This is a genomic window from Novosphingobium mathurense, from assembly GCF_900168325.1.
GTDB classification, from domain to species: domain Bacteria; phylum Pseudomonadota; class Alphaproteobacteria; order Sphingomonadales; family Sphingomonadaceae; genus Novosphingobium; species Novosphingobium mathurense.
Window position 1 is genome coordinate 1,020,363 of record NZ_FVZE01000001.1, and the last position, 54,876, is coordinate 1,075,238.

Genomic DNA, 54,876 nt, shown 5'->3' on the forward strand with positions numbered 1-54,876 from the left:
TTGCGACTGGTGGTGATGGAGCAGGTACCCTGGTCGCGACCGACCATCCTGCATCGCGCCCGGCGACTTGCCGGTGGCGGTGGCAGCTATGACGATGGCATCATCCGCGCCCGACTGGCCCAGGCTTTTGGACGCCTCATCCGCAGCCGCGACGACCACGGCCATTTCGTCGTACTTTCTGCTGCATTCCCCTCACGTCTGCTGAGCGCCTTTCCCGAAGGGACGCCCGTCCTGCGGATTTCTCTGGAGGAGGCTTTACATCGGGTCGCTGCCAATGCTTCAGAAGAAGCGTATAGACCCGATCACGCCGCCCGGCCCTGAATACGAGCTTGCCTGACTGATGAAGACCCTCGGCATTTTTCGCCACGCAAAGTCGGACTGGAACGATGCGCGCCTGCGTGACTTCGACAGGCCCCTCAACAAGCGTGGCCGCAAGGGGGCGGCAATCATGGGCGAGCATATCCGCAATGACGGCAGGACGTGGAAGCGCGTGCTGGCCTCACCTGCGGTTCGCGTCACCCAGACGATCGAACTTGCCTCCGAAGCGGCCGGATTGTCGCCGCCGGTCACGTGGGATCGCCGGATCTACCTCGCCAACTCGGCAACGCTGATAGACCTCCTGCGCGAACAGGAAGGCGATCCCGCCTCGATCATGCTGATCGGCCACAACCCGGGACTTGAGGACCTGATCTTCGATCTCGTTCCCGACGATGGCAGCAGCCCGTTGCGCGACATCGTCGAGGAGAAGTTCCCGACCGCAGCCTACGCCGTGCTGGAACTGGATATCGAGAGCTGGGACGATATCGACGAGAACTGCGCCCGGATCGTCCACCTCGTCCGGCCGAGGGATCTCGATCCCGAACTGGGACCGAGCCTCACCGACTGACCGAATTTGTCGAAAGCTGGGTAAACGCGAGGCAAGAGACGCAAGGCGTCTCAGGCTACCGCCAGTGCTGCTGCCAGTTGCGCACGAATCTGCCTGAGCTCACCGATGATGGCATCGCTTGCCGCGTCCGGGACCTGCGGCTTGACGTCAGGCGTCACGATCGCAGTGGGCGCCGGCTGGGAATCCTGATCCTCGATCGCCTTGCGTGCACCGCGTAGCGTGTAGCCTTCCTGGTGGACGAGACGGTTGATCTCGACCACAAGCGCCACGTCCTCACGACGATAATACCGCCGACCGCCGCTGCGTTTCACAGGCTGAAGCGATGGGAACTGCTCTTCCCAGTAGCGCAGGACATGCTGACGTATGCCCAGCGCCTTGCTGACCTCACCGATGGTTCGCAGAGCCTCCGGATCTTTTCCGTCATCGAAAACCGGGATGTCGGAAAAGGTATTCATCGGCTCTGTTCCTTCAGTCTCCGGCGATCCTGTCTTTCAGCATCTGGCTCGCCCGGAATGTCATAACCCGTCTTGGCGTGATCGGCACTTCCACCCCGGTCTTGGGATTGCGGCCGATACGTTCGCCCTTGTCCCGTAACAGGAATGTGCCGAATCCCGAAATCTTGACGTTCTCGCCCGAACTGAGCGCCGTCGACATGTGTTGAAGAATAGCCTCGACCATCGCCAGCGACTCCGCGCGCGACAGACCTAGCTTCTTGTGGATCGCTTCCGCGATCTCAGCTCGCGTCAATGTATCCGTTGAGCCCATCGAACCCGCTTCCCCTCTGAGCGCCAACCCCCGCGCTGATAATATGATTTAACAGGGAAAAAGGCAATCCTACGTCAATTAATGAACGCAGATAAACCTTAGGGGGTAGGTTCTCAGACTCGCAGCAGGCTCGCGCCCCAGGTGAACCCGCCGCCCATGGCTTCTAGGACGACGAGATCGCCTTCACGGATTCGGCCATCGCGAACGGCCTGATCGAGGGCCAGCGGCACCGAAGCAGCCGAAGTATTGGCGTGCTGGCCAACAGTCATGACGACCTTTTCAACCGGCAGGCCCAGCTTCTTGGCCGTCGCATCAAGGATACGGGCATTGGCCTGGTGAGGCACCAGCCAGTCGATGTCCGAAGACTGAAGCCCAACGTCTTCAAGCACTTCGTTGAGAACCTGGGCCAGGTTCACAACCGCGTGGCGAAATACTTCGCGGCCCTTCATGCGCAACTTGCCGACAGTCCCGGTAGTCGAAGGACCACCATCGACATAGAGCAATTCGTTGTGCGCACCATCGGCATGCAGGCGCGATGCCAGAATGCCGCGGGGCTTGTCGCTATCGCCCTGTTCCTGCGCCTCGAAAATCGCTGCGCCGGCGCCGTCACCGAAGAGCACGCAGGTCGTCCGGTCTTCCCAGTCGAGAATGCGCGAGAAGGTTTCCGAGCCGATGACGAGGGCACGATTGGCCATGCCGGAACGCAGCATCGAATCGGCTACGCCCACGGCATAAAGGAAGCCGGAACACACTGCAGCGACGTCGAAGGCGATGCCCCCGCCGCAACCGAGGTTGTTCTGAACGATCGTTGCCGAAGCAGGGAAGGTCTGGTCCGGCGTGGCGGTTGCCAGGATGATGAGGTCGATCGATGCCGCATCGATGCCTGCCGCTTCGATCGCCTTGCGCGCCGCATCGGTGGCAAGGCTGGAAGTCGTTTCGTCGGGCGCTGCGATATGGCGGTTGGAAATGCCCGTGCGCTCGACGATCCATTCGTCGCTGGTGTCGACCTGTGCCGCCAGTTCGGCATTGCTCACCGCGCGGCGTGGCAGGGCCGAACCGGTGCCGATCAGAACCGAGCGCCGGGTCATGCCCGCTCTTCCTGGTTCCGGGGCATGCGCAGCGAGGCTTCGCCTACGCGTGCTAGGTCGGCAGTGATCCGCTCGGTCACATTTTCCTCCAGGAGCCGCGCAGTCAGCGCAACGGCATTGGCCACGCCCGCAGCATTCGCGCTGCCATGGCTTTTCACGACGATGCCGTTCAGGCCAAGGAACACGGCGCCATTATGATTATTGGGGTCGAGATGGTGTTTTAGCAACTCGGTCGCCGGTCGCGAGATCAGGAACCCGATCTTGGATCGCAGCGAACTGGAGAAGCTGCGGCGCAGAAGGTCGCCGACGAATCGCGCCGTCCCTTCAACCGCCTTGAGGGCGATATTGCCCGAAAAACCGTCAGTCACGACGACATCGACATCGCCGCGGCAGACCTTGTCCGCCTCGGTGAAGCCGTCGAAGGACATGGAAAGGTCACCGGCCGCTGCCTTGAGCGTTGCCGCTGCATCGCGCAGCAGTTCCGTGCCCTTGATCTCTTCTGTACCGATGTTGAGCAGTCGCAGGCGCGGCTGTTCGCGGCCCGTCGCCACGCGGGCATAGGCAGCACCCATGATCGCGAACTGGACGAGATTGCGGCTGTCGCACTCGGTATTGGCACCGAGGTCGAGCATGACCACGTCGTTGTCGCCCAGCGTCGGCAGGAGAGCCGCAAGCGCAGGACGATCGATGCCCGGCATCGTGCGCAAGGTCAGCTTGGAAATCGCCATCAGCGCGCCGGTATTGCCGGAGCTGACGGCTGCCCCCGCGTCGCCGGCCTTCACCGCAGCGATGGCACGCCCCATGGACGTACCCTTCGCGCGGCGCAGGGCCTGGCTCGGCTTGTCCTCGCCACTGATCACACCTTCGGTGTGCAGGATCTCCGATGCACCGCGAAGGTTCGGGTGATCCTCGAGCGCGGCCTTGATCCGCGTCTCGTCGCCGACGAGGAGGAAATTGAAACGGTCATGGCGACGGCGCGCGAGTGCCGCGCCCTCGATCATGACGCGCACGCCCTCATCGCCGCCCATCGCATCGATAGCGATACGCGGCAGAGTCATGGGCAATCTCCGAACTTCGTCTGAGGTCTTAGATTTCGACCGCGACGATCTCGCGACCGTTGTAGTGGCCGCAAGCGTTGCAGAGGTTGTGCGGACGCTTCAGCTCGCCGCAGTTCGGGCACTCATGAAACGCTTCAACCTTGAGGGCATCATGGCTGCGGCGCATGCCCCGGCGGGACGGGGTCGTTTTTCTCTTAGGGACAGCCATTTTGGCACCTGTTCCTGGAAATGCGTTAATGTCAAAAAGGCCGCCGGGAACCGTCACCCGGAACCGGCGGCTTGCGAAGGCGCGCCTATAACCGATTTCTCACGAGTTGCAACCCGTTGATACCTCCCTCATGTAGCCAAAACCACATTGGGGGAGATGCCCGGGATGATTCTACAGACGACTCTGTGCCTTGCCGCTGCTGCTGCGGTCATCAATTTCTGGCTGCTCACGCGGGTCGGCAGACTGCGCATGGCGGCCAAGGTCCTGCACGGAGACGGCGGCAATGAAGCAATCGCGCGCCGGATGCGCGCGCAGCTCAATTTCGTGGAGAACACGCCCTTCGTCCTCATCCTGATCGCGGCGATCGAAATGAGCGGCAAGGCCGGTTCCTGGCTGGCGATCGTGGGCGCCATATATATGGCCGCGCGCGTCGCCCACGCCTTCGGCATGGACAGGTCGGACGCGAACCTCCTTCGCGCGGGCGGAATCATCGTGACCGTCCTAACCCTGCTGGGCCTTTCAGTGGTGGCGATCCTGATCGCGCTGGGCCGTCTCTGATCCGTCAGGACGCGCGGCGTGAAAGCGCCGCGTCGCTGACGTAGGGATTGTGGCGGCGCTCGTCGCCGAAGGTGCTGACGGGGCCATGGCCGGGCACGAAAGTCACATCATCACCCAGCGGCCAGAGACGCGTGGTGATCGATTCGATCAGATCGTCGTAATTCCCGCGAGGAAAGTCCCAGCGCCCGATGCCGCCCTGGAACAGGACATCGCCGACCATGGCGAACCTGCTGGGCGCGTGATGGAACACGACATGTCCGGGCGTATGCCCCGGACAATGATAGACATCGAGCGTCAGTTCGCCGACCTGAACCTGATCGCCATTCTCCAGCCAGCGGTCAGGCTCGAACGTATGCGCGTCCATGTTCCAGCGCGGTCCGTCGTCAGTGAGCTGGGCAATCCAGAAGCGATCCTCTTCCTGAGGCCCTTCGATCGGCACGCCCATTTCCTTGGCGAGTTCGCCTGCCATGCCGCAGTGATCGAGGTGCCCGTGCGTGACCAGCACCTTTTCCAGCGTCACACCGGTTTTCTCCAGTGCGGCCTTCAACTTGTCGAGATCGCCGCCGGGATCGACCAACGCCCCGCGCATGGTCTTGGTACACCACAATAGCGTGCAGTTCTGCTGGAGCGGGGTGACGGGAATGATTCCCACGCGCATCGGCGGTTCGGTCTGGGTCATGGGACGGGAAATGGCGGCCAATCTCTGCGATTGCAACCGTCCAGCCAACACGCTGGCGATCAGGCGCCACTTCTAAAGCCGGCCGCCCTTCCAGACCACACGCCCGATCACGTCGATGCTGTCCGCCGAACATTCGATGGGCTCATAGACCTTGTTGTCGCTGATGAGCCGAATGCGCCCGTTCGGACCGCGCTCGATCCGCTTGACCAGCAGGTTCCCTTCATGTCGTACGACGTGAATGCCCTCGCGAAGGCCACGCACTGTGCGGTCGACAAGTATCTCGTCGCCGTCCTGCAAGGTCGGCACCATCGAATCGCCGGCCACGGCAATCGCGCTCAGCGCACCGGGATCGAGCCCCATGCCGCGCAGCCAGCGCGGGGAAAAACGGATCGAGCCCACCAGCTCCTCCTCAACGGCGAAGGCACCACCGCCGGCCGAAGCGTCGACCGCAAGTCTGGGCACATCGACCCAGTCCTGACGCCTCTTGGAAGAAATTTCCTTCGGCTGTCCCAGGAGCGATTCGTCCACCCCGAAAAACCGCGCGAGCTTTCCGCGATCGCCTTCCTCCAGCTTTCGCGGGCTGCCCTTGCGAACGAACTGCTGGAGATAACTGGGATTTTTTCCGAGCATTCGCGACAGGGCGGAGAGACTGACGCCACGTTTCTCGGCCAGTTCCAGCAGCGCTCCGCGGGGATCGGTCATGTCCATTTTGTAATCCGTAGGTGAAGGAAATTTCCTAGACAAGTAGGATTTCGATTGGAACATATCATGAACAACGCAAACGAATCCAACACGGAAAGGATCAGGATCGATGCTTTTGCGTCAGATCGAACGCTTCCTGCGCCAGACGGACATGCCCTGCACCAAGTTTGGGCGGCTCGCGGCACAGGACCCGCGCTTCGTGGCCGACTTGCGCAATGGCCGCATTCCCCGCGCCGCCACAGCGGCACGGGTCGAGGAATTCATGCAAAACTACCAGGAGACCAATCATGCGCATTGACCCCGCTTCAGACCGCTCGATGCTCGACACGCTGCGAGCCCGCGCTTCAGGATCGGCCCGGCGCGGCCCCTGGCTGAAGCTCCTGTCCGACGTCCTCACTCTCGCCGGCCCGCAAGCGGAACTGCTGCGGCATGGGGAACGGCCCTGGAGCAGCGCCACCTTTTCGGGCAGCCGCCACAGCATCGCCCTGTCGTTTGCCGGTGAGCGCGCGGTCGACGCCGGAGAAGCGCTCATCGCTTCCCTGCCCGATCATGAGTTCGCCATCCCCGGCCACCTCGTCGCCGATGCCACGATCACCGGCGTCGATCACGAGAACGGCCCCGAACCGCGCATGACGGTCGAGGCCGAACTGCTCCTGCTAGAGGAGGGCTGATCGAGGCAAAAACCTGTCTCCGGGCGCTCAGAGCGCCCGGGACAGATCCTTGATCTCCGTGTTCAGGATGCGGTCGTTCTCCGAGTAGTCGACCGGACAGTCGATCACGTGAACGCCGGGAGTATCGCGGCAATGGGCCAGCAGTTCATTGAGGTGCTGCGCGCTTTCCACCCGGTAGCCCCTGGCGCCATAGCTTTCGGCATACTTGACGAAATCGGGGTTGTTGTAGGTCAGGCCGAAGTCGGCAAAGCCCATGTTCGCCTGCTTCCAGCGAATCATGCCATAGGCATTGTCATTGAGGATCAGCACGGTCAGGTTCAGGCCGAGGCGTACCGCGGTTTCCAGCTCCTGACTGTTCATCATGAACCCGCCGTCGCCGCAGATCGCCATGACCTTGCGCTCGGGATAGACCATGGCGCTCGCCATCGCGGAAGGAAGCCCTGCCCCCATCGTCGCCAGCGCGTTGTCGAGCAGGACGGTGTTGGGCTTGCAGGCACAGAAGCCGCGGGCGAACCAGATCTTGTAGACGCCATTGTCGAGGCAGATGATGGCATCGTCGGGCATCGCATCACGCACCTGCTGCACGAGGTGCGGCGGGAAGATCGGGAAGCGTTCGTCGGCCGCCAGCTTCGCGGTGTGCTCCACCTCGGCCTTGCGGAAGCCGAGCATGGCGTCAAAGTTCCACTTCTCCGACGGCACGATCGCTTCCTTGATCTGCCACATGGCATTGGCGATATCGCCGATCACCTCGATATGCGGGAAGTAGACCGGGTCCACTTCGGCCGTCTTGGTCGAGATATGGACGACGACGCGGTCATCGCGCGTGCCGTCGTTGTGCATGAAGAACGGCGGCTTCTCGATCACGTCGTGCCCGATATTGAGGATGCAGTCGGCGTCCTCGATGGCGCGGTGGACGAAGTCCCCGGCCGAAAGCGCCGCACAGCCCAGGAACTTGGGATGGCGCTCATCGATCACGCCCTTGCCGAGCTGGGTAGTGAGGAAGGGAATGCCGGTCTTCTCGACGAATTCGCCCAGCATCTTGCTGGTCATCTTGCGATTCGCACCGGCACCGATCACCAGCAGCGGCTTTCTCGCGTTCTGCAGAGCTTCGACGGCCTGGGCGATCGACTTCACGTCAGCCGTCGGGCGGCGGACGATCGAACGGCGCACGGGACGCGAATCGGTGTGCTCGTCGGCGATATCCTCGGGCAGTTCGATGTGCGTCGCGCCCGGCTTTTCCTCTTCGGCGATCCTGAAGGCTTCGCGCACACGGCTCGGGATGTTGTCCGAGGACGCCATCTGGTGCGCATACTTGGTGATCGGCCCCATCATCGACACGACGTCGAGGATCTGGAAACGGCCCTGCTTCGATTTCTTTATCGGCTTCTGGCCAGTAATCATCAGCATCGGCATGCCGCCGAGCGTCGCATAGGCCGCGGCAGTCACGAAATTGGTCGCGCCCGGCCCCAGGGTCGAAAGGCACACGCCGGTCTTGCCGGTATGCCGTCCGTAGGTAGCCGCCATGAAGCCTGCACCCTGTTCATGCCGGGTCAGGATGAGCTTGATCTTCTCCGATCGCGAAAGCGAGTCGAGAAAATCGAGGTTCTCTTCACCGGGAACGCCGAAAATGTACTCGACGCCCTCCTCTTCAAGGCACTCGATAAAAAGATCTGAAGCCTTGCGCTTGTCGCCCTCTGCCATTTCCGCTTTCCCCGTTCCTGGTTTTTTTCAGAGCCGGTATAGGACTATCCGGTCTCGCGTCATGCGCAAATACGCATTCCGGCGCAGCCTGCGCCCTGATGAATGGGCTAGCGACCTCTTCCTTTAAATAGGGCTAAAGCGGCAAAATCAGTTGCGCGCACGGAACAGCGAGACGCGCAGCGGGCGCCGCTGACCAGTCAATGGACCATGAAGTCCGCGTACCGCCCGCCGGCGCCGCCAAGCGACGGGGGCCAGGCGAAGGCCGGGCTCAGCCCAGCTTCCACTCCCAGCCAAGCGGATCGCCATCCATCGCCTCGACGCCTTTCGCGGCAAGTTCGTCGCGCAGGGTATCGGAGGCGGCAAAGTCCTTTGCGGCCCGTGCTTTCTTGCGCGCCGCCAGCGCAGCCTCGATTTCCGCTTCGGAGATGACCGCGTTCTTCGGGCGCAGACGCAGATCGGCGCGGGACGTTCCGAAGAGGCCGAGGCCGAGCACCGCATCCATGGCCTCCACCACCGCGCGCTTGGCCGCGGGATCGACCTTCTTCGCAGCAAGCACGTCTTCCAGCGCCGTCAATGCGACCGGGGTGTTGAGATCCTCGGACATCGCCTTTTCGAAGGTCTCGATCATCGCCGCGAGCTTGGGGTGCGAAGGCGCTCCGGCTTCAACGTCGGCAAGGCGTTCGGCGGCCATGATCATGCGCTTCAGGCGGGTAAGGGCAGCACCGAGGCCATCCCACGAGAACTCCAGTTCCGAACGGTAATGCGCCTGCAGGCACATCATGCGGTAGGCGAGCGGGTGATAGCCCCTGTCGATCAGGAGTTGCAGGCGAAGGAACTCGCCCGAGGACTTGCTCATCTTGCCCGAGCGCTCGACGAGGAAGTTGTTGTGCATCCATACGCGCGCCCCCGAATTGGCGGGAATGTCGAGCCCGTTGGTGCAGCAGAAAGCCTGGTTCTGCGCGATCTCGTTCGGGTGATGGATCTCGCGGTGGTCGATTCCTCCGGTGTGGATATCGAAGGGGAAGCCAAGCAACTTGCCCGACATGACCGAGCATTCCAGGTGCCAGCCCGGCGCGCCCGGACCCCACGGCGAATCCCATTCCATCTGGCGCTTCTCGCCCGCCGGAGTCTTGCGCCAGATCGCGAAGTCGGCCGCATTGCGTTTGCCGTCGACGGCCTCGATGCGCCCCTCGCCCTCCTCCGTCACGGCTCGGGCCAGACGGCCGTAGTCAGCCACTGTAGAGACGTCGAAGTAGAGGCCACTGTCGATCTCGTAGCAGTGCTTGTCGGCGATCTGCTTCGCAAACTCGATCATCTGCGGCACGTATTCCGTCGCTACCGACCACTGGGCGGGCTGACGAATGTTGAGCGCTGCGATGTCGGCCCAATATGCCTCGGTATAGTGGCGGGCGATGTCCCAGATGGACTGCGCCTTCTCGGCTGCCATCTTCTCCATCTTGTCCTCACCGGCATCGGCATCGTCGGTCAGGTGGCCGACATCGGTGATGTTGATGACGTGGGTGAGCCTGTAGCCCTTGTGGCTCAGCGTACGCCCGAGGATGTCGGCAAAGACATAGGCACGCATGTTGCCGATATGCGGGTAGTTGTAGACCGTCGGCCCGCACGAATAGACCCGCGCCTCGCCCTCATGGACGGGCTGGAACGGTTCCAACTGGCGGGTCAGGCTGTTGAACAGCGTCAGTGCATGGGCATCGGTCATGGCCGAGGGGCATTAGGCGGCGATACGTGGCAGTCAAGGTGCATGCGTGGGGCGCTGCGGGATCGAGGCACGCTGACGGAGCGCTACACGCAGATGTCACTCAGATTCACAGATAGCGGATTGCCGCCATTCACAGATCGACTGGGTTGGATGGCCACAGCTTTGTGCCTGCTGAGCGCGTACCACCAACCGGTTGGTGGTCCGCCTTCATCCTCGAAACGGATATCGCAGGCATCTTCGCTTCAATCCACAGATGCGGCTGCTTCCTCCAAGGCATCCCTGATGCAAGCGCCGGTAGGCTGGCGCGATGCCCGGTGCAGGGTCCTTGTCGACGATGGCGACTACGAAGGAGCGTGCCTCTTCCTGCAGCAAGCTGGCGGCACATTCTCGATCAAGCGTCCGGACCATATGCCGCTGATACACGAGATATCGCTCATAACAGTTGCGGTCACCGGTCCGAACCAGGCGGAAGTCAGTGGCTTGAGCAGCGCGGGCACTGTTTCTCGCTGGGGTGGAGCCCAACGCAGCCGAGAAGACGGGGCCCGTTGGGTAGGACAATCTGCGCCTACTGACAGGCCTGCGATCGCGGGCGGCTCAGGCGTGCGATACCATCAGCAAAGCGACGCCCACCGTGATCAACACGAAACCGGCCCATTCGCGTGCCGTCAGCCAGCGTCCGGAAAGTTTGCGTGAGACGAGGGCGACGATGGGCATTTCGATCAGGGCCAGCGTGCGCACATTGGCGGCGGCAGTCAGCGAGAAGCCGATGAACCATCCGGCGGAGGCGAGTGCACCCAACGCTCCGCCCGTGACCGACAATCGCCATTCGCGAATGGAGCCGAAGAAGCCCGAAGCGTCGCGCAGCACGAACCAGCCAACGAGGACGGAGGACTGGATTCCCAGCGAAACCACCAGCATCAGGAGGCTGCGCAGCATGAAGCTGCCCTCCGGGACGGCTTCGATCGAGGCCCGAAAGCAGATCGAGGTCAACCCGAAGAGTGCACCACTGACGACGCCCACTGCCAGCGGCTTCACCTCGAACAGCTTCGCTCCGCCGTCCCCCGGCCGCAACGAGGCCATGACGACGCCGAAGGTCACCACCAGGACCGCCAGCCAACTGCCGAGCGGAAGTCGGTCACCGATCAGGGCAAAGCCGAGGACCGCGACCGTTACCGGTTCGGTCTTGATATAGGCATAGGCGACACCGAAGTCGCGCTTCTGCATGACGACCAGCATAAGCGCAGTCGCCACGATCTGGGTCACCGAACCCACGGCCGACCATGCCAACGCATCGATCGGAACGGCTGCAAGCCCTTCCCCGGTCGCGAAATGGAAAATCCCCAGGAAGAGGATCGCAAGCGGCAAGCCGTAGATGAAACGCACCTGCGTTCCGCCCACGGTCCCGATCCGCGAAGCCAGCCGCGATTGCGCCGCGTTGCGCAGCACTTGGGCGAGCGCCGCGGCAAGGGTGAACGGCACCCACAGCAACGTTGAATCTGTCATCATCCCCCCGGAAGCGATCAAACCACGATCAGAAGCCGAGGAAGCTTACCTGTTCGTCGAGTGGCACCCGGTCGCGCTCGAACCGGTTGACAGGTGCATCCTCGTCGCGGTGGCCGATGGCCAGGCCGCAGAACAGGATGTGCGTCTCGTCGGAAACGCCGATGTGCTCCTTGATTACACGGGCATAGAGCGACATCCATTCCTGCGGGCAACTGTCCAGCCCTTCCTCGCGCAGCAGCAGCATGATCGACTGCAACCACATGCCCACGTCCGACCACTGCGGCGGCCCCATGAAGCGCTCGAAATAGCAGACCAGCAACGCCGGCGCGCCGAAAGAGAAGATGTTCGCCCGCGTGAAGGCTTCGCGGGCTTCGGCGTCCTCGCGCTCGATACCGAGCGCGCCATACATGCTGGCACCGACCTGCTGCAGCCGGGCCAGGTGGCGGGGCGACTGGTTTGGTTCGGAAAAGCTGTACTCGATCGGGTCCTGCGGCGCGGACGCCAGCATCTTTTCCTGCAGGGCCTTGAGCGGTTCGCCGGCCAGTACGGTGGCCTGCCAGGGCTGGAAATTGCAGCCCGACGGCGTCATGCGCGCCCGGTCCAATACGCGGCGGATCACATCGAGCCCGACCGCTTCATCGCGGAACGCGCGGATCGAGCGGCGGCTGGCGACAGCCTCGGATACTTTCATCATTCTTCCTCGAACAGGCCGGCGAGCTGTTCGATCATCGTGCCGCCGAGTTGCTCGGCGTCCATGATCGTCACCGCGCGGCGATAGTAACGGGTCACGTCGTGCCCGATGCCGATGGCGACGAGTTGGACCGGCGATTTCGCCTCGATCCACTCGATCACCTTGCGCAAGTGCGCCTCGAGATACCCTGCGCTGTTTACCGACAGCGTGGAATCGTCGACCGGCGCACCGTCTGAAATGACCATGAGGATGCGGCGATCCTCGGGCCGGGCGAGCATGCGGTTGTGCGCCCAGAGCAGCGCCTCGCCGTCGATGTTCTCCTTGAGCAGCCCCTCGCGCATCATCAGGCCGAGGTTCTTGCGCGCACGGCGCCAGGGCTCATCGGCCTTCTTGTAGATGATGTGCCGCAGGTCGTTGAGGCGGCCCGGGCTGGCAGGCTTGCCGTTCGCCAGCCATGCCTCGCGGCTCTGCCCGCCCTTCCAGGCTCGTGTCGTAAAGCCGAGAATCTCCACCTTCACGCCGCAGCGCTCCAGCGTACGTGCGAGCACGTCGGCGCTGATCGCGGCAATCGAGATCGGCCGTCCGCGCATCGAACCCGAGTTGTCGAGCAACAGGGTCACGACGGTATCCTTGAACTCGACGTCGCGCTCCACCTTGTAGGACAGCGACTGTCCGGGCGATACAACCACGCGGGCGAGCCGCGCGGCGTCGAGCAGCCCCTCTTCCTGGTCGAAGTCCCAGGAGCGGTTCTGCTGGGCCATGAGGCGACGCTGGAGGCGATTGGCAAGGCGCGTGACCACGCCCTGCAGCCCCTTGAGCTGCGCATCGAGATAGGCGCGCAGGCGCGTCAGTTCTTCCTCGTCACACAGTTCCGAAGCGCCGACCACCTCGTCGAAGGCCTCGGTGAAGACCTTGTAGTCGAAGCTGTCTGGAATGTCCGTCCAGGGCCGGTTGGGACGGACGGGAAGCATGCCCTCCTCGCCGTCCTGGCCTTCCTCGGCCTCCTGCATGTCGTCCGAGGCCTCGCCATCGGATTCGCTTTCGCCCTCGTCTTCTCCCTGGCTGGGTTCGGCAGCCATTTCCGCCGGCTGCTGCTCCTCGCCCGCGTCGGCGCCGTCTTCTTCCTGTTCGGTTTCCTCGTCGCCGTCGAGATCGTCGGAGTCCTCGGGCGGCTGCTCGATTTCCTCGGCGCGGGTCAGCTCGAGGTGCTGGAGCATGTCGAGCGAGAGGTTCTGGAAAGCCTGCTGATCGCCAATCGAATCGGCCAGCGCCTCGATATCGCCGCCGGCCTTCTCCTCGATCCAGTCGCGGATCATGTCGACGCCCGGGCGCGCAATCTCGGGGATCGGCTGTCCGGTGAGCTTTTCGCGCAGCATCAGCGCCAGCGCCGACTGCAGCGGCACCTGGTCACGCGATTCGGCGCGGGAAATGGGATCGGAGGCGATGCGCGCCTCCAGCGATGCATCGAGATTCTCGCGCATCCCGGAATAGCGGTTCGAGCCAAGCGCCTCGTAGCGCACCATCTCGACCGCGTCGTAACATGCCCGTGCCGAGGGTTCGGCGGGAGCATGACGCTGGTGCAACCTGTCGTCGTGGTGGCGCACCTTCAGCGCGAAGCTGTCGGCATAGCCGCGGGCCTGCATCGCCGCTCCGCGCGGCAGGTTGCGTCCGGGCATGGGTACCCTGAAGGTTCCCCCCGTCGAGCTTGGCGCATCGGCCGTCCAGTTGACCTCGATCTCCTTTTCATGGGCGATGGCGCGCGATGCGCCTGCCAGAACGGATTTGAAGCGGTCGGCTGGGGTCTCGTCACTCAACGGGAAGGAACCTTAGGAAACAGGGTGGATACTCAGATAGTCTGGCCGGTCTTGGCCCAGTCGGCAAGGAAGCCTTCGATGCCCTTGTCGGTCAGGACGTGCTTGAACAGGCCCTTGATGACGGCGGGCGGCATCGTAGCGACGTCGGCACCGATCTTCGCGCACTGCAGCAGGTGGATCGGGTGACGGATCGAGGCCGCGAGGATCTCGGTCTCGAATGCGTAGTTGTCGTAGATCAGGCGGATGTCCTCGATCAGCGAGATGCCGTCGAGACCGTTGTCGTCGTGGCGACCGATGAAGGGCGAGATGAAGCTCGCACCTGCCTTGGCGGCCAGCAGCGCCTGGTTGGCCGAGAAGCACAGGGTCACGTTGACCATGGTGCCGTCCGAGGTCAGCTTCTTGCAGGTCTTCAGGCCGTCGATCGTCAGCGGCACCTTGATGCAAACGTTGTCGGCGATCTTGCGCAGGATTTCGGCCTCGCGCATCATCCCTTCATGGTCGAGAGCGACGACTTCGGCCGAAACCGGACCATCGACGAGACCGCAGATTTCCTTGGTGACTTCCATGAAGTCACGGCCGGACTTGGCAATCAGCGATGGGTTGGTGGTGACGCCGTCCAGCAGGCCGGTTTCGGCAAGCTCGGCGATATCGGCAGTGTCGGCGGTGTCGACGAAAAACTTCATGGCGTGTTCCTATCGGCAAGGCAGGGAGCCGCACGGGCGATTCTGGCCCGATACGGCGATTCTGGCGCCGCTATAGGGAAGCACGCCTCCTGCGGCTAGGCCTACAGGAGCTTGAGCCCGGCAATCAGCACCGGATCGTGCGTCGCCTCCGGATTTTCGCGAATTTCCGATTCGGCGGCCCCGATCTCGTACCAGATCGCATTGTCCGCCTCGAGCGCAAGGGCATGGGCGGCGTCGGCGATGTTCACCCCGGTCAGAGAGGATATCGCCTCACTGAGGAACGGATCGTCGGCTATCCGCATCGCGCGGTCGAGCTCCGGGATCATCGCGTTGACAAGGGCCGGCCCCATCTGGTCGCGCAGATATGTCGTCGCGCCGGAATGGCCCGCGCGCAGCAGGGCAATGGCATCGGAAATCGAGATGTGGCGCACGGCATCGGCGACCACGGGCGCTGCCTTGCGGGCACCGTCCTCAGCCAGGTTGTTGAGCTGGTGCTGCAGCTTTTCGCGGAACAGGTTGCTGCGCAGTATACCCGAGAGCAGCGTCCCGGTCTTGCCGAACAGCACCGGCATGTCGATTCGCGCCACGGCGCTGTCCCAGAAGCCGTCCGGCTGGGTCAGCCGGGCGAATGCCTGCCGGGTCGAAGCCTCGAGCAACCGGCGCACCACTTCGACATAGCTGGGCGGGCCGAGCGAGGCACAGCCCGGCAAGGTCAGCGCAGCGCCTGCCAGGATACCACCCAGCACCGCGCGCCGCCCGGTCACGATCGCCTGCAGTTCACCCCCGATTTCATTCGATCCCCAATTCACAATCGCATGCTCCTTCACCTTCACGGGACCGGATGCCTATATGCCCCGGCAGATGAACCGTGTCCGACTCCTTGTCTTCAACGCCGCGCTGGGCGTCCTCGACTATAGCGTTCCCGAAGGGATGACCGTGGAGCCCGGCTCCGTGGTCGTAGGTCCGCTCGGTCCGCGGCAGGTACTCGGCATTGTCTGGGAACCGGAACGTCTGAGCGCGCAGGAAGTGCCCGACGCGAAGTTGCGCCCGCTTCTGGAAGTGCTGCCGGTACCGCCCCTGCCCGCCCGGCTGCGCCGCCTGATCGAATGGACGGCCGACTACTATTGCGCGCAGCTATCCTCCGTTGCCCGTATGGCACTGGGCAGCAGCGCAGCACTGCGGGGCGGCGGCACGACGACCGAGTATCGCCTTTCCGGCGAGGAACCCAAGCGCCTTACGCCCCAGCGTGCAGTGGCGCTCGATGCACTGCAGGGCGAGCAGGCATCGATCCGCGAGCTGGCCGAACTGGCCAGCGTCTCCGAGGGCGTCCTGCGTGGCATGGTGGGCGCCGGGCTGCTGGAGCCGGTGACGGTCGACCTCGACCGCCCCTATCCCCCGGCCCTGCCCGACTTCGACCAGCCCGAACTCAGCGAAGGCCAACGCAAGGCCGCCGACACCTTCGTTGAAGCAGTGAAGGCCCGCAAGTTCGCTCCTTTCCTGCTCGACGGCGTGACCGGCTCGGGCAAGACCGAAACCTATTTCGAAGCCGTGGCAGAGGCGATCCGCGAAGGCCGGCAGATCCTTGTACTCTTGCCCGAGATCGCCCTGACCGAGAACTTTCTGCGCCGTTTCGAGCAGCGCTTCGGAGTCTCGCCGGTGCAGTGGCACTCTTCGCTCAAGGCCAGCGAACGCCGCCGCGCCTGGCGCGCGATCGCCTTCGGAGAAGCGCAAGTCGTCGTCGGCGCGCGCTCGGCCCTGTTCCTGCCTTATCCCAAGCTGGGGCTGATCGTCGTCGACGAAGCCCACGAGGTCTCGTTCAAGCAGGACGACGGCGTACGCTACAATGCCCGCGACGTGGCCGTGATTCGCGCCAAGTTCGAGCAGATCCCGGTCATCCTCGCCAGCGCGACGCCCGCGCTCGAATCGATGCAGCTTGCCGAAGCCGGGGTCTATCGCAAGATCGATCTGCCGGACCGCTTCGGCGGCGCGACGCTGCCGCAGATCAACATTCTCGACTTGCGCCAGGAGCCGCCCGAGCGCGGACGCTGGCTCGCCCCGCGTCTCGTCGATGAAATGAAGGAACGACTGGCGCGCGGCGAGCAGTCGCTGCTGTTCCTCAATCGGCGCGGCTATGCCCCGCTCACCCTTTGCCGCAATTGCGGCTACCGCTTCCAGTGCCCCAACTGCACCGCCTGGCTGGTCGAACATCGTTTCTCGCAGCGCCTGGCCTGCCATCACTGCGGCCACGAAACGCCGGTCCCGGAGGCCTGCCCCGATTGCGGGACTGCCGACTGCCTCGTTGCCTGCGGACCGGGCGTCGAGCGTATTGCCGACGAAGTCGCCGAGATCCTGCCCGAGGCCCGCACGGCGCTGGTCACTTCGGACACCATGAACAATCCCGAAGCGATCGCCGAATTCGTGGCAATGGCCGAGGGCCGCGCGATCGACGTGATCATTGGGACCCAGCTCGTCACCAAGGGCTATCACTTCCCCGAGCTGACACTGGTCGGCGTCGTCGATGCCGACCTCGGCCTGGAAGGCGGAGACTTGCGCGCGGCAGAGCGCACCTACCAGCAGGTCGCACAGGTCGCCGGGCGCGCCGGGCGTGGCGAGAAGCCGGGCGAAGTGCTGATCCAGACCCGCCATCCGGAAGCCTCCGTGATCGCGGCGCTGGCCGCGGGAGACCGCGATGCGTTCTACGCGGCCGAGACCGAGGCCCGCCGCGATGCAGGCGCGCCGCCGTTCGGGCGCTGGGCCGCGATTATCGTCTCATCGGAAGACCTGTCCGAAGCCCAGTCCGCCGCCCGCGCCATCGGCGGCACCGCGCCCGACCATCCCGACATGCTCGTCCTCGGCCCCGCGCCTGCCCCGCTGTCACTGCTGCGCGGACGCCACCGCTTCCGCCTCCTGATCAACGCGCGGCGCTCGGCGGAACTGCAGCGCTACTTGCGCGAATGGCTCGACCCGCTGGAATTCCCGCGCGGCGTGCGCGTCCATATCGACATCGATCCCTACAGCTTCGTGTGACCTAGCCCCGGTCCGGCGCTTCCCGCTCGCGTTTGAGCAGTTCGCGCTTGATCGCTTCGCCATAGGCATAACCGCCAAGCGAACCGTCTGACCGGATCACTCGGTGGCAGGGGATGAGGACGGCGACATTGTTCGCGCCATTGGCCGAGCCCGCCGCACGTACCGCCGCGGGCTTGCCGATGGCCGCTGCGATCTGCGCATATGTACGCGTCTCGCCCGCAGGTATCCGCTGCAGTTCCTGCCAGACCGCCTCCTGGAAGGCGGTACCCTGAACGTCGAGAGGAATGCTGCGGGAATCGCCCGGCTGCTCGACCGCGGCAACGACCCGACGCAGAAGGCCTGCGAATTCCTCGCCGCCTTCCACCAGCGTGGCCTTGGGAAAGCGGGCGACCAGGTCCTCAAGTGCTTCCGCGAAGGACAGTCTGCACACGCCCTTGCCCGTGGCGGCCACGAGCATCTCGCCAAGGCTGGTCGGGACCACCGCCCAGTGGATCGTCACGCCCTTGCCCCCGTCACGCCACGCCGAAGGGCTCATGCCCAGCTTTCCCTCGCTGGCTTCGTAGAATCGAGAAGAAGCACCGAAACCCGCCTCGTAGATGGCCTCTGTCACGTTCGCTCCTCCGCTCATCGCATCGCCTGCCCGGCGCAGCTTCAGTGCGCGCGCATAGGCTGCCGGCGACAACCCGACCGCACGCTTGAACAGGCGCTGAAAATGGGTCGGGCTATATCCTGTCAGTTCGGCAAGCTCCTCTAGCGAAGGTGCCTGCTCTGCCTCCTTGATCCGGCCGATGGCCACCCGGAGAGCCTCTTCATCGCGCGAGACGTCACCGGGTCGACAGCGCAGGCACGGACGAAGCCCCGCTGCCTCGGCTGCGCGAGCCTCCTCGAAGAAGCGCACGTTCTCGCGCCGGGGATGGCGCGCCGAGCAGGACGGGCGGCAATAGATGCCGGTCGACAGTACCCCGGTCACGAACCGACCGTCGAACTTCCGGTCGCGCTCGAGCACCGCCTGCCAGGCGCGCTCCTCGTTCAATCCGGCTTCTGCAAGGCTCACTGATCCGCTCCATGGCGCTCTATGCGCGCTGCGAAACATCCATAGGCGGCATTGTGCACATGGATGCAAGCCACGTCACGATTGGCGAAGAGCCGGTCGATGCCGTCTTCCACCTTCCCAGGGCCAACAAGCAGGGCATCGACCATCATGCCGTCCTGCGCGAATCCCCTCAGCGACAGATGCCGCCCATCGAATACGGGAGGCAGGCAATCGACATAAGGTTCGCACTCTTGGGCAAGCTCACGAACGAATATAGCATGGGTGGTGCGATAGGGATTATCCACCGGATGGCTGACAAAGTTGAGCAGGAGCACGCTCTCGCCCCTGTCGGCATCGCGCAGGCTAATCCGGCACGGAAACCCCCGATCCGCGTCAGCGACTAGCCGCAGCCCCCCTATTCGCGCCAATTCCTGTCCATCCAACGAAAAATAGGGAGCGAACGAAGATCTCGGCAGACCCATGATTCGGTACGTCATCGCAGGCAACTCCACGGCTGTTTCCGCCATAGTTGCACCCCTGCAGAACCACCGCTTCCCGCGCCTTGCTTTTAAACCGCTTTTCGCAGCATTGTCTCCAAGCACCTTCGGGTGCCTTGCATCATGACAATATCGTCGCTATGCGCGCCCCGTCTGCGGGCCGGGGGGTGCGTTACTTGCGCACGTCCGTAACAGTGCCCCAGCCCACCCGATGTAAGGAAAGAACACGCGTGGAGAATTCCGGCGGCATAAAAGCCAGCTTGCAAGGGCGCTACGCTTCGGCGCTATTCGATCTTGCCAGCGAGAACGGCACCGTTTCGGCGGTTGAGTCCGACCTTGAGAAAGTCGGTCAGGCGATCGGCGAGAGCGCTGACTTCGCAGCACTGATTCGCAACCCGCAGGTGAGCCGCGAGGCCGCCGGAAAGGTTGTCGATGCCGTCAGCGGCGTTCTGGGCCTTTCGGACCTCACCAAGAATTTCCTGGGCGTGCTTGCGGCCAACCGCCGCCTCTCCGCCCTGCCCGAGATCATTCGCGCCTTCGCCGCGATCGCAGCCGCCCAGCGCGGCGAAGCGACCGCCGACATCACGTCCGCTCATGCGCTGACCGACGAACAGGTCGAACAGCTGCGCCAGAAGCTGGAAGTTCGCGAAGGCCGCAAGGTCAAGGTCAAGACGAGCGTCGATCCCGACCTGCTCGGCGGCCTTGTCGTCACTATCGGTTCCAAGCGCATCGACAGCTCGATCCGCACCCGTCTCAATTCGCTCGCCCAGGCCATGAAGGGCTAAGAAAGGCAGAACAATGGATATCCGCGCAGCAGAAATCTCGAAGGTCATCAAGGACCAGATCGCCAGCTTCGGCACCGAAGCCCAGGTTTCCGAAGTCGGCTCGGTTCTGTCGGTCGGTGACGGCATTGCCCGCATTCACGGCCTCGACAAGGTGCAGGCCGGCGAAATGGTCGAGTTCGCCAACGGCGTGCAGGGCATGGCGCTCAACCTCGAAGCCGATAACGTCGGCGTCGTGATCTTCGGCTCGGACGCCGAGATCAAGGAAGGCGACACCGTCAAGCGCACGAACACCATCGTCGACGTCCCCGTCGGCAAGGGCCTGCTCGGCCGCGTGGTCGACGCCCTCGGCAACCCGATCGACGGCAAGGGCCCGATCGAAGCCACCGAGCGTCGCCTCGTCGAAACCAAGGCTCCGGGCATTATTCCGCGCAAGTCGGTTCACGAGCCCGTGCAGACCGGCCTCAAGGCCATCGACGCCCTCGTTCCCGTCGGCCGTGGCCAGCGCGAGCTGATCATCGGTGACCGTCAGACCGGCAAGACCGCCGTTGCCATCGACACCTTCATCAACCAGAAGGATGCGAACAAGGGCAACGACGAGAGCAAGAAGCTCTACTGCATCTACGTCGCCGTTGGCCAGAAGCGCTCGACCGTCGCGCAGATCGTGCGTCAGCTCGAAGAAAACGGCGCGATGGAATACTCCATCGTCATCGCCGCAACCGCTTCGGAACCCGCTCCGCTGCAGTACCTCGCGCCCTACACCGGGGCCGCGATGGGCGAATTCTTCCGCGACAACGGCATGCACGCCGTCATCGTGTACGACGACCTTTCCAAGCAGGCCGTCGCCTACCGTCAGATGTCGCTGCTGCTCCGCCGTCCGCCGGGCCGCGAAGCTTACCCGGGCGACGTTTTCTACCTGCACAGCCGCCTCCTCGAGCGCGCGGCCAAGATGAACGACGACAACGGCGCCGGCTCGCTGACCGCCCTGCCGATCATCGAAACCCAGGCAGGCGACGTCTCGGCCTACATTCCGACCAACGTGATCTCGATCACCGACGGCCAGATCTTCCTTGAAACCGGCCTGTTCTACCAGGGCATCCGTCCGGCCATCAACGTGGGTCTGTCGGTGTCGCGCGTCGGCGGTTCGGCTCAGACCAAGGCGATGAAGAAGGTCGCCGGCTCGATCAAGCTCGAGCTCGCCCAGTACCGCGAAATGGCTGCCTTCGCGCAGTTCGGTTCGGACCTCGACGCTTCGACCCAGAAGCTGCTCAACCGCGGCGCGCGCCTGACCGAGCTGCTCAAGCAGAAGCAGTTCTCGCCGCTGGCCTTCGAAGAGCAGACCGTGTCGATCTTCGCCGGCACCAACGGCTACCTCGACGGCATCGCGGTCTCCAAGGTCACCGAGTACGAAGCTGAAATGCTCAGCTTCATGCACGAAAAGCACGCCGACGTGCTCGAACTGATCCGCACGACCAAGGACTTCGGCGACGAAGCCAAGGCGAAGACCAAGGCAGCGCTCGACGCGTTCGCCAAGCAGTTCGCCTGAGATTGACCTGATCTTCCGTTCCGGTCTGCCCGCGAGGCAGCCGGAGCGGAACAAGGAGAGAAACGAGTGGCTTCGCTCAAGGAACTCAAAGGCCGCATCAACTCGGTCAAATCGACCCAGAAGATCACCAAGGCCAAGCAGATGGTCGCCGCGGCCAAGCTGCGCAAGGCGCAGGCGGCGGCCGAGTCCGCGCGTCCCTATGCTTCGCGCCTCGCCGAGGTGATGGGCTCGCTCGCCAGCAAGATCACGGTCAGCGACAACAGCCCCAAGCTGCTCGCCGGCACCGGCAGCGACCAGATCCACCTGCTCGTCGTCGCGAACTCGGACAAGGGCCTGTGCGGCGCGTTCAACGCGAACATCGTCAAGGCCGCCCGCGTCAAGGCGAAGGAACTGGAAGCACAGGGCAAGACCGTGCTCTTCTACCTCATCGGCCGCAAGGGCCGCGCGGTAATCAAGCGCGAGTACCCCAAGCAGATCGCCAAGATGTTCGACACCACCGACGTGCGTGATCCGGGCTTCAACGAGGCCGAGAAGGTCGCGAACGAACTCGTCGCCATGTACGAGGACGGTCAGTTCGACATCGCGCACCTGTTCTACTCGAAGTTCCGCTCGGCGCTCGTCCAGGAGCCGACCAGCCAGCAGATCATTCCGGTCCCCGCACCCAAGGCCGCCGTTGCCGAAAGCGACGCCGTGGTCGAGTACGAACCGGACGAGGAAGACATCCTCGCTGCCCTGCTGCCGCGCTACCTGCGCACGCAGATCTTCGGCGCACTGCTTGAAAACGCCGCTTCCGAGCAGGGCGCGTCCATGACCGCCATGGACAACGCGACCCGCAACGCTGGCGATTTGATCAACAAGCTTACCATCCAGTACAACCGCAGCCGCCAGGCCGCGATTACCACCGAACTCGTCGAAATCATCGCGGGCGCGGAAGCGCTCTAAGACATCGCAGGCAAGGAAACCAAAATGGCCACCGCACCCGTGCTCAACCAGACCACTACCGGCAAGATCAGCCAGGTCATCGGCGCCGTCGTCGACGTGACCTTCGAAGGCGAGCTGCCCGCAATTCTCTCCGCGCTCGAGACCGACAACAACGGTCGCAAGCTCGTGCTCGAAGTTGCCCAGCACCTCGGCGAGAACACTGTCCGCACCATCGCCATGGACGGCACCGACGGCCTCACCCGCGGCCAGGACGTCGTCAGCACCGGCGCCCAGATCTCGGTCCCTGTCGGTCCCAAGACCCTCGGCCGCATCATGAACGTCGTCGGTGAGCCGATCGACGAGCGCGGCCCGATCGGTGCCGAGCAGTCGGCCCCGATCCACGCCAAGGCTCCGGAATTCGTCGACCAGTCGACCGAAGCCGCGATCCTCGTCACCGGCATCAAGGTCATCGACCTTCTCGCGCCTTACGCCAAGGGCGGCAAGATCGGCCTGTTCGGCGGCGCCGGCGTGGGCAAGACGGTTCTCATCCAGGAACTGATCAACAACATCGCCAAGGGCCACGGCGGCGTGTCGGTCTTCGCGGGCGTCGGTGAACGTACCCGTGAAGGTAACGACCTCTACCACGAGTTCCTCGACGCCGGCGTTATCGCCAAGGACGCCGAAGGCAACGCCACTTCGGAAGGTTCGAAGGTCGCCCTCGTTTTCGGTCAGATGAACGAGCCCCCGGGCGCCCGCGCTCGCGTCGCTCTCTCGGGCTTGACCATGGCCGAGTACTTCCGCGACCAGGAAGGCCAGGACGTTCTGTTCTTCGTCGACAACATCTTCCGCTTCACCCAGGCGGGTTCGGAAGTGTCGGCTCTGCTCGGCCGTATTCCTTCGGCCGTGGGCTATCAGCCGACCCTGGCGACCGACATGGGCGCCCTGCAGGAACGCATTACTTCGACCACCAAGGGCTCGATCACCTCGGTCCAGGCCATCTACGTTCCCGCGGACGACCTTACCGACCCGGCGCCGGCGACCTCGTTCGCGCACCTTGACGCAACGACCACGCTGAACCGCGCCATCTCCGAGCTCGGCATCTATCCGGCCGTCGACCCGCTCGACTCGACCTCGCGCGTGCTTGAGCCCCGCGTTGTCGGCCAGGAGCACTACGAAACCGCTCGCAAGGTCCAGGAGACCCTGCAGAAGTACAAGTCGCTCCAGGACATCATCGCCATTCTCGGCATGGACGAGCTCTCGGAAGAGGATAAGCTGACCGTCGCCCGCGCGCGCAAGATCCAGCGCTTCCTCTCGCAGCCGTTCCACGTGGCCGAAGTCTTCACCGGCATTCCGGGCAAGTTCGTCCAGCTCGAAGACACCATCAAGTCGTTCAAGGCCGTTGTCGACGGTGAGTACGACCACCTGCCGGAAGCGGCCTTCTACATGGTCGGCGGCATCGAAGAGGCCATTGCCAAGGCCAAGAAGCTGGCTGAGGACGCGTAAGTCTCATGGCACTGCACTTCGAACTCGTTACGCCGGCGAAGCTCGTCCGCTCGGAGGACGTCCACATGGTGGTCGTCCCCGGCACGGAAGGCGAGTTCGGCGTGCTCCAGGGCCATGCGCCCTTCATGTCGACGGTCGCCGACGGCGCCCTCAAGGTCTATCGGACCGAGAACGGCGCTCCGGAAGAGATCATCATCACCGGTGGCTTCGCTGAAGTCGGCGATACCGGCCTGACGGTTCTCGCCGAACACGTCGAAGGCTGATTTCGACAGCCAGAAACGCCGAAAAGGGGCGTCGCCGGAACACGGCGGCGCCCCTTTTCGTTGAAGGTGCGTGCTTGCCCTGCCCGTCAGCGCTTGCGGGCGGTAGGCGCGTGAAAGTCGTGTGGCTTGCGCGACACCCACGAGACGAACCTGGCGATCGCAGGCGCTGTGCGAAGTACTTCGCCTTCCTCCCCCAGCCGGGCGAGTTCGGCATTGCTGAAGGTCGCATGGATGGTGCGGTGGCAGATCGGGTGGACCGGCACGGTTGCCCTGCCACCCCGACTCTTGGGCACGGGATGATGCCATTCGACCCGCCGTCCGAGGGGGCGATCACACAGCCAGCAGTGGAGTGGTTCGGGGGGCATTGCCGTCAGTCTAATGCTCCGGCGTTCGTCCTGCCAAGAGCGGGAGTGAACCGGGTTGAAGACCCGGCCGGCCATGCAATCGATTTGTCCATCATTAGGAAGTTATCAAAGTTTCAACCTTAATCTTCGAACCCATCGCAAGGGATTAGGCCCGCAAAAATCACGCGGGCGCTGACAAGGTTGGAAGTCTCATGAGCGCATTCGGGCGGCGGAACGGTATTGGTGGCATGGGCCAGGGGGCCCGTCCTGCCTTCGGCGTAGCCAAGCCCATCAAGGGCGGATCGGCGACGGAAAAAGCCCCTCCTGCTGCACCAGGCGGTGCGCCGCTGCCCGGCGGCGACCAGTTCCCTCCTCTGCCGGGCGCAAGCCCCTCGGTCCCGCCGATGCGCGAGGATGCGATGTCACGGCTCGCCGACCGCGCCAATGCCGTTCATGAGCAAGTGGAGCAGAACGGCTTCGAAGCCTCGATTCACAAGATCAAGGAACAGGTGCTTCCGCGCCTCCTCGAGCGCGTCGATCCCGAGGCGGCGGCCACGCTGACCAAGGACGAGCTTTCGGAAGAATTTCGCCCGATCATCATCGAGGTGCTTGCCGAGCTCAAGATCACCTTCAACCGCCGCGAGCAGTTCGCGCTCGAGAAGGTGCTGATCGACGAACTGCTCGGTTTCGGTCCGCTCGAGGAATTGCTCAACGACCCCGACGTCTCGGACATCATGGTCAACGGTCCGAATCAGACCTACATCGAAAAGAAAGGCAAGCTGCAGCTCGCCCAGACCAAGTTCCGAGACGAGCAGCACCTGTTCCAAATCGCCCAGCGCATCGTCAACCAGGTCGGGCGCCGCGTCGACCAGACCACGCCGCTGGCCGACGCCCGCCTCAAGGACGGCAGCCGCGTCAACGTCATCGTGCCGCCGCTCAGCCTGCGCGGCACTGCCATCTCGATCCGCAAGTTCTCCGAGAAGCCGATCACCATCGACATGCTCAAGGACTTCGGTTCGATGAGCGAGAAGATGGCCACCGCGCTCAAGATCGCCGGCGCCTGCCGCATGAACGTGGTCATCTCGGGCGGCACCGGCTCAGGCAAGACGACGATGCTCAACGCCCTGTCGAAGATGATCGACCCCGGCGAACGCGTGCTGACGATCGAGGACGCGGCCGAACTTCGCCTGCAGCAGCCCCACTGGCTGCCGCTCGAAACCCGCCCGCCGAACCTTGAAGGTCAGGGCGCTATCACCATCGGCGATCTCGTCAAGAACGCCCTGCGTATGCGTCCGGACCGCATCATCCTGGGCGAAATTCGCGGCGCCGAGTGCTTCGACCTGCTCGCCGCCATGAACACCGGCCATGACGGCTCGATGTGTACGCTCCACGCGAACTCTCCGCGCGAGTGCCTTGGCCGTATGGAAAACATGATCCTGATGGGCGACATCAAGATCCCCAAGGAAGCCATCAGCCGCCAGATCGCCGAATCGGTCGACCTGATCGTACAGGTGAAGCGCCTTCGCGACGGTTCGCGCCGCACCACCAACATTACCGAAGTGATCGGCATGGAAGGCGACGTGATCGTCACCCAGGAACTCTTCAAGTTCGAGTACCTGGACGAGACCGAGGACGGCAAGATCCTCGGCGAATTCCGCGCCTCGGGCCTGCGCCCCTATACGCTGGAAAAGGCGCGCCAGTTCGGCTTCGACCAGGCCTATCTGGAAGCGTGCCTCTAACCGGTCGGAACGGACCTTCGAAACATTGAAGCGGCCTCGCTCTCCTGCAGGGCGGGGTCGTTTCGCATGCCCCTAGTTCACGCCGAGCCATGCCCTCCCGGAAATGCCGAGCAGCAGCACGGCCGCCAGCAGCGACCAGAAGAAGATCGTCGTCCACGGCATGAAACCGACGCTGTCGAGATTGCGCCGCTTCATCCGACGGCGGTCTCCGATCCACGCGACGAAGGCAAGGAGTGCAGCAAGCGCGCCTGCGGTTGCAAGAAAACGCATCGAATCATCCATGCCCTGCCCCTTGCCTCGCCGTAGCTGAGAGTTAAAGCGCTTATCCGTGCACCAAGCTGAGCGCCCCCTCCTGGCCATCGCGCTGCGACTGGCCGCCATGTCCATGCTCTCGACGATGTTCATGTTCATGAAGCTGCTCGGTGAGAACGGCGTTTCGATGCCCGAGACGATCTTCTGGCGGCAGGCCATGAGCGTTCCTCTCCTGCTCGGCTGGCTCTTTGCGACCGGACGCCTCCGGCTGCTCGCGACGCGACGATTGAAAGCCCATGCCACGAGATCGGTGATCGGGACGATGGGTCTTGTCTGCAACGTCGGCGCCGCCGTGCTGCTGCCGCTTCCGGTCGCCACCACTCTCGGGTTCACCGGCCCGCTGTTCGCAGTTCTGATCACTGCCCTTGTTTTGCACCAGACGGTCGGCAAGTGGCGCTGGACAGCTGTCGCACTGGGATTTGCCGGCGTCCTGATCATCGCCCAGCCCGGCAGTTCGGATATCCCGCCCATGGGTCTGGTGTTCGGCCTTGGTGCGGGAGTTGTCGTCGCCACCGTCAGCTTCCAGATCCGCGACCTTGCACGCACGGATGCCCCGATTGCCTGCGTGTTCTGGTTCGCGATGTTCGGCGCCCTGATCACGGCCGCGCTGCTGCCCTTCTACAGCCAGCCTCACGAGCCTCGCGTCTGGCTTCTGCTCGTGGGTACCGGCGCCGCCGGAACCTTGGCACAGACGCTGATGACGACTTCGCTACGCTACGGACAGGTCGCCACTGTCGTCGTCATGGATTACACATCACTCATCTGGTCGACGACCTGGGGCTGGCTGATCTTCGCCGATCTTCCGCCGACTGCGACCTGGCTGGGGGCGCCCGTCATCATCACGGCCGGGATCATCATCACCTGGCGCGAACACGTCCTGGCGCGCAACATTTCCGCGACATCTGCACTCGACGAAGGCTCCATCGAGCAGGCATCGGCAAGATCCCGGGGAACATGAGCGCCCACCGGGAGTTCCCTTGATCAACCCGGGCCCGGGATCGCTTGAATGCTGAAAGGGAATTACCGATGGTCAAGAAACTCGTTCTCGCACTTGCCGCAAGCGGCATCCTCTTCACTGCAACCGCCTGCAACACCGTAAAGGGCGCGGGCCGCGACATCGAATCGGTCGGCCAGGCCGGCGACGACGCGATCAATTGACGCCAATCGCTCCATGCACGCGCAGGGCCGCCCGCAAGTCGAGCGGTTCTGCCCGTGTGTTCACGATGACACGCGAGATCTTCCTTTCCGCAGCAGTACTGCCTAAATCCTGATTCAGCGGGTCCCGGACGACCGGAAGGCATGCCCGTTCAACAGGAAACAGAAATGATCAGGAAGCTCGTACTTACCCTTCTGGCTGGCACTGTCGTCCTTGGCGCAGCGGCCTGCAACACGGTTCGCGGTGTCGGCCAGGATCTCGAATCCGCCGCCAACACGGTCGACAAGGCCACCTGAGGCCTCAGGCCTCGACCGTCGCCTCGGGCGGTACAACGGCAGTATCGTGTCCTGGCCTGCGGCTCCACAACGAGGCCAGGAAACTGCCGATCAGAACATGCAGCACGGCGGAAATGGCCGCGGGGACAGGTGCAAGCGCGGCCTGCAACGGATTTGCGAACTGCCGCATGAAAGCAGGCGTCGAAGCCAGGCTCGCGCCCAGCCCGCTGTTCTGCATTCCCACTTCCACACTGATGGTTCGCGCGGACGCTTCGCTGAGGCCCAGCAGTCGGCTCAAGACATATCCAAGCCCGAACCCCGCCGCGTGCAGGGTAAAGACCGCGGCCAGCAGGATATTCGCATGGGCCTCGATCAGCGGCTTCGAGCGGGCGATGATGGCCGCCACGATCAGTACGACGAAAAGTACCGAAATGACCGGTGACACCGCGCTGGCCGCTTTCGTCACGCGCGGCAGGTAGCGGTTCATCAGGACCCCGACGATCACCGGCAACAGCACCACCGTCATCATGCCCCTGAACAGGTTCCAGCGGTCGATCTCGATGAAGACTCCGGCCAGCCAGCCCGTCAGCAACGGGGTCATGACAATGGCCACCAGTGTCGAGACCATCGTCATCGTCACCGACAGCGCCACGTTGGCGCGGGCGAGGTAACACACGACATTCGACGCGGTACCGCCCGGGCAGCAGGCCACGAGGATCAGCCCGACGGCAAGCCCCGCCTCCAATCCGAAGGCCCAGGCTACGGCGAAGCCGGCGAGCGGCATGATCGTGAACTGCAGGACGACCCCCGCAAGGACCTGCGACGGCATTGCCAGGACCCTGCGGAAGTCATCGAAGCTGAGGGTGATACCCATGCCCAGCATGATAACGCCGAGCATGACGCTGATCAGGGGCTGGCCGAAAGGCGCAAAACGCCCGTCGGCCACCCAGATGAAGTGATCGGGCATGAACCACGCCCAGGTTACGCCCAGCACGGTCCACAAGGCGAAAAGCCTCGTCACCCGATCCATCATCCGTCAAATCCCCCCGTCGGGCGGGTCAGCTCCCGCCAATCTCGCTTAGCGAGGGCTGTCCCGGCTCACCCGGTGCACCCTGCCACACGAGGACGGGCTTACGCGCTGCCTGCGTCTCGTCAAGACGGCGACGCGGTGCAAAGTGCGGTGCGGAGTGCAGGCTATCGTCGCCCGCCTTCGCCCGCTTAGCCAGACTGCGCAGCGAACCGATGAAGCGGTCGAGTCCGGCCTTGCTCTCGGTCTCGGTCGGCTCGACCAGCATCGCCCCCTTGACCACCAGCGGGAAATAGACCGTCATCGGGTGGAAACCCTCGTCGATCAGCCCCTTGGCGATGTCGAGCGTCGAGAAGCCATCGGCAAGGCCCGCATCACTGAACAGCGCCTCGTGCATGCAAGGGCCGCTCTTGGCGAACGGTGCCGGCAGCAGGTCCTCGCACGAACGCAGGACGTAGTTGGCGTTGAGCACCGCGTCCTCGGCAACCCGGCGCAGTCCATCGGCACCATGGCTGAGGATGTAAGTCAGCGCACGGGTGAACATGCCCATCTGGCCGTGGAAGGCGACCATGCGTCCGAAAGCGCGGCCATGGCCCTCGCCCCGGTTCTCTTCCTCGACGAGATGAATGCCCCCGTCAGGCCCACGGGTCACGAACGGCAGCGGCGCGAAGGGCGCCAGCGCTTCTGACAGGACGACCGGACCGGCACCCGGCCCCCCGCCACCGTGGGGCGTCGAGAAGGTCTTGTGCAGGTTGATGTGCATGGCATCGACGCCAAGGTCGCCCGGGCGCACCTTGCCGACGATCGCGTTGAAGTTCGCGCCGTCGCAATAGACATATCCGCCCGCCTCATGGACGGCATCGGCAATCGCCTTCATGTCCGGTTCGAACAGGCCGCAGGTGTTCGGGTTGGTGATCATCACCCCCGCCACGTTGGGTCCGAGCTTCGCCTTGAGCGCCTCGAGGTCGACGCGGCCGGCGGGCGTTGCAGGGATCGACTGTACCTTGAAACCGGCAAAAGCCGCCGTCGCCGGGTTGGTCCCGTGGGCGCTTTCCGGAACGAGCACGATGTCGCGCTTCTCACCGCGCGCGTCGAGCGCGGCGCGTATGCACAGCAGGCCGCACAGTTCGCCATGCGCACCGGCCTTGGGGCTCATCGCCACCGAAGCCATCCCGGTCAGCGTGATCAGCCAGTCGGCAAGCTGCTCGATCACTTCGAGCGCACCCTCGACCGACTTTTGCGGCTGCAGCGGGTGGACATCGGCAAAGCCCGGCAGGCGCGCCATCTTCTCGTTGAGGCGCGGGTTGTGCTTCATCGTGCACGAACCGAGCGGGAACGGCCCGAGGTCGATCGCGTAGTTCTGACGCGACAGACGCGTATAGTGCCGCACCGTTTCCGGCTCGGTGAGGCCGGGCAGGTCCGGTGCAGCCTTGCGCAGGAACTTAGACAGGCCCGCCGCGGGCGCGCGGTCGGGCTTATCGATATCGACGCCGCACTTGCCTTCCGCGCCCAGTTCGAAGCTCAGCGGCTCCTCGAGCATCAGCCCGTAATCGCCGCTGGAAGTTACGAATTTTTCCAAGGCTTCACCAGCCTCGCCCATGGTCGGACGCCAGCCCGCCGCGTTCACGCCGCTCATGCCGGCACTCCTTCCAGAACCGCTGCCAGTTCAATGGCAAGCGTCTCGATGTCTTCGTCGGTGGTCGTCTCGGTCGCCGCGACCAGCAGGCCATTGTGCAGGTCTTCCTGGGCCGGGAACAGGCGGCCGAGAGAGACACCGCCCAACACCTTGCGGTCGGCCAGTTCGCGCAGCACTTCGCGCGCATCACCGGGAAGGACCAGCGTGACCTCGTTGAAATAGGCATCGTTGAGGAGCGAGACGCCGGGGATCTGCGTCAGGCGCTCGACCACTGCCTGCGTGCGGGCATGGTTCACGGCCGCCAACTGGGCCAGGCCACTGCCGCCAAGCAGGGTCAGGTGAATGCTGAAGGCCAGCGCGCAAAGCCCGGAATTCGTGCAGATATTGCTCGTCGCCTTCTCGCGGCGAATATGCTGTTCGCGGGTCGAAAGCGTCAACACGAAACCGCGCTTGCCCTCGGCATCGACAGTCTCACCGCAGAGACGGCCCGGCATCTGGCGCACGAATTTCTCGCGGCAGCCGAACAGGCCGAGGTAAGGTCCGCCGAACTGCAGACCGACGCCCAGCGACTGTCCTTCGCCCACGACGATGTCGGCGCCCAGATTGCCCGGCGCCTCGATCATGCCCAGCGCAACGGGCTCGGTCACGACGGCGATCACCAGCGCGCCCTTGGCATGGGCCGCTTCGGAAATCGCCGCGAGGTCCGGGACGCGGCCGAGGATATCGGGATACTGGACGACGACGCACGAGGTCTTGTCGTCGATCGCCGCGATCACCGCGGCATCGTCAGGCTCACCCTTGAGCTCGCAGGAAAGCGAGGCGATCTCGTCCTCGGTGAACTTGGCCATGGTGCGCACCACTTCGCCGTAGTGCGGGTGCAGGCCACCAGAGAGGATCGCCCGATCCTTGCGGGTGATGCGCGCCGCCATCAGGATCGCTTCCCAGCACGCGGTCGAACCATCGTACATCGAGGCGTTGGCAATGTCGGTCCCGAACAGGCGCGCAACCTGGGTCTGGAACTCGAAGAGCACCTGCAACGTGCCTTGCGCGATTTCCGGCTGGTACGGCGTGTAGGCCGTCAGGAACTCACCGCGCTGGATGATGTGGTCGACCGAAGCCGGCACATGGTGGCGATAGGCCCCTGCCCCAAGGAAGAACGGCACCGAACCGGCGCTGAGGTTCTTGCCCGCCAGCGCGCTCATGTGCCGTTCCACGGCCATTTCGCTGGCATGCATGGGCAGCCCCTCGACCGGGCCGGAAAGCCGCGCCTCGGCGGGCACGTCGATGAAGAGATCGTCGACCGAGGCGGCGCCGATCACGTCCAGCATGGCGGCGCGATCGGCATCGGTCAGGGGCAGGTAGCGCAAGGGGCGTTACTCCGTACGATTCGATTGAGAATCAGAGGGTTTCGACAAATGCCTTGTACGCGGTCTCATCCATGAGACCTTCGAGCTCGGCAGGATCGGACAGGGTGATGCGGAACAGCCAGCCACCCTTCTCGGCATCGGTGTTGACCAGTTCCGGCTCATCGGCGAGCGCGGCATTGGCATCGGCAACAGTGCCCGAAACCGGCGTGTAGACGTCCGAGGCCGCCTTGACGGAATCGACGACCGAAACGGAATCGCCCTTGGCGACAGTGGCACCGGCGTCCGGCAGTTCGACGAAAGTGATGTCGCCGAGCTGGCCCTGCGCATAGTCGGTGATCCCGACCGTGCCGGTGTCGCCTTCGACTTCGATCCATTCGTGGTCTTCGGTAAAATAACGGGTCATCTGGGCAAGCTCCTCAGCGATGGTAGCGATGTTGGACGAAGGGCATCGGCACGACCTTGGCGTCGAGCCGCTTGCCGCGGATATCAATGGAAAGGGCCGTGCCGTCGGCGGCATGGGCCGCATCGACGTAAGCCATGGCGATCGGGTGCTGCAGCGAGGGCGAGAAGCCGCCCGACGTCACCACGCCGACTTCGGTATCGCCGGCAAGGACCTTGGCGCCTTCGCGGGCAGCCTGACGCCCATCGAGGGACAGACCGATGCGCTTGCGGGCAGTGCCTTGCGCCAGGTCGCGCTGGACGCGCTCGGCGCCGGGGAAGCCCCCTTCGCTGCGACGGCGCTTGTTGACGCCGAAGATAAGTCCGGCCTCGACCGCGCCGTGATCGGGCGACATGTCATGGCCGTAGAGTGGCAGCCCCGCTTCAAGCCGAAGCGAATCGCGCGCACCAAGGCCGATGGGCTTCACTTCCGGTTCGCCGCACAGCAGGTCCGCGACCTGCGCTGCTGCCTCGCCCGGAATGGATATCTCGAAGCCGTCCTCGCCGGTGTAGCCGGAACGGCTGATCCAGGCATCGACACCGCCCAGTGTGAAGCTTGCGCCCTTCATGAAGGTGAGCGCCGAAAGCGGCGTGTCGCCCCTGGCGTGCCGATCGAGCGCCGCGAAAGCCCTGGGTCCCTGCAACGCGAGGAGCGCGCTCTCGTCGAGGTGGTTGAGCGTCACTTCGTCGGGCAGCAGTTCGCGCAAGGAACCGATGTCGTCCCACTTGGTCGCACCGTTGACGACGAGATAGAAGCCGGTGTTCCAGCGGGTGACCATGAGGTCATCCAGAATGCCGCCTTCCTCGTCGAGCAGCAGCGAATAGCGCACCGAGCCGGTCTTGAGCGTCGAAAGGTCGATCGGCAGGGCCGCCTCGAGCGCCGCATCGAGATCGACCGGGGTATCTTCGGCGGGACAGATGCAGAGCTGACCCATGTGACTGACGTCGAACAGTCCGGCGCTCTCGCGGGTCCAGAGGTGTTCGGCCATGATGCCTTCGTACTGTACGGGCATCATGTAGCCGGCGAACTCGACCATGCGCCCACCCTGCGCGCGATGCCAGGCATCAAGCGGCAGCAGCAAGGGCTCGATCGGCTCGAGGTCCTGGTCGTCTTGGGGATTCACTAATTCGCTCAAGGCATAGCTCCGCACAGCAATGGCACACCGTTTTCAGGTGCCCCCTCTGTCACGGAAGCCTGAGAGCTTTGCCCCGGCACCCTTCAGCAGGGAATCCGGGCTTACACCTTCGGCGGCCACGCCCGAAACGGACGGGGCACTTTCCAGAGCGTCACTATCGACCGGCGCGGTCCTTTTGCCTGAGAGATTCCGGGGCGGTTGCTCCTTCGGCGCCTGCCATATCGATCCCTCTCAAGGGGCCGAATCGGCAGGTCTCTCCCGCGCTGTCAGCGACGCGACCACCCTTGAAAGAGGCTCAGGCGCAAGTCAACGCTCGTCACGCTGCGATGCAGTATTAATCCCCTGCCCGCCGCAGGACGCGCCGCATCGAGTCGAAATCGTGCACGAAGCGGCCCTGGGCCCTCTCCTGCACCAGCGCAAAGATCGTCCGCGCCACGGTCGCGGCACGTACCGAGCGGTATTTCCTCCACTTGCCGTGGAGCACCAGCATGTCGGCGATGGGGGCCAGCATCTGGCCAGCGCCTTCCAGCTTGCGCTTATCGGCCCGATGCCCGCGCAAGAGACCCGGCCTCAGGATATCGAGGCGGCGAAAGCCGAGCTTGCCCAGGTCTTCCTCGGTCTCGCCCTTGGTGCGCAGGTAGAAATTGCGGCTCGTCCGGTCGGCCCCGACGGAAGACACCGCGATCATGTGATCGATGCCGGCCGTGCGCGCAGCCTGCGCAACTTCGATGACGAGATCGTGGTCCACCGCCCGGAAAGCCGCCTGGCTTCCGGCGGCCTTGATCGTGGTGCCCAGCGCACAGACGAGAACGTCGGCCCGGGCCGCGCCGATGAGGGCCGACCAATCTTCCGGCAATCCCACGAGAACTTCGGTGCGCGCGCCCAGAGGCAGCGGGAATTCGCGGCGGGCGACGCTGACGACGCGCATGTCGGAGCGCCCCACGCTCTCGTCCAGAACGGCCGTACCGATCAGCCCGCTCGCCCCGACCAGGCAGATGCGATGTGCCGGAAGCGAGGGCTCCTCGCCCCGCTTCAGCACATCGAACAGGTCAGACATTGCGCAGGCCCTCGGGCGTGCGCCCATAGATCTGCGCATGACAGGTGATCGCGTAACGGTCGGTCATGCCGGCGATGTAGTCGGCAATGTGACGGCTGCGCTCGGGCTCGTGCCGGGGCATCGTATCGATCCAGCTCTCCTCCATCAGCACCGGCTCCTGCGAATAGGCGGAGTAGAGCTCTGCCAGCACGGCGCGCGCGCGGCGAGCCGTCTCAATCTGCTCGGGATGGTAGTAAAGCTTGTCGTACATGAAGCGCTTGAAGGCACGCTCGGCCTCGGCCAGTCCCGGCGAAAAGGCGACGAGCGCCCGATCCGCGCCGCGCACTTCATCGACGCTGCCCACGCCGACAAGGCGCTGCTGCGTCTCTGCAATGAGGTCATTGACCATGAAGCCGATCTGGCTGCGGATCAGTTCCGCCAGTTGCCGCTCGCGCGGCACCCCGGGATAGCGCCGCTCGACTTCGGCCCAGTGCTCGGCCACGAAGGGATGCGCGAGCAGTTCGTCGAGATCGAGAAAGCCTGCCCGCAAGCCGTCGTCGATATCGTGGTTGTCGTAGGCGATGTCGTCGGAAAGAGCGGCGACCTGCGCTTCCAGCGAGGCATAAGTGCCAAGCTCCAGCCCGTAAGCGGCGTCCAGTTCGCGCAGGGCCCAGTTCGGTTCGGTCACGGGGCCATTGTGCTTGGCCAAGCCTTCGAGCGTCTCCCATGTCAGGTTCAGCCCGTCATGCTCGCAATAGGGACTGTCGATGCGCATCAGCGTGCGCAGGCAATGCGCGTTGTGATCGAAGCCCCCGGCCTTATGGAGCGCGCTGTCGAGCGCCTCTTCGCCGGCATGGCCGAATGGCGGGTGGCCGATGTCGTGCGCCAGCGCCAGCGCCTCGGTCAGGTCCTCGTCGAGCCCGAGCGTGCGGGCAATCACGCGCGCGATCTGCGCAACCTCGAGGCTGTGGGTCAGGCGAACCCGGTAATGATCGCCGTCCGGCGCGATGAAGACCTGCGTCTTGTAGCGCAGGCGGCGAAAGGCGATCGAATGGATGATCCGGTCGCGATCACGCTGGTATGCACTGCGCGGCCCGCGGGCCACGGCGTTCTCCATCGGAAATTCGCGTCCGCGCGAATGGGCGGGGTTCGAAGCATAGGGGGCAAGGGTCAAGCGCAGGTCTTTCCCGGATCGGCTGTCGGAACTGGATCGTCTGCGCCGCCCTAGCGAGCAATCCCCACCTTGCACAAGGCCGCCGAGGTCGTCGTGACCAAAATGACCTTCGTGTCGTCCACCTCGCGCACCGCCCGCAACCACGCGCCCGGGGTCGGCTTGTCACCTTCGAGCGCCTGCAGCTTCATCAATTGCACGAAGCTCAAGTGCCGTACCATGCGTTTGGCCATGCAGGTCGACACCCGGGCCGACATGCCCGCTTCGAGCAAGGCCCCGCGCACGCGCCAGCCTGCGTAGAGGTGAGCGGACACAACCAGAAGAGCCAGAAGGCCCACGAGCATCAGCGCCCGCTTCACCAATTTCATCATGACGGGATGACCTGGCCTAGAGCGCCTTGACGATCTCTTCGACCATCTTCTTCGCGTCGGCGAGCAGCATCATGGTCTGGTCCATGTAGAAAACGTCGTTATCGACGCCCGCATAGCCCTGTCCGCCCATCGAGCGCTTGATGAAGAAAATCGTCTTGGCCTTGTCGACGTCGAACACCGGCATGCCGTAGATCGGCGAGGACTTGTCGGTCTTGGCCGCCGGGTTGACGACGTCGTTGGCGCCGATGATGAAGGCCACGTCGGCCTGCGCGAACTCGCTGTTGATGTCCTCGAGTTCGAAGACTTCATCGTAAGGCACGCTGGCTTCGGCAAGCAGCACGTTCATGTGACCGGGCATGCGCCCCGCGACCGGGTGGATCGCATACTTCACGTTGACGCCGTGTTCCTTGAGCAGGTCGCCCATCTCGCGCAGGGCATGCTGGGCCTGAGCCACGGCCATGCCGTAACCGGGGATGATGATGACGTTCTCGGCTTCCTTCATCAGGAAGGCCGCGTCCTCGGCCGAACCGCGCTTCCACGGGCGCTGCTCCTTGGTGCCGCCGTCGCCAGCGCCGCCAGCATCGGCGCCGAAGCCGCCGGCAATCACCGAGATGAAGCTACGGTTCATTGCCTTGCACATGATGTACGAGAGGATCGCACCCGAGGAACCGACGAGCGCGCCGGTGATGATCATCGCGGTGTTGTGCAGCGTGAAGCCCATCGCCGCCGCGGCCCAGCCCGAATACGAGTTGAGCATCGAGACGACCACCGGCATGTCCGCGCCGCCGATCGGGATGATCAGCAGGAAGCCAATCGCGAAAGACAGCGCAACGACGATCCAGAACAGCACATTTTCGCCCGGACCGGCCTGCCCCGAATTGGTGAACAGGCCCGTTAGCACGAGAATGAGGATCAAAGTACCCAGGTTGATGACATGGCGTGCGGGCAGCATGATCGGTGCGCCCGACATGTTGCCGTTGAGCTTGGCAAAGGCGATCACCGAACCGGAAAAGGTGATGGCGCCGATGGCAGCGCCCAGCGCCATTTCGACGCGGCTAACGGTCAGGATGTTGCCGTCAGCGCCGAGAATGCCGAAAGCGCCGGGATTGAGGAAGGCCGCCACGGCCACCAGCACGGCGGCCAGACCGACGAGCGAGTGGAATGCCGCAACGAGCTGCGGCATCGCCGTCATCTGGATGCGCCGGGCAATCACGAAGCCGACACCGCCGCCAATGACGATGGCGCCCACGATCTCGGGCAGGCTGGCGATCTCGTGCGTCATCAGCGTCGTGACGACGGCGATGAGCATGCCGAACATGCCGTAGCGATTGCCCTTGCGGGACGTCGCCGGAGAAGACAGGCCGCGAAGGGCGAGGATGAAGCAGACGCCCGCAACGAGGTAGGCGACGGCCACCCACGGGTTTACCGCATGGGTTTCCATTACTTGCTATCCCCCTTTGCTGCCGGCTTGTCCTTCTTCTTGTACATGGCCAGCATGCGTTCGGTGACCGCGAAGCCGCCGAAGATGTTGACGCTGGCAAGGACGACCGCGCCCAGCCCAAGCCACTTGGCCAGCGGGCTTCCCGCGGCGGCGCTGGCGACGAGCGCACCGACGACGATCACGGAGGAAATGGCATTGGTCACCGCCATCAGCGGCGTGTGCAGGGCCGGCGTAACCGACCAGACGACGTAGTAGCCCACGAAGCAGGCCATTACGAAGATCGATAGGATCGAAATGAAGTCCATCGTCGTGCCCCCCCTCAGGCCAGTAGGCGTGGATTGACGACCTTGCCGCCCTGCGTCAGGCGGATTGCGTCACCGATTTCCTCGTCGAGCACGGGCCCTCCCTGCTCCTTGTCCCAGAAGGCAGAGAGGAAATTGAACAGGTTGCGGGCGTAGAGCGCCGAGGCGTCTGCGGCGAGATGGGCAGGCGTATTGGAATAGCCCATGATCTTCACGCCGTGCTTTTCGACGACCTGATCGGGCACCGAACCCTCGACGTTGCCACCCTGTGCGACCGCGAGGTCGAAGATGACGCTGCCCGGCTTCATCGTCGCGATCTGGACATCGGAAATCAGCCGCGGTGCAGCGCGTCCGGGAATGAGCGCAGTCGTGATGACGATGTCCTGCTTGGCGATATGGCTGGAAACCAGTTCGGCCTGCGCCTTCTGGTATTCCTCCGACATCTCGGTCGCATAACCGCCAGCGCCTTCACCCTCGATCCCGGCGACATTCTCGACGAAGATCGGCTTGGCGCCCAGCGAGAGGATCTGTTCCCTGGTCGCGGCACGCACGTCGGTTGCCGAAACCTGCGCACCCAGGCGGCGTGCCGTGGCAATCGCCTGGAGTCCGGCAACGCCCACGCCCATGACGAAGACCTTGGCAGCGCTGACGGTGCCGGCCGCCGTCATCATCATCGGGAATGCGCGGCCATAGGTATCGGCAGCGGCGATGACCGCCTTGTAGCCCGACAGGTTCGACTGCGAGGACAGCACGTCCATCGACTGCGCACGGGTGATACGCGGCATGAATTCCATCGACAGCGCCTCCAGGCCCGCCGCCGCATAGGCATCGACGCGTTCGCGCTGACCGAACGGGTCCATGATCGCAACGACCCATGCCCCCGGCTTGACGCCGCTCAACGCTGCCGGATCGGGTCCCTGGACACCGAAGACGATGTCTGCGCCGGACAGCACTTCGGACGCCGGGCCGACTTGCGCCCCGGCGTTCCGGAATTCCTCATCGGAAAAACTGGCCACAGCGCCCGCACCGGCCTCGACGGCCACTTCGGCGCCGAGTGCCACGAGCTTTTTCACGGTCTCCGGCGATGCCGAAACGCGTGTCTCCCCCCTCGCGGTCTCTTTGAGGACCGCGATCCGCTGGCTCTGTGGCACAGTCAGATCAGGCGATCAGGCCGATGACGACCGCCACGACGGCGATGCAGATCCCGGTACCCCAGGTCGCCGCCTTGATGAAGCTGTTGTAGGTTTCCTGCGCGGCGCGCATGTCATTGCCCGAAGCCATGATTTCGTTCCCCAAGTAACGGTTTTTGTAATTGCTGACCAAGCTCTAGCTGCATGCTGCGCTGCACTCAAGCCCGAAGCAGGCCGACCTCTCACTTCTGCCAAGGCCACCACTGCGCCCCGGAATGAGACAGTTCAGGCTTAATCCCGTCTTTACCTGATTGCCCTAAGACTTTCGCAAGACACTGCAGAGGCTTGATACAAGGCGGGCAAATGGCGGATCTCGAACAGCGCCTACTCATGCTTATCGACGATGAGCCGGCGCAGAGCCGGTTGATCTCGGCCCTCGCCGGGCGCGAAGGCTGGCGCACGATCATCGTGCATGACGCGGAAACAGCAATTGCAACCCTGGGCACGCGCCAGGGCATGCAGCTATCGGCCATCATCCTCGATCAATGGGTGCCGGGCGACGATGCCTGCTCGTTGATTTCCGAGCTGAAGTCGCGCCGCCCCGCCCTGCCGATCCTGATGCTGACCGCCAGCACGTCCCCGCTTCTCGCCGTGGAAGCGATGCGCGCGGGTGCCGCCGACTATCTCGTCAAACCCGTTGCACCGGACCGGCTCATGCACGCGCTGCGCTCGGCCACGACCCGGGAAACGCCGCGTGACGAACTGGCACCGCTAACGGAAAAGATGCCGTCGAGCCCCGATTTCGAATCGATGATCGGGGCCTCGCCCAACTTCCGCAAGGCACTGGCGGTGGCCGCCAAGGCCGCGCGCGGCCACGGGCATGTCCTGATCGAGGGCGAAAGCGGATCCGGCAAGGAACTGCTGATCCGTGCCATGCACGCGGCCAGCCCGCGCGCAAAGTTGCCGCTGCGCATCGTGAATATCGCCGGGCTTGCGGGAAACTCGGTGGAAACGGCCCTGTTCGGGCATGAGAAAGGCGCCTTTCCCGGCGCGTTCGACCGCCAGGTCGGCGCATTGCAGCATTGCGACGGAGCAACGCTGGCGATCGACGAGGTCGACCGGCTGCCGCTCTCCGTCCAGGAACGCCTGCTGGAATCGCTGCGCCGTCACGACGTTCGCCCGATCGGCGCGCATCACTCCTTCCGCATCGATGTGCGGGTTATCGCCGCCAGCAATCTGCCGTTGCAGGACCTTGTCAGCCAGGGACACTTCCTGCCCGAACTGCTCGAAGTCCTCTCGCCCACCAAGGTGGAACTGCCCCCGCTGCGCGAGCGGACCGGGGACATTCCCGCCCTCACCCGCTTCTTCCTCGCCCGCATCGGCGAGCAGCCGGGCCTGCGCGAGCTGGGCATCACCGATGGCGCCCTGTCGCTGCTGGCCGCCTACGACTGGCCGGGCAACGTCCGTCAGCTTCAGGCCGTGCTGTTCCGAGCCGCAGTTTTCTGCGACGGCGACGCGCTGACGTCGGAAGATTTTCCACAGCTTCTCAACATACTGGGCACAGGTCCATCCACAGTCGCCGGGAACCCCATGCAGGAAAGCTCGGGGGTCATGCTCTACACGCCTGACGGCAACCTGCGACCGCTGGAAGACATCGAGGCCGACGTCATCCGCCTCGCGATCGGGCACTATCGCGGCCGCATGACCGAGGTCGCAAGGCGGCTCGGCATCGGACGGTCCACGCTCTACCGCAAGCTCAGCGAACTCGGCATCGACAACGCGGCCTGAGCAGGCCATATTCCGCGCCTGCGCAATCAAGGAGTTTCCCGACTTGGTCCAGTGACACCGCCCCGGCGGACTGTTCCCCAGCGACGCGGCATTCGTGCCGTGCGGACCATGTCATCTGAAGGAAATTCCATGCCCCGTTTCGAAGGCAAGACCGCGCTCATCACCGGCGCGGCATCCGGCATCGGCGCTGCCTGCGCCCGGCACCTCTGCACCCGGGGCCTGTCCCGTCTGATCCTAATCGACAAGGATGAGCAGGCCCTCGCCGCTTTCTCAGCCGATTGCGAGACAGTCCGGCATCATGGCGACGTCGCCAATCCCGCGTTGTGGACCAAGGTTACGGCAGGCCTCGACCGGCTGGACTGCGCCATCCTCAATGCCGGGCGGGCCGACAGCGCCCCGATCGTCGATCTCGATCTCGCGAACTGGCGCCAGGTTCTCTCGACCAATCTGGACGGCATGTTCCTGTCCCTGCAATGCGCGATGCGAGCGATGCAGGACGCGGGCGGCAGCATCGTCCTCACGGCATCGGTCAGCGGGATCAAGGCAGAGCCGGGAACCGCCGCCTATGGTGCGAGCAAGGCCGGCGTCATCCAGCTTGCGAAAGTAGCGGCCAAGGAAGGCGCCTCGAAAGGGATCAGGGTCAATGCCATGGCACCCGGCGGAGTCGATACGCCGATCTGGGACCAGGTGGCGATGTTCGGCGACTTCGTGGAACAGCATGGCAGCCGCGAGGCCGCAATTGCCGCGATGGGAGAACTGGCGACCCCGCTGGGCCGTTTCGCACGCAGCGACGAGATCGCCGGGCAGATCGCGTTTCTCCTGTCGGACGCTGCCGCGACGATCACCGGGACGGTGCTGGTCAGCGACGGCGGGTACAGCCTCTAGGCTGGATCCGTTTCCTCGCTGGCAGGATCGCTCAGACCAGTTGCGAAAAATCGGTCAGCGCCGCATCGCGCAGGCCCCGCCAGACGCGCGCCGCCTGCACCGTCTCGCGCACGTCATGCACCCGCACGACCTGCACCCCGGCATCGAGCGCCTTGAGCGCCAACGTCAGGGATCCACCGAGGCGATCGTGTGCGGGTGCTTCGTTCGAAAGCGCGCCGATCATGCGCTTGCGGCTCGCGCCGACGAGCAGCGGTTGGCCGAGGCCATGGTACAGCGGCAGGGCATTCATCAGCGCGAGGTTCTCGGCCAGGGTCTTGCCGAAGCCGATACCCGGATCGAGCAGGATTTTCTCTGCCGCGATGCCTGCAGCAACCGCCTTGTCGCGGGATTCGCGAAGCCAGTCGAAGACATCGAGGACGACATCGGCATAATCACCGTTCGCGTGCAGGTCCTCACCGCTGCCGGGAGCATGCATCAGCACCACCGGCGCACCGGTGCTGGCGGCGAGGTCCAGACTGCGCGGATCGTAGCGCAGCGCCGAGACGTCATTGAAGACATGCGCGCCCGCCGCATGACTGGCTTCCCAAACCGCGGGCCGGCGGGTGTCCACGCTGATTGCGGCACCCATCGCCGACAGGCGCTCTACCATCGGCACCACGCGCCTGATCTCGTCGCCTTCCCATACCGCTGCCGCGCCGGGCCTAGTGGATTCCCCACCCACGTCGATGATCGCCGCGCCGGCCTCAAGCATGGCCGAGGCATGGTCCAAGGCGACCTGCGGCTTGTCCATGAACTCGCCGCCGTCGGAGAAACTGTCCGGCGTGATGTTGAGGATACCCATGACCTGCGGCTGATCCAGCCGGATCGTGCGCTGGCCGCACTGTAGCGGGGCATGCGCCTTGCGCAGGTTCGTCCACTGCGTCTCGGCCTGCGCACCAAGTTCGGTGGGGAGTGCGGCCAGGACGCCGGGCATCTCGGCTGCCGAGACGCGTGCGCGCGACAAGACCTTGCCGTTTTCGCGCACGATGACCGCAAAGCGGCTGGCCCAGACCATCGAACCACCCAGACGGATGGCCTCGCCTTCCTCGCTTTGCGGGTTGTCGGCAAGGGCGATGGGGCGGATGTAGAGTTGCTTGGTCATGCCGCCCCCTTAGCCACTTGCGGCGCCATGCTGAACACGTTTCAGCATGGCGATACAGTCAGAAGGATGTGGGGATCACGGCTCGGTGGCGAGCAGGTAGAGCTGGCGCAGCGAGTCCAGCGGCTTGACCTCGCCTTCATGCTCGAGGTGCCAGAATGTCCAGCCGTTGCACGAAGGTGCACCCTGAAGCTGGGCACCGGCGCCATGGATCGAACCGTTGACATCGCCTGCCACGAGCGAACCGTCCGCACGCACGGTGGCGGTGAAGCGGCGCTTCTTGTCGAAGATCTGCGTGCCCGGTGCGATCCAGCCGGTTTCGACCAGCGTGCCGAAGGCGACCTTGGGCGCGGTACGCTTGGACTGCATCGTCTTGAGCGCGGATTCGTCGAGTTCCAGCGCCATCTCGATGCGTTCCATCGCCGCGTCGCGATAGTCGGATTCACGCTCGCAACCGATCCAGTCACGGCCCAGGCGCTTGGCTACCGCGCCAGTGGTGCCGGTGCCGAAGAACGGGTCGAGCACGACATCGCCCTTGTTGGTCGTCGCCAGCATTACCCGGTAAAGCAGCGCTTCGGGCTTCTGCGTCGGGTGCACCTTGCGGCCACCCTTCTTGAGACGCTCCTGCCCGCCGCAGATCGGCAGCACCCAGTCCGAACGCATCTGCAGTTCGTCGTTGAGCGTCTTCATCGCGCGATAGTTGAAGGTGTACTTCGACTTTTCGCCCATCGAAGCCCAGATCAGCGTCTCATGCGCGTTGGTGAAGCGGGTCCCCTTGAAGTTCGGCATCGGGTTCGCCTTGCGCCACACGATGTCGTTGAGAATCCAGAACCCCATGTCCTGCATGATCGCGCCAAGGCGGAAGATGTTGTGGTACGAACCGATCACCCACAGCGAGCCTTCGGGCTTGAGCACGCGGCGCGCCTCGGTCAGCCAGTCGCGGGTGAACTTGTCGTAGGCGGCGAAGCTGGAGAACTTGTCCCAGTCATCCGTCACCGCGTCGACGTGGCTGCCGTCCGGCCGCGAGAGATCGCCGCCCAGTTGCAGGTTGTACGGCGGATCGGCGAAGACCATGTCGACCGAGGCATCGGGAATGGTGCGCATCGCCTCGATGCAGTCACCGGGGATGATCTGACCCAGCGGCAGCAATTCCTTCGGCGTCGGCGCAGGCGCGCGCGCACGAATTCTTTCCTTGACGAGTACCTGCCCCATGGCCGTTCCGATGTCCCTTGTGCAATTCAGCCGCAAATCAGCTGTGGAAAGGGCATAAACTGAGTCTTTCCGGACTCGCCGTCAAGTCGCGACTCGTGGGGAATCCTGCCGATTCAAGGCGCAGGGCAGGAGAACAAAACGAATCCGACACCGTATATTGAGTCTGCAAGACCCCTTGCGACTCAAGATGTGGTGCCTGCGACTCGCCGGATTCGTGGATAAAAAATTGTTACCTGCGGCCCGCTTGCAGGATGTATTCTCCCTGTCGAACCACTGGGAGGCGATCGACATGGCACTCAAGGTCATTGGCGCGGGACTGGGCCGCACCGGCACGATGTCACTCAAGCTCGCGCTGGAACATCTGGGCTTCGGGCCATGCTTCCACATGATCGAGATCTTTTCCGATGGACGCCACCAGATACCGCTGTGGATGAATGTCACGGCAGGCAAACCGGACTGGGACACCATCTTCGACGGGTTCGCCTCAACCGTCGATTACCCGACCTGCAGCTACTGGCGCGAATTGGCCGCCTACTATCCGCAGGCCAAGGTCATCCTCTCGACGCGCGATGCGGAAGACTGGTTCAAGTCGGTGTCCCGCACGATCTTCTCACCCGGCAACCGGGCCAAGTTCAGCGAGCCGCCTCTCGACAAGGCCCTGAAACCGGCCGTTTTCGGACCTTTCGGCGATCGCATCGACGACCACGATTTCATGGTCGGCTACTTCCGCGAATGGGAGGCTGAAGTAATCTCGGCGCTTCCGCCCGGACGCCTTCACATCCATCGGCTCGGCGATGGCTGGGATGGCCTGTGCCAGTTCCTCGAGGTACCCGTTCCGGACGAGCCCTATCCCGTAGTGAACACGAGCAAGGACCTGGACGAAAGCGGGCTGGTCCGCAAAGCGGATATGACACCCGAAGAAGCCGAAGCGGTTGCGCGCGGCTACGCCAGCGCGATGCGCACCAAGGCTTTTGGCCCTTCTTCCGCCTGAGGCACCTCTAGACCGGCATTTCCAGCTGGGCCACGGGCGCGAAGCTGCGGCGGTGATGGACGGTCGGCCCGTGCCGGCGCAGCGCCTCGAGATGTTGTGCGGTCCCATATCCCGCATTGCGCTCCCACCCATAATGGGGATGGACCATAGCCAGAGACCGCATGATCGCGTCGCGGTGCTCCTTGGCGATGATCGAGGCCGCGGAAATGCACGGCTCCAGCGCGTCGCCGCCCACGATCGCCCGGGCCTTCCAGCGCCATTCCTCGCGCCGACCATGCGGCGTCATGTTGCCGTCCACCAGCACTTCGTCCGGTTCCGCGCCGATCTTCTCGCAGAGCCCGGCCACTGCGCGGGTCATCGCCAGCATCGTCGCGCCGAAGATGTTGAGTCGGTCGATCTCTTCGACATCGACCACGCCGACGGCCCACTGGCACCGCCGTTTGATCACTTCCTCGAGTTGCAACCTTCTGGATTTCGAGAGCTTCTTGGAATCGTCGAGCCCTGGCGGTCGAGGCTTGCACAACAGGACCGCTCCGGCCACAACCGGACCGGCAAGCGGACCGCGACCGGCCTCGTCGACACCGAATACGATACCGCCACTGCGGACTGTTCCTGAGACCAACTTACTCACGCAGGTGCCCATGCTCATTCGAAACGTGCTTGCTACGCTATCCCTTCTCCCCCTTTCCCTCGCAAGCTGCGGCGCGGCCGCAACCGGGGATAAGGCACAGAGCAAGGGCCCCTTCACGATAGAGGAAATGGGGCAGTTCGAAGAGCCCTGGGCGATGGATTTCGACGAGGAATCCGGCGCGCTGCTGGTGACCGAAAAGGCCGGAACGATGCGTCTGCGCCTTGCCGACGGCCGGTTGGGAAGCGTCACCGGCCTGCCCAAGGTCGACTACGGCGGCCAGGGTGGATTCGGCGACGTGATCTTCGCGCCGGGACAGAGCGGTCCCACGCTCGATGGCCGGATCGTCTACCTGAGCTGGGTCGAGGCAGGCAAGGGCAACACCCGCGGCGCAGCCGTCGGCAAGGCACGCCTGTCCTGCCAGGAAGAAACCGCCTGTGCACTGGACGGCCTCAAGGTGATTTGGCGTCAGAGCATCAAGGTCACCGGCCGCGGCCATTTCTCCCACCGACTCGCCTTCTCGCCGGACGGGCAGCACCTCTTCGTCAGTTCGGGCGAGCGCCAGAAGCTGACCCCGGCACAGGACCTCGGCAACAACCTTGGTTCCATCGTGCGGCTCCTGCCTGACGGATCTCCCGCCCCCGGCAATCCCTGGGCAAACAAGCCCGCGCCGACCAACCAGATCTGGTCCTACGGGCACCGCAACGTGCTGGGCCTCGCCTTCGATCCGCAAGGGCGGCTGTGGGACCTTGAACACGGCCCGGCCGGCGGCGACGAATTGAACCTTGTGGAGCCGGGGCGCAACTACGGCTGGCCGCTCGTCTCAAACGGAGATCACTACGATGGCAGGCCGATCCCGCGCCACGAGACGCGGCCCGACCTCGCCGCGCCGGCAATCAGCTGGAACCCGGTCATCGCCCCCGGCGACTTCATCTTTTACACCGGCGAGGCCTTCCCGGCATGGCAGGGGCAGGCCCTGATCGCCGCCATGGTCGATCCCGGCATCGTCCGGGTCCGGATCGATGGCGACAAGGCGATCGAGGAAGCGCGCTACTCCTTCGAGAAGCGGATCCGCGAGATCGAGCAGGCTCCGGACGGCACGATCTGGCTGTTGGAGGACGGCGAACAGCGCAATTCTGGCAAATTGCTCAAACTGACGCCGGTCAGGGAGTGAATTGAATCGACAAACGCCCGCGTCGCTCCTATCGGCGCGCGCCATGTCCGATAGTGCCACCATCATTCCGCTCGACAATGTCGAACCCGCCCTCGTCGAGGCCCTGCTCGACCGCGCGTTCGAACCCGAGCGACACAAGCGCACTGCCTACAAGGTACGTGACGGGGTGGACTGGCTCCCGGCGCTCAGCTTCGCTGCACTCGATTCCAACGACATGCTGGTCGGTTCGATCCAGTGCTGGCCGGTCGCGCTGACCGACCCGGAAGGCCGTGCGCATCCGATGATCATGGTTGGCCCGGTAGCCGTGCTGCCCGAGCTGCAGAACATGGGCTACGGCAAGGCGCTGATGTCGGCGAGCATGGCATGCATCGACGGCCGCGCGCCGCTGCCGCAGGTCATGATCGGCGATCCGGAGTACTATGGTCGCTTCTGGGGCTTCTCCAACGAAGGCACCGGCGGCTGGGAACTGCCCGGACCGTTCGAACCGCGCCGCCTGCTGGTGCGCTGCGAGAATCCGGCGGTGCTTCCGGCAAAGGGCATGCTCGGCCCCTGGCTGCGCTGATCGATCCCCGGAACCGCGCCGACTGGACCTTGGCGCGAAAAGCCCTATCTGGCATCGCACGACGATGCCTTACGAACCGCCTCCCGAACTCTCCGGTCTATCGCTGGCCGAAGTTGCCGAACTGGTGGCAGCCCGCAAACTGCCGCCCGTCTCGCAATGGGAACCCGCGCATGTCGAAGACAGCCACATGCGCATCGCGGCGGACGGGCTCTGGTATCACGAAGGCGGCGAGATCCGCCGTCCCGCCATGGTGCGCGCCTTCGCCTCGCTGCTGACGCGCGACGAAGACGGGCAGCACTGGCTCGTCACGCCCAGCCAGAAGCTGAGCATCGAGGTCGAGGATGCGGCCTTCATCGCCGTCGACCTCAAGCGCGAAGGCCGCGACATCGCCTTTCGCCTGAACACCGACGACCTGATCATCGCCGGCCCCGAACATCCCATCCGCAGCCACGGCGATCCCGATACGCCTGCGCTCTACCTTGCCGTGCGCAACGGCACCGAGGCCCGCCTCAACCGCAGCACTTACGCCCAGTTGGCCGAGATCGCGCTGGAGAACGACGAGCTGGCGGTGACGAGCGGCGGCGCGACCTTTTCGTTGACCCCGGCATGAGCGTGCTGTTCGAGGAGGTCTCGCGCCGCTTCGAGCGCGGTCACGTCGGAGAACCCTCGCGGCTGTGGAGCGATCCGCGCATCGCCAATATCGAGACGTTCAAACCCGCCGCGGTCCTGATCGCGATCACCGAGCGCAAGCGGCCGGGTATTCTCCTGCTGCATCGCCCCTCGACGATGCGGGCGCACCCCGGCCAGATCGCCTTTCCCGGCGGACGCATCGATCAGGGCGAAACGGCCATCGAGGCCGCGCTGCGCGAAGCCAACGAGGAACTGGGCATCGATCCGGCAAGAGTGCGCGTGGTCGGTGCCAGCGATCTGTACCGCACCGGCAGCGGCTATGAGATCACGCCGGTGGTCGCCGTCGTGCCGCCGGACATGGATATCAGGCCCAACCCCGCCGAAGTGGCGCAATGGTTCGAGGCCCCTGTCGACTTCGTGCTAGATCCGGCCAACCAGCAGACGCGAACGGTCGAATTCGAGAACTGCGCGCACCAATTCGTCGAAATCATCTGGTCCGAGCGTGGCCAGGACCATCGCATCTGGGGCGTCACCGGTGCAATCCTTCACAATCTCTCTTGCAGGCTGAACTGGAATGACTGACCGCCTCGCCGCCGAATGGATGCGGCGTGCCGATATCGTGGAACTGGTCGAGGTGCTTGGCCGCGACAACGCCCGCTTCGTCGGCGGCGCGGTGCGCGACGAATTGCTGGGCCTGCCGGTGAAGGACATCGACATGGCAACGACACTTCGGCCTGAAGACGTCATCGCCCGGCTCGATGCCGCAGGCATTCGCAACGTGCCGACCGGCATCGAGCACGGCACCGTGACGGCAGTCCTGACAGGCGGCCCGGTCGAGATCACGACCCTGCGCCATGACGTCAGCACCGACGGACGCCGCGCCACCGTGGCTTTCGCCAGCGAATGGCGTGACGATGCGGCGCGGCGCGACTTCACGATCAACGCCCTCTACGCCGATCCCCAAAGCGGCGAGATCTTCGACTTCTTCGAGGGCCTTCACGACCTGAGACAGCGCACCGTCCGCTTCATCGGCGATGCACGCCAGCGCATCCGCGAGGATCATCTGCGTATCCTGCGCTACTTCCGGTTCCAGGCCAGGTTCGGATCGCAACCTGCTGACCGGGAAGCGGAAGATGCCTGCGCCGAACTCGCAGCCACGCTCAAGGGCCTGTCGCGCGAACGGATCGGGATGGAGACGATGAACCTGCTCGGTCTGTCCGACCCGTCCCCGACCTTGCACCGCATGGCCGAACTGGGCGTCCTTGCCGTCATCCTGCCCGAGGCCGATCCCAAAGCCCTCGAGGCGCTTGTCGCGGCAGAGATGTGCCAGGCCATCGCACCCGATCCCCTGCGAAGACTGGCAGCGCTCCTGCCTGCGCAAGTGGCACTGGCCGAACAGGTGGCCTCGCGCTTTCGTCTCTCCGGCGCGCAGAAAAAGCGCCTGGCCACCGCAGCTGCACGGACGGAAGAACCGGGCACGCCGCGCGCCCTCGCCTATCGCCTCGGCATCGATGCAGCGCTCGACCGTCTTCTGATCGCCGGTGCCGATGCGTCATCGCTCGATGGCTGGGAGATCCCGCAGTTCCCGCTCAAGGGCGGTGAGATCGTTGCCAGAGGTGTCGGCGCCGGTCCCGAGGTCGCGCGCATCCTGCGCAGTGTGGAGGACCGCTGGATCGCCGAGGGTTTCCCCGACAGGGCCCGGGTCGATGCCCTGCTCGACGCGGAACTCGCCGACCGCGCCGCCTGACGCAATTCCCAAGTCTGGCCCGCCATCTCAGTCAGCGCCAGGCAAGCCGGGAAGTGGTATGATCCGCAAATGGAACTGTCCGCCTACATTTCGGACCTGACAGGCTACCTTGCCAGCCAGCCACTATTGGCGCTGGCCATGCTTGCGATCTTCATCGGGGTCGTGGGCGGCATGCTGCGTCGGTCCGCCCCGAAGCTTGGAGGCCTGCTGCGCGGTGTCAGCCATCTTGGCCTGGTGGCCGCCCTGCTCCTGACCATCGCGCAGGTCACCCGCTTCACCACCGATACCGACTTCGCCCTGCCCCAGTTCGGAATGCCGCGCCAGTCCGTGGAAGGGAACGAGACGCGCGTGCCGATCAGCGACGACGGGCACTTCTGGGTGACCGCCGAAGTCAACGGCGTGCCGCAGGACTTCCTCGTCGATACCGGCGCGACGATCACCGCGATCTCACCGCAGACTGCCGGGCTTTCCGGCGTGGACCCCAAACCGATCCGCCAGTCCATCGCGATGCGTACGGCCAACGGCGTGGTTCGCGCCGAAGTCGGCACGATCCGCGAATTCCGTTTCGGCAACATCGTCGCCCGCGATCTCGATACCGTGGTCGCCCCGGGCCTGGGCGATGCCAACGTGATCGGAATGAATTTCCTCTCGCGCCTTGCCAGCTGGCGGGTCGAGGGCCGGACACTGATCCTCGTCCCGAACCATCCGCAACCGGCCTCGGGATCCTGACCGCAGCCAGTCCCCGACAGCGTCGGTGGCGCTGTCGGTTTACTGGAACTTGTTGTCGCGCGGGAAGCCGTTGGGCGGCAGACGTCCCGCCGCGCCGCGCGCAACCTTCCACATCACCATTTCCTTCTCGGTCCGCGTACGCCCCGTATCGCCGCCCATCGTCCAGGACAGGCCGTCCTCGAGCTTGAGCGTCGTCACGTCGGACATGCCGCCGTCGCGATAGCGCTGCAGCGTCACGCCCTGCCCCTTGGCGAGGACCGGCAGTTCCTCGAGGCTGAAGATCACCAGCTTGCGGTTCTCACCGACGACCGCGACATGGTCGTGCTCGGGCGGGATCTCCCGCACGACCGCCAGCTTCACCCCCGGCTTGGTCGACATCACCGCGCGGCCCTTGCGGGTTTCGGCCAGGATCTCGTCGGACTCTGCAGCAAAGCCGCGGCCGATGTTTGAGGCCAGCAGCAACTGCGCCTTGGGACGATGCGCGAAAGCGGCGACGATATGGGCATCGGCATCGATATCCACCATCGTGCGGATCGGTTCACCGAACCCGCGCGCGCCCGGCAGCTTGTCCGCGCCGAGCGTGTAGAAGCGACCGTTGTCGACCCCGATGAGGATCTTGTCGGTCGTCTGCGCATGGAAGGCGAAAGCTGGGCCGTCGCCCTCCTTGAACTTGAAGTCGCCATCCAGCGCAACATGGCCCTTGGCCGCACGGATCCAGCCGCGCTGCGAAAGGATCACCGTCACCGGCTCCTTCTCGATCATCGCGTCCATCGAGAATTCGACCGTCGGCCTGGCCTGCGCGATCGTGGTGCGGCGGCGACCCAGTACCGTGGTCTCGGCGTAGTCCTTGCGCAGCGTCGTCAGGTCGCGCTTGAGACGGGTGCGCTGGCGTGCCGGGCTGTCGAGCAGCTTCTGCAGGTCTTCCTGCTCCTTGAGCAGGTCGTCGCGTTCCTGCCGCAGCTCCATTTCCTCGAGCTTGCGCAGGCTGCGCAGGCGCATGTTGAGGATGGCTTCGGCCTGCCTGTCGGTCAGGTTGAATTCTGCCATCATCACCGGCTTGGGCTCGTCCTCGGTCCGGATGATCTCGATGATCCGGTCGAGGTTGAGATAGGCGATGATGTAGCCTTCGACGAGTTCGAGCCGCGAGGCGATCTTGTCGAGGCGGTGGCGGGTGCGACGCAGCAGGATGTCGATCTGGCTGTAGACCCACTCCTGCAACAGCAGCTTGATGCCCATCACGCCCGGAGTTCGGTGCGAATCCAGCACGTTGAGATTGAGACTGAACTTCGATTCGAGGTCGGTGAGCCGGTAGAGGCTCTCCTTGAGCAGTTCGGGATCGACGTTCCGGCTCTTGGGCACGAAGACGATACGGATCTGCTCGTCGCTCTCGTCGCGGATGTCTTCGAGGATCGGCAGCTTCTTGTCGGCAATGAGCTGCGCGACCTGCTCGATCAGCTTGCCCTTGGCAAGCATGTAGGGGATCTCACTGATGACGAGCTGCCACTGCCCGCTGCTCAGCTTTTCGATGCCCGTCTCTTCCCAGTTGCCGTCCCCGTCCTTGCCGGTCGAGAAGCGCCCGCGCATCCGGAAGGCCCCCTTGCCGGTCTCATAAGCGTGGGAAATCGCCTCTGGGCTATCGACCACGAGGCCCCCGGTCGCGAAGTCCGGACCATGGAACACTTCCATGAGCTGGGCATGTTCGGCATGGGGATTGTCGATCAGCAGCAGCGTGGCATCGATGATCTCGGCCACGTTGTGGCTCGGGATCGAGGTCGCCATGCCCACCGCGATACCGGTGGCCCCGTTGGCCAGCAGGTTCGGGAACAGGCCGGGGAATATCTCCGGCTCGCTTTCCTCGCCATTGTAGGTGGGGACGAAGTCGACCGTACCTTCGTCCAGCCCCGACATGAGTTGGATCGCCGTGCGCGTCAGGCGCGCTTCGGTGTAGCGATAGGCCGCCGCGTTATCGCCGTCGATATTGCCGAAGTTGCCTTGCCCCTCAACCAGCGGGTAGCGCAGCGAGAAGTCCTGCGCGAGACGGACCATCGCGTCATAGACCGAGGCGTCGCCATGCGGGTGATACTTACCGATGACATCGCCGACGACGCGGGCGGATTTCTTGTAGGCGCTCGCCGGATCGAGCTTGAGCTGCCGCATCGCCCAGAGCAGGCGACGGTGCACCGGCTTCAGACCGTCCCTGAGGTCAGGCAGCGAACGCGCTGTAATCGTGGACAGGGCATAGACGAGATAACGCTCGGACAGAGCGGCGTCGAAAGGCGCATCGACGATGGCGTCGAAGGGATCGGATTCGTCTTCTGTCAAAGTCACCATGGTTTGCCAGCACTAGCAGTGCCGACCCGCGGTCCAAAGCCGCATTTCCCCGTTTTCCATAACTTGCCGCAAGGCTGCTCATTATCGTCGCCGCGCTGAGGTCATGTAGCCTTGCTCCAGGCTGGCAATCCAGGGGGCGGGGCGCCGGTCGAGCCCGATCACCGGACTGCCCCGCGAACGCGCCGAGCCGTTGGCGCTTCCCGGAACTGCGCCCGCTCCTCACCCGTTCTCCCTGCAACCCCTCAGCTCCAAGGAGATTCATCGATGACCAAAAAGGTCCTCATCATCGCCACCAACGGCTTCGAACAGTCGGAACTTCTCAAGCCGCGCGAGGCCCTTGAATCGGCAGGCATCGAAACGACTGTCGCCAGCCCGGAAACCGGTCAGATCAAAGGCTGGAACCACAAGGAATGGGGCGAAAGCGTGGATGTCGACATCGACATCGAGGACGTGCTCGCCAGCCAGTTCGACGCAATCGTCCTGCCCGGAGGACAGATGAACCCCGACAACCTGCGCATGAACCGCACGGTCGTCGATCTCGTGCGCACTTTCGTCGATGGCGGCAAGCCTGTGGCGGCGATATGCCATGGACCGTGGCTTCTGGCCGAGGCGGATTGCCTCGCCGGTCGCACCGTCACCAGTTGGCCCTCGATCCGCACCGACCTGTCGAATGCGGGCGCCACGGTCGTCGACAAGGAAGTGGTCGTGGACGGCAATCTCATCACCAGTCGCAAGCCGGACGACATCCCGGCCTTCTCCAGCGCGGTGATCGAAGCCGTCAACGCCATGGCCGAAGCGGCCTGACGCGACCTGCCCGTTCGCGGATCAGCCGATCTGCATGTCGTGAGAAACGCCGGGAATGCGCAATTCGATACCGTCGAGCGCCTCGGTCAGTTCGATCTGGCATGACAGGCGGCTGGTCCGCGTCACGCCGGCGGCAAGATCGAGCATGTCCTCTTCATCGTTGGAAGCGGGCTCCAGCTTCTCGAACCATTCCGGCGCCACGATCACATGACAGGTGGAGCAGGCCATCTGCCCTTCGCAGGTCCCTTCCAGCGGCATCCCGGCCGCTTGCGCCACCTCGAGAAGGCATGCCCCTGCTTCGGCCTCAACCGTAAGCTTGTTTCCATCGGCAGTTACAAATCGAACGCTCAGCAATTCAGACTCCCTGCGCCGCCGCCGCGGCATCTATTTGTGCGCAGGCATCCTCCAATTCCCGGACCTCAGTATATCTCCCGAATCCGAGACGGATAGAGGCTTTGGCATCCCTGTCGACAAGTCCGATCCCTTTCAGGACGTGACTGGTCCGTCCGGAACCGCTGGCACAGGCCGATCCTGCCGAAAAAGCGACCTGGCGCAACTCGGACATTAGTCGGGTCACGTCGAGCCCGGGCAGGCGCAGGTTGAGGTTACCCAGCCATCGACTTTCTTCCGATCCATTGAGCGTCCAGCGGCCGAGTATCTCGCGGGCCCGCTTCCACAGGAGCGCGACATGGGCCTCGTCTTCCTCCATGCGCGCCAACGATAGGGCCGCAGCCGCCCCGAAACCGGCACACAAGGCCGGACTGAGCGTGCCTGAACGCAATCCCTGTTCCTGCCCGCCACCGAGGATCAGCGGGGCGAGTTCCAGCCCGTCGCGGACCCAAAGCGCTCCGATGCCCTTGGGACCGTAGAGCTTGTGTGCGGACACGGCGATAATATCTGCATTGGCAGGCGGCGCGATCTTGCCCGCGCCCTGCACCGCATCGCACAGGAACAGCGCCCCGGCGGCATGGGCTGCATCGGCAAGCCGCCCCACCGGCTGAATCGTGCCAATCTCGTTGTTGACCTGCATGACCGCGACCAAGCCGATCCCTTGGCGGAGCGAGACCGCAGGATCGA

61 protein-coding genes and 2 riboswitches (2 of these 63 running past the window's edge) are annotated in these 54,876 nt (G+C 64.2%); of the genes, 25 read left to right on the forward strand and 36 right to left on the reverse strand.

Annotated elements, in window-relative coordinates; all coding sequences use genetic code 11:
• Both B5483_RS04830 and B5483_RS04835 read left to right on the forward strand, forming a co-directional pair.
• Window positions 1-321 carry the end of an ATP-dependent DNA helicase gene (locus B5483_RS04830; RefSeq protein WP_079729614.1) on the forward strand. The gene continues 2,394 nt to the left of window position 1, outside the view, so 321 of the gene's 2,715 nt are visible here — the last part of the coding sequence; the start codon falls outside the window, past its left edge; its stop codon occupies window positions 319-321.
• Window positions 322-340: 19 nt separating this feature from the next.
• Window positions 341-886: a SixA phosphatase family protein gene (locus tag B5483_RS04835; RefSeq protein WP_079729615.1), complete on the forward strand. Its 546-nt coding sequence runs from the start codon at window positions 341-343 to the stop codon at window positions 884-886.
• A gap of 50 nt (window positions 887-936) precedes the next feature.
• On the opposite strand, the gene B5483_RS04840 is transcribed toward B5483_RS04835, so the two are convergent.
• From B5483_RS04840 to rpmF, 5 genes are all read right to left on the reverse strand, one after another.
• Window positions 937-1,341, reverse strand: coding sequence for a MerR family transcriptional regulator (locus B5483_RS04840; protein WP_054948060.1), 405 nt, complete (start codon window positions 1,339-1,341; stop codon window positions 937-939).
• A gap of 13 nt (window positions 1,342-1,354) precedes the next feature.
• On the reverse strand, window positions 1,355-1,651 hold the full coding sequence (locus B5483_RS04845) for an integration host factor subunit alpha (RefSeq protein WP_007015066.1): 297 nt from the start codon (window positions 1,649-1,651) through the stop codon (window positions 1,355-1,357).
• Between the two features lie 113 nt (window positions 1,652-1,764).
• Window positions 1,765-2,739, reverse strand: a complete 975-nt coding sequence (locus tag B5483_RS04850; RefSeq protein ID WP_079729616.1) for a beta-ketoacyl-ACP synthase III — start codon at window positions 2,737-2,739, stop codon at window positions 1,765-1,767.
• On the reverse strand, window positions 2,736-3,797 hold the full coding sequence (gene plsX, locus B5483_RS04855) for a phosphate acyltransferase PlsX (protein WP_054948058.1): 1,062 nt from the start codon (window positions 3,795-3,797) through the stop codon (window positions 2,736-2,738). The genes B5483_RS04850 and plsX overlap by 4 nt, the downstream gene beginning before the upstream one ends.
• A gap of 28 nt (window positions 3,798-3,825) precedes the next feature.
• Complete coding sequence (rpmF, locus tag B5483_RS04860; RefSeq protein WP_013833797.1) at window positions 3,826-4,005, reverse strand: 50S ribosomal protein L32; 180 nt, start codon at window positions 4,003-4,005, stop codon at window positions 3,826-3,828.
• 165 nt (window positions 4,006-4,170) lie between these two features.
• Between rpmF and B5483_RS04865 the strand changes: the two genes are divergently transcribed.
• The gene (locus tag B5483_RS04865) at window positions 4,171-4,563 is read left to right on the forward strand and encodes an MAPEG family protein (RefSeq protein ID WP_054948057.1); all 393 of its coding nucleotides are present in this window, start codon (window positions 4,171-4,173) and stop codon (window positions 4,561-4,563) included.
• Between the two features lie 4 nt (window positions 4,564-4,567).
• Here B5483_RS04865 and B5483_RS04870 read toward each other — a convergent pair whose 3' ends face one another.
• Both B5483_RS04870 and B5483_RS04875 read right to left on the reverse strand, forming a co-directional pair.
• Window positions 4,568-5,242 (reverse strand): MBL fold metallo-hydrolase, encoded by a 675-nt coding sequence (locus B5483_RS04870; RefSeq protein ID WP_054948056.1) that lies wholly within the window; start codon window positions 5,240-5,242, stop codon window positions 4,568-4,570.
• A gap of 72 nt (window positions 5,243-5,314) precedes the next feature.
• Window positions 5,315-5,950, reverse strand: coding sequence for a LexA family transcriptional regulator (locus tag B5483_RS04875; RefSeq protein WP_054948055.1), 636 nt, complete (start codon window positions 5,948-5,950; stop codon window positions 5,315-5,317).
• 103 nt (window positions 5,951-6,053) lie between these two features.
• On the opposite strand from B5483_RS04875, the gene B5483_RS04880 reads away from it, so the two are divergent.
• Window positions 6,054-6,242: a hypothetical protein gene (locus B5483_RS04880; protein ID WP_079729617.1), complete on the forward strand. Its 189-nt coding sequence runs from the start codon at window positions 6,054-6,056 to the stop codon at window positions 6,240-6,242.
• A gap of 19 nt (window positions 6,243-6,261) precedes the next feature.
• On the forward strand, window positions 6,262-6,615 hold the full coding sequence (locus B5483_RS04885) for a hypothetical protein (protein WP_079729881.1): 354 nt from the start codon (window positions 6,262-6,264) through the stop codon (window positions 6,613-6,615).
• A 27-nt stretch (window positions 6,616-6,642) separates the two neighbouring features.
• Here the strand turns inward: B5483_RS04885 and B5483_RS04890 are convergent, their stop codons facing one another.
• The 7 genes from B5483_RS04890 to B5483_RS04920 form a co-directional block, all read right to left on the reverse strand.
• On the reverse strand, window positions 6,643-8,316 hold the full coding sequence (locus B5483_RS04890; RefSeq protein WP_054948053.1) for an acetolactate synthase large subunit: 1,674 nt from the start codon (window positions 8,314-8,316) through the stop codon (window positions 6,643-6,645).
• A 268-nt stretch (window positions 8,317-8,584) separates the two neighbouring features.
• On the reverse strand, window positions 8,585-10,036 hold the full coding sequence (gene cysS, locus B5483_RS04895) for a cysteine--tRNA ligase (protein ID WP_079729618.1): 1,452 nt from the start codon (window positions 10,034-10,036) through the stop codon (window positions 8,585-8,587).
• Window positions 10,037-10,630: 594 nt separating this feature from the next.
• The gene (locus B5483_RS04900; protein WP_079729882.1) at window positions 10,631-11,539 is read right to left on the reverse strand and encodes a DMT family transporter; all 909 of its coding nucleotides are present in this window, start codon (window positions 11,537-11,539) and stop codon (window positions 10,631-10,633) included.
• 28 nt (window positions 11,540-11,567) lie between these two features.
• A complete protein-coding gene (locus tag B5483_RS04905; RefSeq protein WP_054948051.1) occupies window positions 11,568-12,230 on the reverse strand; it encodes a nitroreductase in 663 nt (220 codons plus the stop codon).
• Window positions 12,230-14,044: a cobaltochelatase subunit CobT gene (gene cobT / locus B5483_RS04910; RefSeq protein ID WP_054948050.1), complete on the reverse strand. Its 1,815-nt coding sequence runs from the start codon at window positions 14,042-14,044 to the stop codon at window positions 12,230-12,232. The genes B5483_RS04905 and cobT overlap by 1 nt, the downstream gene beginning before the upstream one ends.
• 32 nt (window positions 14,045-14,076) lie before the next feature.
• The gene (fsa, locus tag B5483_RS04915; RefSeq protein ID WP_079729619.1) at window positions 14,077-14,727 is read right to left on the reverse strand and encodes a fructose-6-phosphate aldolase; all 651 of its coding nucleotides are present in this window, start codon (window positions 14,725-14,727) and stop codon (window positions 14,077-14,079) included.
• Window positions 14,728-14,828: 101 nt separating this feature from the next.
• A complete protein-coding gene (locus B5483_RS04920; RefSeq protein WP_245828817.1) occupies window positions 14,829-15,536 on the reverse strand; it encodes a DUF4197 domain-containing protein in 708 nt (235 codons plus the stop codon).
• Window positions 15,537-15,588: 52 nt separating this feature from the next.
• On the opposite strand from B5483_RS04920, the gene B5483_RS04925 reads away from it, so the two are divergent.
• Window positions 15,589-17,754 (forward strand): primosomal protein N', encoded by a 2,166-nt coding sequence (locus tag B5483_RS04925; protein WP_079729620.1) that lies wholly within the window; start codon window positions 15,589-15,591, stop codon window positions 17,752-17,754.
• Between the two features lies 1 nt (window position 17,755).
• On the opposite strand, the gene ada is transcribed toward B5483_RS04925, so the two are convergent.
• Both ada and B5483_RS04935 read right to left on the reverse strand, forming a co-directional pair.
• A complete protein-coding gene (gene ada / locus B5483_RS04930) occupies window positions 17,756-18,808 on the reverse strand; it encodes a bifunctional DNA-binding transcriptional regulator/O6-methylguanine-DNA methyltransferase Ada (RefSeq protein ID WP_079729621.1) in 1,053 nt (350 codons plus the stop codon).
• The gene (locus B5483_RS04935) at window positions 18,805-19,314 is read right to left on the reverse strand and encodes a DUF1203 domain-containing protein (protein WP_342743637.1); all 510 of its coding nucleotides are present in this window, start codon (window positions 19,312-19,314) and stop codon (window positions 18,805-18,807) included. Before B5483_RS04935 ends, ada begins: the two co-directional genes overlap by 4 nt.
• Before the next feature lie 200 nt (window positions 19,315-19,514).
• On the opposite strand from B5483_RS04935, the gene B5483_RS04940 reads away from it, so the two are divergent.
• The 5 genes from B5483_RS04940 to B5483_RS04960 all read left to right on the forward strand — a co-directional run bounded on the left by B5483_RS04940 (window position 19,515) and on the right by B5483_RS04960 (window position 24,299).
• Window positions 19,515-20,069 carry a F0F1 ATP synthase subunit delta gene (locus B5483_RS04940; RefSeq protein ID WP_054948046.1) on the forward strand — a complete coding sequence of 185 codons (555 nt, stop codon included), beginning with the start codon at window positions 19,515-19,517 and terminating at the stop codon, window positions 20,067-20,069.
• A 13-nt stretch (window positions 20,070-20,082) separates the two neighbouring features.
• Window positions 20,083-21,612, forward strand: coding sequence for a F0F1 ATP synthase subunit alpha (atpA, locus tag B5483_RS04945; RefSeq protein WP_054948045.1), 1,530 nt, complete (start codon window positions 20,083-20,085; stop codon window positions 21,610-21,612).
• A gap of 66 nt (window positions 21,613-21,678) precedes the next feature.
• Entirely contained in the window at window positions 21,679-22,554 is an 876-nt protein-coding gene (locus B5483_RS04950) for a F0F1 ATP synthase subunit gamma (protein ID WP_054948044.1), read from the forward strand.
• A 24-nt stretch (window positions 22,555-22,578) separates the two neighbouring features.
• Window positions 22,579-24,036, forward strand: a complete 1,458-nt coding sequence (gene atpD / locus B5483_RS04955) for a F0F1 ATP synthase subunit beta (protein ID WP_054948043.1) — start codon at window positions 22,579-22,581, stop codon at window positions 24,034-24,036.
• Window positions 24,037-24,041: 5 nt separating this feature from the next.
• Window positions 24,042-24,299, forward strand: a complete 258-nt coding sequence (locus tag B5483_RS04960) for an ATP synthase F1 subunit epsilon (protein WP_054948042.1) — start codon at window positions 24,042-24,044, stop codon at window positions 24,297-24,299.
• An 86-nt stretch (window positions 24,300-24,385) separates the two neighbouring features.
• Here the strand turns inward: B5483_RS04960 and B5483_RS04965 are convergent, their stop codons facing one another.
• Window positions 24,386-24,664 carry an HNH endonuclease gene (locus tag B5483_RS04965; protein WP_079729622.1) on the reverse strand — a complete coding sequence of 93 codons (279 nt, stop codon included), beginning with the start codon at window positions 24,662-24,664 and terminating at the stop codon, window positions 24,386-24,388.
• 191 nt (window positions 24,665-24,855) lie between these two features.
• Between B5483_RS04965 and B5483_RS04970 the strand changes: the two genes are divergently transcribed.
• Window positions 24,856-26,382, forward strand: a complete 1,527-nt coding sequence (locus B5483_RS04970) for a TadA family conjugal transfer-associated ATPase (RefSeq protein WP_139383904.1) — start codon at window positions 24,856-24,858, stop codon at window positions 26,380-26,382.
• A 72-nt stretch (window positions 26,383-26,454) separates the two neighbouring features.
• Here B5483_RS04970 and B5483_RS04975 read toward each other — a convergent pair whose 3' ends face one another.
• Window positions 26,455-26,664: a hypothetical protein gene (locus B5483_RS04975; protein ID WP_054944800.1), complete on the reverse strand. Its 210-nt coding sequence runs from the start codon at window positions 26,662-26,664 to the stop codon at window positions 26,455-26,457.
• Window positions 26,665-26,710: 46 nt separating this feature from the next.
• Here B5483_RS04975 and B5483_RS04980 point away from each other — a divergent pair, with 46 nt between their 5' ends.
• The 3 genes from B5483_RS04980 to B5483_RS04990 all read left to right on the forward strand — a co-directional run bounded on the left by B5483_RS04980 (window position 26,711) and on the right by B5483_RS04990 (window position 28,146).
• Window positions 26,711-27,652 (forward strand): DMT family transporter, encoded by a 942-nt coding sequence (locus B5483_RS04980; RefSeq protein WP_079729624.1) that lies wholly within the window; start codon window positions 26,711-26,713, stop codon window positions 27,650-27,652.
• A 68-nt stretch (window positions 27,653-27,720) separates the two neighbouring features.
• On the forward strand, window positions 27,721-27,852 hold the full coding sequence (locus B5483_RS04985) for an entericidin A/B family lipoprotein (RefSeq protein WP_054944799.1): 132 nt from the start codon (window positions 27,721-27,723) through the stop codon (window positions 27,850-27,852).
• Between the two features lie 165 nt (window positions 27,853-28,017).
• Window positions 28,018-28,146: an entericidin A/B family lipoprotein gene (locus B5483_RS04990; RefSeq protein ID WP_079729625.1), complete on the forward strand. Its 129-nt coding sequence runs from the start codon at window positions 28,018-28,020 to the stop codon at window positions 28,144-28,146.
• A gap of 4 nt (window positions 28,147-28,150) precedes the next feature.
• Here the strand turns inward: B5483_RS04990 and B5483_RS04995 are convergent, their stop codons facing one another.
• The 12 genes from B5483_RS04995 to B5483_RS05050 form a co-directional block, all read right to left on the reverse strand.
• A complete protein-coding gene (locus B5483_RS04995; RefSeq protein ID WP_079729626.1) occupies window positions 28,151-29,158 on the reverse strand; it encodes a bile acid:sodium symporter family protein in 1,008 nt (335 codons plus the stop codon).
• 25 nt (window positions 29,159-29,183) lie between these two features.
• Window positions 29,184-30,788, reverse strand: a complete 1,605-nt coding sequence (gene gcvPB / locus B5483_RS05000; RefSeq protein WP_079729627.1) for an aminomethyl-transferring glycine dehydrogenase subunit GcvPB — start codon at window positions 30,786-30,788, stop codon at window positions 29,184-29,186.
• Complete coding sequence (gene gcvPA, locus B5483_RS05005) at window positions 30,785-32,155, reverse strand: aminomethyl-transferring glycine dehydrogenase subunit GcvPA (RefSeq protein ID WP_079729628.1); 1,371 nt, start codon at window positions 32,153-32,155, stop codon at window positions 30,785-30,787. Before gcvPA ends, gcvPB begins: the two co-directional genes overlap by 4 nt.
• Window positions 32,156-32,186: 31 nt before the next feature.
• The gene (gcvH, locus tag B5483_RS05010) at window positions 32,187-32,558 is read right to left on the reverse strand and encodes a glycine cleavage system protein GcvH (protein WP_054944795.1); all 372 of its coding nucleotides are present in this window, start codon (window positions 32,556-32,558) and stop codon (window positions 32,187-32,189) included.
• 13 nt (window positions 32,559-32,571) lie between these two features.
• Window positions 32,572-33,717 carry a glycine cleavage system aminomethyltransferase GcvT gene (gene gcvT, locus B5483_RS05015; protein WP_139383926.1) on the reverse strand — a complete coding sequence of 382 codons (1,146 nt, stop codon included), beginning with the start codon at window positions 33,715-33,717 and terminating at the stop codon, window positions 32,572-32,574.
• Window positions 33,718-33,765: 48 nt separating this feature from the next.
• A riboswitch (glycine riboswitch) is annotated at window positions 33,766-33,886 on the reverse strand.
• Window positions 33,887-34,000, reverse strand: a riboswitch (glycine riboswitch).
• A gap of 63 nt (window positions 34,001-34,063) precedes the next feature.
• The gene (locus B5483_RS05020; protein ID WP_079729630.1) at window positions 34,064-34,786 is read right to left on the reverse strand and encodes an NAD(P)H-binding protein; all 723 of its coding nucleotides are present in this window, start codon (window positions 34,784-34,786) and stop codon (window positions 34,064-34,066) included.
• Entirely contained in the window at window positions 34,779-35,939 is a 1,161-nt protein-coding gene (locus B5483_RS05025) for a deoxyguanosinetriphosphate triphosphohydrolase (protein WP_054944793.1), read from the reverse strand. The genes B5483_RS05020 and B5483_RS05025 overlap by 8 nt, the downstream gene beginning before the upstream one ends.
• A gap of 50 nt (window positions 35,940-35,989) precedes the next feature.
• Entirely contained in the window at window positions 35,990-36,307 is a 318-nt protein-coding gene (locus tag B5483_RS05030; protein ID WP_079729631.1) for a hypothetical protein, read from the reverse strand.
• Window positions 36,308-36,323: 16 nt separating this feature from the next.
• Window positions 36,324-37,748, reverse strand: coding sequence for an NAD(P)(+) transhydrogenase (Re/Si-specific) subunit beta (locus tag B5483_RS05035; RefSeq protein WP_054944791.1), 1,425 nt, complete (start codon window positions 37,746-37,748; stop codon window positions 36,324-36,326).
• On the reverse strand, window positions 37,748-38,053 hold the full coding sequence (locus B5483_RS05040) for an NAD(P) transhydrogenase subunit alpha part 2 (protein WP_007015028.1): 306 nt from the start codon (window positions 38,051-38,053) through the stop codon (window positions 37,748-37,750). The genes B5483_RS05035 and B5483_RS05040 overlap by 1 nt, the downstream gene beginning before the upstream one ends.
• Before the next feature lie 14 nt (window positions 38,054-38,067).
• Complete coding sequence (locus B5483_RS05045) at window positions 38,068-39,201, reverse strand: NAD(P) transhydrogenase subunit alpha (protein WP_079729632.1); 1,134 nt, start codon at window positions 39,199-39,201, stop codon at window positions 38,068-38,070.
• 7 nt (window positions 39,202-39,208) lie between these two features.
• Window positions 39,209-39,331, reverse strand: a complete 123-nt coding sequence (locus B5483_RS05050; RefSeq protein WP_079729885.1) for an aa3-type cytochrome c oxidase subunit IV — start codon at window positions 39,329-39,331, stop codon at window positions 39,209-39,211.
• 212 nt (window positions 39,332-39,543) lie between these two features.
• On the opposite strand from B5483_RS05050, the gene B5483_RS05055 reads away from it, so the two are divergent.
• Both B5483_RS05055 and B5483_RS05060 read left to right on the forward strand, forming a co-directional pair.
• Window positions 39,544-40,968, forward strand: a complete 1,425-nt coding sequence (locus tag B5483_RS05055) for a sigma-54-dependent transcriptional regulator (protein WP_054944788.1) — start codon at window positions 39,544-39,546, stop codon at window positions 40,966-40,968.
• Window positions 40,969-41,097: 129 nt separating this feature from the next.
• A complete protein-coding gene (locus B5483_RS05060; protein ID WP_139383905.1) occupies window positions 41,098-41,853 on the forward strand; it encodes an SDR family NAD(P)-dependent oxidoreductase in 756 nt (251 codons plus the stop codon).
• Between the two features lie 31 nt (window positions 41,854-41,884).
• Here the strand turns inward: B5483_RS05060 and folP are convergent, their stop codons facing one another.
• Both folP and B5483_RS05070 read right to left on the reverse strand, forming a co-directional pair.
• Window positions 41,885-42,994, reverse strand: a complete 1,110-nt coding sequence (gene folP / locus B5483_RS05065; RefSeq protein WP_079729634.1) for a dihydropteroate synthase — start codon at window positions 42,992-42,994, stop codon at window positions 41,885-41,887.
• A gap of 75 nt (window positions 42,995-43,069) precedes the next feature.
• Window positions 43,070-44,203: a site-specific DNA-methyltransferase gene (locus B5483_RS05070; RefSeq protein ID WP_054944785.1), complete on the reverse strand. Its 1,134-nt coding sequence runs from the start codon at window positions 44,201-44,203 to the stop codon at window positions 43,070-43,072.
• Between the two features lie 214 nt (window positions 44,204-44,417).
• On the opposite strand from B5483_RS05070, the gene B5483_RS05075 reads away from it, so the two are divergent.
• Window positions 44,418-45,194 (forward strand): sulfotransferase family protein, encoded by a 777-nt coding sequence (locus tag B5483_RS05075; protein ID WP_245828818.1) that lies wholly within the window; start codon window positions 44,418-44,420, stop codon window positions 45,192-45,194.
• A gap of 7 nt (window positions 45,195-45,201) precedes the next feature.
• Here B5483_RS05075 and B5483_RS05080 read toward each other — a convergent pair whose 3' ends face one another.
• Window positions 45,202-45,837 carry a ribonuclease HII gene (locus tag B5483_RS05080; protein WP_079729635.1) on the reverse strand — a complete coding sequence of 212 codons (636 nt, stop codon included), beginning with the start codon at window positions 45,835-45,837 and terminating at the stop codon, window positions 45,202-45,204.
• On the opposite strand from B5483_RS05080, the gene B5483_RS05085 reads away from it, so the two are divergent.
• The 6 genes from B5483_RS05085 (at window position 45,836) to B5483_RS05110 (ending at window position 50,664) form a co-directional block, all read left to right on the forward strand.
• Window positions 45,836-46,996, forward strand: coding sequence for a PQQ-dependent sugar dehydrogenase (locus tag B5483_RS05085; RefSeq protein WP_079729636.1), 1,161 nt, complete (start codon window positions 45,836-45,838; stop codon window positions 46,994-46,996). The two genes, B5483_RS05080 and B5483_RS05085, sit on opposite strands and share 2 nt — an antisense overlap.
• Window positions 46,997-47,039: 43 nt before the next feature.
• A complete protein-coding gene (locus tag B5483_RS05090) occupies window positions 47,040-47,558 on the forward strand; it encodes a GNAT family N-acetyltransferase (RefSeq protein WP_054944801.1) in 519 nt (172 codons plus the stop codon).
• A 64-nt stretch (window positions 47,559-47,622) separates the two neighbouring features.
• Window positions 47,623-48,168 carry a DUF1285 domain-containing protein gene (locus tag B5483_RS05095; protein ID WP_054944782.1) on the forward strand — a complete coding sequence of 182 codons (546 nt, stop codon included), beginning with the start codon at window positions 47,623-47,625 and terminating at the stop codon, window positions 48,166-48,168.
• A complete protein-coding gene (locus B5483_RS05100) occupies window positions 48,165-48,770 on the forward strand; it encodes a CoA pyrophosphatase (protein WP_079729637.1) in 606 nt (201 codons plus the stop codon). Before B5483_RS05095 ends, B5483_RS05100 begins: the two co-directional genes overlap by 4 nt.
• Window positions 48,763-49,935: a CCA tRNA nucleotidyltransferase gene (locus B5483_RS05105; RefSeq protein ID WP_079729638.1), complete on the forward strand. Its 1,173-nt coding sequence runs from the start codon at window positions 48,763-48,765 to the stop codon at window positions 49,933-49,935. Before B5483_RS05100 ends, B5483_RS05105 begins: the two co-directional genes overlap by 8 nt.
• A gap of 69 nt (window positions 49,936-50,004) precedes the next feature.
• Window positions 50,005-50,664, forward strand: a complete 660-nt coding sequence (locus B5483_RS05110; protein ID WP_079729639.1) for a retropepsin-like aspartic protease family protein — start codon at window positions 50,005-50,007, stop codon at window positions 50,662-50,664.
• Between the two features lie 39 nt (window positions 50,665-50,703).
• On the opposite strand, the gene parC is transcribed toward B5483_RS05110, so the two are convergent.
• A complete protein-coding gene (parC, locus tag B5483_RS05115; protein WP_079729640.1) occupies window positions 50,704-52,995 on the reverse strand; it encodes a DNA topoisomerase IV subunit A in 2,292 nt (763 codons plus the stop codon).
• A gap of 264 nt (window positions 52,996-53,259) precedes the next feature.
• Here parC and B5483_RS05120 point away from each other — a divergent pair, with 264 nt between their 5' ends.
• Window positions 53,260-53,799 (forward strand): type 1 glutamine amidotransferase domain-containing protein, encoded by a 540-nt coding sequence (locus tag B5483_RS05120; RefSeq protein ID WP_079729641.1) that lies wholly within the window; start codon window positions 53,260-53,262, stop codon window positions 53,797-53,799.
• Window positions 53,800-53,820: 21 nt separating this feature from the next.
• Here the strand turns inward: B5483_RS05120 and B5483_RS05125 are convergent, their stop codons facing one another.
• Together B5483_RS05125 and B5483_RS05130 are read right to left on the reverse strand one after the other, a co-directional pair.
• Complete coding sequence (locus B5483_RS05125; RefSeq protein WP_231634515.1) at window positions 53,821-54,153, reverse strand: 2Fe-2S iron-sulfur cluster-binding protein; 333 nt, start codon at window positions 54,151-54,153, stop codon at window positions 53,821-53,823.
• A 1-nt stretch (window position 54,154) separates the two neighbouring features.
• Window positions 54,155-54,876: the 3' portion of a cysteine desulfurase family protein gene (locus tag B5483_RS05130; RefSeq protein WP_079729642.1), read on the reverse strand. 358 nt of this gene lie beyond the right edge of the window; only the last 722 of its 1,080 coding nucleotides appear in the window; the start codon falls outside the window, past its right edge; its stop codon occupies window positions 54,155-54,157.

Bases quoted from the DNA above. Each gene is read 5' to 3' on its own strand.
- gcvH (WP_054944795.1), bottom strand. From the start codon at position 32,558: ATGACCCGTTATTTTACCGAAGACCACGAATGGATCGAAGTCGAAGGC.
- B5483_RS05090 (WP_054944801.1), top strand. From the start codon at position 47,040: ATGTCCGATAGTGCCACCATCATTCCGCTCGACAATGTCGAACCCGCC.
- B5483_RS05120 (WP_079729641.1), top strand. From the start codon at position 53,260: ATGACCAAAAAGGTCCTCATCATCGCCACCAACGGCTTCGAACAGTCG.
- B5483_RS04965 (WP_079729622.1), bottom strand. From the start codon at position 24,664: ATGCCCCCCGAACCACTCCACTGCTGGCTGTGTGATCGCCCCCTCGGA.
- fsa (WP_079729619.1), bottom strand. From the start codon at position 14,727: ATGAAGTTTTTCGTCGACACCGCCGACACTGCCGATATCGCCGAGCTT.
- B5483_RS04925 (WP_079729620.1), top strand. From the start codon at position 15,589: ATGAACCGTGTCCGACTCCTTGTCTTCAACGCCGCGCTGGGCGTCCTC.
- B5483_RS04990 (WP_079729625.1), top strand. From the start codon at position 28,018: ATGATCAGGAAGCTCGTACTTACCCTTCTGGCTGGCACTGTCGTCCTT.
- B5483_RS04975 (WP_054944800.1), bottom strand. From the start codon at position 26,664: ATGGATGATTCGATGCGTTTTCTTGCAACCGCAGGCGCGCTTGCTGCA.
- B5483_RS04840 (WP_054948060.1), bottom strand. From the start codon at position 1,341: ATGAATACCTTTTCCGACATCCCGGTTTTCGATGACGGAAAAGATCCG.
- B5483_RS05110 (WP_079729639.1), top strand. From the start codon at position 50,005: ATGGAACTGTCCGCCTACATTTCGGACCTGACAGGCTACCTTGCCAGC.
- B5483_RS04880 (WP_079729617.1), top strand. From the start codon at position 6,054: ATGCTTTTGCGTCAGATCGAACGCTTCCTGCGCCAGACGGACATGCCC.
- B5483_RS05050 (WP_079729885.1), bottom strand. From the start codon at position 39,331: ATGGCTTCGGGCAATGACATGCGCGCCGCGCAGGAAACCTACAACAGC.
- B5483_RS04970 (WP_139383904.1), top strand. From the start codon at position 24,856: ATGAGCGCATTCGGGCGGCGGAACGGTATTGGTGGCATGGGCCAGGGG.
- B5483_RS04985 (WP_054944799.1), top strand. From the start codon at position 27,721: ATGGTCAAGAAACTCGTTCTCGCACTTGCCGCAAGCGGCATCCTCTTC.
- folP (WP_079729634.1), bottom strand. From the start codon at position 42,994: ATGACCAAGCAACTCTACATCCGCCCCATCGCCCTTGCCGACAACCCG.
- B5483_RS05095 (WP_054944782.1), top strand. From the start codon at position 47,623: ATGCCTTACGAACCGCCTCCCGAACTCTCCGGTCTATCGCTGGCCGAA.
- B5483_RS05060 (WP_139383905.1), top strand. From the start codon at position 41,098: ATGCCCCGTTTCGAAGGCAAGACCGCGCTCATCACCGGCGCGGCATCC.
- cysS (WP_079729618.1), bottom strand. From the start codon at position 10,036: ATGACCGATGCCCATGCACTGACGCTGTTCAACAGCCTGACCCGCCAG.
- B5483_RS04845 (WP_007015066.1), bottom strand. From the start codon at position 1,651: ATGGGCTCAACGGATACATTGACGCGAGCTGAGATCGCGGAAGCGATC.
- rpmF (WP_013833797.1), bottom strand. From the start codon at position 4,005: ATGGCTGTCCCTAAGAGAAAAACGACCCCGTCCCGCCGGGGCATGCGC.
- B5483_RS04835 (WP_079729615.1), top strand. From the start codon at position 341: ATGAAGACCCTCGGCATTTTTCGCCACGCAAAGTCGGACTGGAACGAT.
- B5483_RS04935 (WP_342743637.1), bottom strand. From the start codon at position 19,314: ATGGCGGAAACAGCCGTGGAGTTGCCTGCGATGACGTACCGAATCATG.
- B5483_RS05070 (WP_054944785.1), bottom strand. From the start codon at position 44,203: ATGGGGCAGGTACTCGTCAAGGAAAGAATTCGTGCGCGCGCGCCTGCG.
- B5483_RS04995 (WP_079729626.1), bottom strand. From the start codon at position 29,158: ATGATGGATCGGGTGACGAGGCTTTTCGCCTTGTGGACCGTGCTGGGC.
- B5483_RS04900 (WP_079729882.1), bottom strand. From the start codon at position 11,539: ATGACAGATTCAACGTTGCTGTGGGTGCCGTTCACCCTTGCCGCGGCG.
- B5483_RS05055 (WP_054944788.1), top strand. From the start codon at position 39,544: ATGGCGGATCTCGAACAGCGCCTACTCATGCTTATCGACGATGAGCCG.
- B5483_RS04885 (WP_079729881.1), top strand. From the start codon at position 6,262: ATGCTCGACACGCTGCGAGCCCGCGCTTCAGGATCGGCCCGGCGCGGC.
- B5483_RS05035 (WP_054944791.1), bottom strand. From the start codon at position 37,748: ATGGAAACCCATGCGGTAAACCCGTGGGTGGCCGTCGCCTACCTCGTT.
- B5483_RS04850 (WP_079729616.1), bottom strand. From the start codon at position 2,739: ATGACCCGGCGCTCGGTTCTGATCGGCACCGGTTCGGCCCTGCCACGC.
- B5483_RS05030 (WP_079729631.1), bottom strand. From the start codon at position 36,307: ATGATGAAATTGGTGAAGCGGGCGCTGATGCTCGTGGGCCTTCTGGCT.
- B5483_RS05085 (WP_079729636.1), top strand. From the start codon at position 45,836: ATGCTCATTCGAAACGTGCTTGCTACGCTATCCCTTCTCCCCCTTTCC.
- B5483_RS04875 (WP_054948055.1), bottom strand. From the start codon at position 5,950: ATGGACATGACCGATCCCCGCGGAGCGCTGCTGGAACTGGCCGAGAAA.
- B5483_RS04890 (WP_054948053.1), bottom strand. From the start codon at position 8,316: ATGGCAGAGGGCGACAAGCGCAAGGCTTCAGATCTTTTTATCGAGTGC.
- B5483_RS05080 (WP_079729635.1), bottom strand. From the start codon at position 45,837: ATGGGCACCTGCGTGAGTAAGTTGGTCTCAGGAACAGTCCGCAGTGGC.
- atpD (WP_054948043.1), top strand. From the start codon at position 22,579: ATGGCCACCGCACCCGTGCTCAACCAGACCACTACCGGCAAGATCAGC.
- B5483_RS05020 (WP_079729630.1), bottom strand. From the start codon at position 34,786: ATGTCTGACCTGTTCGATGTGCTGAAGCGGGGCGAGGAGCCCTCGCTT.
- B5483_RS05040 (WP_007015028.1), bottom strand. From the start codon at position 38,053: ATGGACTTCATTTCGATCCTATCGATCTTCGTAATGGCCTGCTTCGTG.
- B5483_RS05100 (WP_079729637.1), top strand. From the start codon at position 48,165: ATGAGCGTGCTGTTCGAGGAGGTCTCGCGCCGCTTCGAGCGCGGTCAC.
- B5483_RS04865 (WP_054948057.1), top strand. From the start codon at position 4,171: ATGATTCTACAGACGACTCTGTGCCTTGCCGCTGCTGCTGCGGTCATC.
- atpA (WP_054948045.1), top strand. From the start codon at position 20,083: ATGGATATCCGCGCAGCAGAAATCTCGAAGGTCATCAAGGACCAGATC.
- gcvPB (WP_079729627.1), bottom strand. From the start codon at position 30,788: ATGAGCGGCGTGAACGCGGCGGGCTGGCGTCCGACCATGGGCGAGGCT.
- B5483_RS05105 (WP_079729638.1), top strand. From the start codon at position 48,763: ATGACTGACCGCCTCGCCGCCGAATGGATGCGGCGTGCCGATATCGTG.
- B5483_RS04905 (WP_054948051.1), bottom strand. From the start codon at position 12,230: ATGAAAGTATCCGAGGCTGTCGCCAGCCGCCGCTCGATCCGCGCGTTC.
- B5483_RS04870 (WP_054948056.1), bottom strand. From the start codon at position 5,242: ATGACCCAGACCGAACCGCCGATGCGCGTGGGAATCATTCCCGTCACC.
- plsX (WP_054948058.1), bottom strand. From the start codon at position 3,797: ATGACTCTGCCGCGTATCGCTATCGATGCGATGGGCGGCGATGAGGGC.
- parC (WP_079729640.1), bottom strand. From the start codon at position 52,995: ATGGTGACTTTGACAGAAGACGAATCCGATCCCTTCGACGCCATCGTC.
- B5483_RS04960 (WP_054948042.1), top strand. From the start codon at position 24,042: ATGGCACTGCACTTCGAACTCGTTACGCCGGCGAAGCTCGTCCGCTCG.